This window comes from Nonomuraea sp. NPDC050022 (genome assembly GCF_044460705.1).
Classification (GTDB): Bacteria; Actinomycetota; Actinomycetes; order Streptosporangiales; family Streptosporangiaceae; genus Nonomuraea.
In genome coordinates this window covers 166,967-215,665 of record NZ_JBITKE010000008.1, presented here as the reverse complement: position 1 = coordinate 215,665, position 48,699 = coordinate 166,967, and the positions used below count along the sequence as shown (strand labels likewise).

Here is a 48,699-nt window from a genome sequence, read left to right as displayed (position 1 = left end):
GGGGTTTGGGTGGGCGGTGTGGGTGGTCTGGCGCGTCGCGCCCCCCCCGCCCCCCCCCCCCCCCCCCCCCCCCCCCCACGGCCGGTGCCTTCCTGGCAGGAGCACCCACGAGTAACCCGATCAGCCTGTGAACTCCAGTTCGGCCCGGTCGCGGCTGCTGTACAGGTCCCAGTAGACCGAGGCGATGTCGCCCGCCTCCGCCGTGGGGAAGCCCGCCGGCGCGTTCGAGCCGATCCAGACGCTGATCGCCACGTGCGCGGCGTAGACGCCCCGCTCGGCCAGGACGCCGTTGAGGTTGAGCACCCAGTTGCGCAGGGCGGCGGCGGCCGCGTTGATGTTGCCCATCATCGGGTTCGGCGTGATGGAGCCGCCTCCCGTGGTGAACAGGAGGGTGCCGGCGCCGGCTTCGAGCATCGCGGGCAGCACCTGGTTGGCGGCGGTGACCGCGCCGTACAGGTAGTAGTCGATCTGCGGCTGGAGGTTGTCCACGGTCACCTCCAGCGGGCCGGCCATGGTGATGCCGGGGACCGGGGTGTGCGGGGCGGGGGAGTACTCCAGTACGTCGATGCCGCCGAAGTGGGCCGCCGCTTGGTCCAGAGCGGCGGCCAGGGCGGCGCGGTCCATGATGTCGGCGGGGAAGGCCGCCGCGGTGACGCCCGAGCCGGTGAGCTCGGCGACAAGCCCATCCAGTTTGTCCTTGCTCCGGGCGATCAGGGCGACGTCGAAGCCGTGTCCGCCGAAGAGCTTGGCGATGGACAGGCCCATACCGGGGCCGGCACCGACGATGGCGAGGGTAGGCATGATCAACTCCTTTGGGATAGAGGGAAGCGGACTCAGGCGATGGAGACCGCGAGCTTGCCCCGCGCGCCGGTGCCGAAGTCGGCGAACGCCTGGGCGACCTGGTCCAGCGGGTAGGTGGCGGTGATGGGCACCCGCAGGGCGCCCGTGGCGGCATCGGCGGCCAGCTTGTCCAAGGTGAGCTGGTTCGGGTCGGCCATCACCGAGGTGACGCTGACCTCATGACCGTTGACCTCCTGACCCTGGACCGCGTCGGGGCCGAAGCCGAGAGTGGAGGCGAGCCGGCCGCCCGGCCTCAGCAGAGCCGCCAGCTGAGCGCCGTCGCCGGCCAGGTGCAGCACCGCGTCCACCCCGTTCGGGGCCAGGGCGCGCACCTGCGCCTCCACTTCCCCGGTGAAGTCCACCAGGTGGATCTCGGCGTCGGTCAGCTCTCGTACGAAATCGCTCTCCGCACCCGGTCGCGCGGTGGCGAGCACCCGGGCGCCGCGAGCCACCGCGACCTGCACGGCGAGTGCGCCCACGCCGCCGGTGGCGCCGGAGATCAGGACGGTCTCGCCCTTCTGCGGGTCCACGGCGTCGACGCTGTCCAGAGCGGCCGTTCCGGCCAGTCCCAGCGCTCCGGCCGTAGCGGTCGAGAGCCCCTGGGGAATGTGCGCCACACCGTAGGCGGCGGACACGACAACGTACTCGGCAAGCGAGCCGGTGCCCAGGAACGGCTTCATCGCCACGCCGAAGACGTGGTCCCCGACGGCGAACCCCTCGGCGCTTTCGCCCACGGCCTCGACCGTGCCCGCGAAGTCCTTGCCCGGGATCAGCGGGTAGCGGTGCTCCATCATCTGCTGCAGGTAGCCGGCCGCGGTCGCCGCGTCGAAGCCGTTGATCGACGAAGCGGCGACCTTCACCAGCAGTTCACCGGCCTCTGGCCGGGGCGCGGCCACCTCGGTGACGGCGGGGCTCGCGGGGACGGAACTCAGGGCGACTGCGCGCATGGGTGACTCTCCTCAACTAATCGGAATGGCTTATCCGTTTGTTCTGTGCAGCGTAACAGCAGAATCGGATAGGCCATTCCGATTCTGTATGATGGCTTCATGAGCCCTGCCGCCCGCCGCGTCCCCGCTTCCCCAGACCCGTCGGCAGACCCTTCGACCCAGGGCCTGCGCATCGATGCCCGGCACAACCGCGATCGCATCCTGGCCGCGGCCCGGCGGGTCTACGCGCGCGACGGCATCGAGGCCTCGATGGCCTCCGTGGCGCGCGAGGCGGGCGTCGGAATCGCGACGCTCTTCCGGCATTTCTCCGCCCGCGAGGACCTCGTCGCGGCCGTCTTCGCCGACACCATGCAGACGTACGCCGATGCCGCCGCCACCGCGCTGGCCGACCCCGATCCCTGGCATGGATTCACCTGGTACATCGAGACCGTCTGCGGCATGCAGGCCGCGGATCGCGGTTTCTCCGAGGTGCTGACCATGACCTTTCCCAGCGCCAGGGCCATGGAGGCCAAACGGGACGAGGCCTACCGCGGCTTCAGCGAGCTGGTCGTCCGGGCCAAGGAAGCCGGTCGGCTGCGCCCCGACTTCACCACCGAGGACCTGGTCATCCTCCTGATGGCCAACGCCGGTGTCATCGCGGCCACGGCCGGCGCGGCCCCTGAGGCGTGGCGCCGGCTCGTCGGCTGCATGATCCAGTCCTACGCCGTCCCGGACCCCGCGAATCCCGAGCCCCTGCCGCCCGCGCCCACCCCGACGGCCCTGTACCGGGCGATGATCCGCTTGAGCCGCGCCCCCGCGGAACGCCGATGACCTCTTAGGCGCAGCCTTCGAACTGCGGCACTGAGGTGGATATCGAAAGACCCGTCGCGCCGAAGTGTTCGCGGAGAAGCTTGGGCGCCGTTCCGGACTGGTACATCGCGGTGATGGCCCGGTTGACCGCCTCGCATCCGGCTACGTCGCCATGGCGTAGGGCGACGCCGTACCGCTCCTCCGTGAAGGGGGCGTGGACGATGGTGTACGCGCCCTTGTCCCGGGCGGCGAACCCGGCCAGGATCAGGTCGCCGGTGGAGACCGCGTCCACCGCGCCGGATCTGAGGAGGTCCACACACTCGCTGTAGGTGCGGGCCGGGACCAGAACGGCGGCCACACCGCGGCCTTCAATGATCCGCGACGTGGAGATGGAGCCCTGGGCCTCGCACAGTTTGCGCCCCGCGAGATCTCGTACGTCGCCGATGTTCGTCGTTCCGTTGCGGACCAGGATGTCCTGCTGCGAGACGTAGTACGGCCCCGCGAACGTCACCTGCGTCTTGCGCGGTGGGCTGATGGAGTAGGTGGCCACCACCATGTCCGCCTCGCCGGAGTTCAGCTTGGCCTCCCGGCCTTCCGACGTCGTGGCGACGAAGGAGACCTTCTTCCCCAGGTGGCCGGCCACATAGGTGGCCACGTCCACGTCGAAGCCCTCGAAGGTGCCCTGCTTGGTCCGCAGGCCCAGGCCGGGCTGGTCCGGCTTCACCGCGACGATCAGCTCGTCCTTGTCCAGGATGGACGGGGTATGGCGGAGGGCGCTCATCCCGCACCCGGCCGATGTCAGGGTGATGGCCGCTGCCACGGCGACTCGCGTGAGGCCGCCGAGTAACTCGCTCATCGCTCCTCCGGGGTGCGGGCCTGCCGACGCGAGCCCCACGGTAGGGAAGGACGATGAAGCAAGAGTGAACCAGCGGTGGCGGCACCCGGTCGAGATGATGACGGTGGACGTGGTCTAGGGCTTGAGGTCCCCGAGCTCTCTCACTCGGCCGAGCCAGGTCTCGGTGCCGCGCGGACGTGCGTGCGTTCGCCCTGTCTCCCGATGAGACTCAGGAACTCGACGGGACCGGCACTGGTGGCCCCGAACCAGTGCGGGGTGCGTGTGTCGAACTCCGCCGCCTCCCCGGGCTTGAGGATGAGGTCGTGTTCGCCGAGTACGAGGCGGAGCGTTCCGTTGAGGACATAGGCCCAGTCATAGCCCTCGTGGCTGCGCAGGTCGGGTTCGGCCTCGTCGCTTCCGGCCGGGAGGACGAACTTGTAGGCCTGGATCCCGCCGGGCCTCCGGGTCAGCGGCAGGATGACGGCGCCGTCGCCACGGGAGATGGGCCGCAGGTTGACGCGGGGGTCGCCGGTCGGCGGCGCGTCGACGAGCTCGTCGAGGGTGACCCCGTAGGCGCGAGCCAGCGGTAGCAGCTGCTCGAGCGTGGGACGTCGCAGGCCCGCCTCGAGCCGGGACAAGGTGCTGATGGAGATCCCGGTCTCCGCCGCGAGGTCGGCGAGTGTGACGTCCCGATGCAGCCGAAGGCGTTTCAACCTCGGTCCGACGGCGTCGAGAGTGCGGTCAATGGCTTCATCCATCCTGCCATTTTGCCATTTGGCAACAGCGTTTGCACAACCGCCTTGACGCTCAGCACCATGAGGAACGCACCCGCAGAGAGGGACGACCCATGGCCGGTAACTACACCATCCGACCGCGCCGGAGCCCACCGCTCCGGCGCCGATTCCCCCTGCCCTCACGAAAGGAATCCCGTGAGTACGAGCCCGTCCTCAGGCGCGAAAGCCCCCGGCCCGACCATCCAAGACCCACGGCAACGACGCACGATCTTGGCCGGCGTCTGCGTCGCGCTCATGGCCGTCATCGCTTCGGTGTCCGGGTTGAACGTCGCCCAGCCGGAGCTCAGCGTCGCCTTCGACACCTCGCAATCCCAGGTCCTGTGGTTCATCAACATCTACACCCTCACTCTGGCCGCGTTGCTCCTGCCGCTCGGCGCGCTGGGCGACCGGTGGGGCCGCCGGCCGGTGCTGCTCGCCGGCCTGCTCGTCTTCGGCGTGGCGAGCGCGGCGGCCGGCCTTGCCACATCGTCGGAGCTCATGCTCGCCGCGCGTTTCCTGAGCGGCGTAGGCGCGGCGATGATCATGCCGGCCACCCTCGCGGTCATCACCTCGACCTTCCCGGACGAGGAACGCGCCAAGGCGATCGGCGTGTGGACCGGCGTCGCCGGCGGCGGCGGCATCTTGGGGATGTACCTGTCGGCCATCCTGGTCGACCTGGCGAGCTGGCGGTGGCTCTTCGTCCTGCCGGTCGTGCTCGTCGTCGTCGCCATCGCCATGACGCTGCGATCCGTCCCGAACTCGCGTGAGGCGTCCGGGCACGGGTTCGACGCCGTCGGTTCGCTGTCGTCCGTGGTCGCGGTGGTCGGGCTCGTCTTCTTCCTCCAGGAGGGTCCCGAACGAGGCTGGACCGCGCCCGCGACACTACTGAGCCTCCTCGTCGGCGTCATCGCCGCCGCCGGATTCGTGGCATGGGAGCTACGCCGCCCGGCGCCACTCCTCGACGTCCGCCTGTTCCGCGAGCGAGGTCTCGCGAGCGGTTCCGTGTCGCTCCTGGCCGTCTTCGGCGTGCAGGCAGGGATCTTCGTGGTCCTCTTCCCGTACTTCCAAGCGGTGCTCGGCTGGTCCGGCCTGCGCTCCACCCTGGCCCTCATGCCGATGGCGCTGCTGATGATGTTCGCCTCCGGCCTCGCCCCGAGGGTGGCCGCGCGCGTCGGCGGCCGCTCGACGATGGCCTCGGGGATCTTCCTGGGTGGCGCGGGGCTGGTCCTCATGGCCACCTTCGTCTCCGTCGACGGCGGCTACCTGTCGATCCTCCCCGGCATGCTCGCCATGGGACTCGGCATGGGTTTGACGATGACGCCCGCCACCGAGGCCATCACCACCGCCCTGCCGCGTGCGCGTCAAGGCGTCGCGTCCGCGCTCAACGACGTCACCCGGGAATTCGGCACCGCGCTCGGTGTCGCGCTGCTCGGAGCGGTCCTGACCGCCGGATACCGCGGCGCCATCGACGCCCGCCTCGACGGAGTGCCGGGCGCCGACACCGCCCGCGAGGGCGTCGTCAACGCCATCACGGCCGCCGGCGGGGCCGGCCCCCAGGTGCGGGCGCTGATCCGAGCCGCCCAGGAGTCCTTCGTCGACGGCTGGCAGCAGGCCATGTGGGCGGGCGCGGCGGTCATGGCGGTCCTGTTCGTCTACGTTCTCGCGCGAGGTCCGCGGCAACGTACCCAGGGCTCCGGTAACGACAGCCGGGAATCCATTCCTGTCCGGGGGAGTGCTCAAAAGGCAAGTCGAATCGATTCGACTTGACCATAAGCGTCTCTTGGCGCGGTGGTCAAGAGCCAGGAAACGGTCGCGACATGCCGCCGTCTCGCGGACCGGGCCGGATCGGACCCAGAGTGAGTCTCAGGCGGTGTCGTCAGGCGCGGGGCCGGGCGGGCCCGGTCGTGGCGCGCAGCGAGATCGGCGGGGCGATCAGCAGGTGGCGGTGCGGGGTGGCCGGGTCGGCGATGCGCTGGATGAGCAGCTCGACGGCGCGGGCGCCCATCTCGTCGGCGGGGACGTCGGCGGCGGTGAGCGGCGGGTGCAGGTTCTCGGCCCAGTGCTGGGCGGCGACACCGGCGATGGAGAAGTCTCCGGGCACGGTCAAGCCCGTCTCGGCCAGCGCGCGGTACATGCCGGACACCGCCGCCTCGTTGATGGTGGCGATGGCGGTCAGCTCCGGATGGTCGGCGAGCAGCTGCCGCAGGCAGCTCTGTCCGGCCTGGGCGTCGTCGGCGCAGCAGACCCGCACGCCGTGCAGGCCGCGTTCGGCGATGGCGCGATCGAAGCCGGCCTGCGCGCGGTGGCCCGGCCCGTAGCCGGCGGCGACCAGCTCGGCGTTGCGGTTGACCAGCGCCAGGTGCCGGTGGCCGAGGTCGGCCAGGTGGTGGACGCACTTGGCGATGAGCGTCTCGTAGTCGATGTCCACCCAGGACATGTCCTCCGGGCGGCGGGTACGGCCGATGCCGACGAACGGCGGGCCGCTCTCCAGCAGCCGGGTCACCCGGTCGTCCTCCAGCCGGATCTCCATCAGGATGACGCCGTCCACGCGCCGCCCGGTGACGACGCGCTCGAAGGAGCGGTCGTGCTCGCCGCCCGAGGGTGACAGCAGGACGTCGAGGTCGGCGCGGGCGGCGGCGTCGACCACACTGGCCACGAAGCCGAGCTGCATATCGGTCAGGCGCTGGCTGGCCGGCGGGATGACCAGGCCGATGGTGCGGGTGCGGCCCTCCTTGAGCGCCCTGGCGGCGGCGTTGGGCCGGTAGCCCAGCTCGTCGATGACGGCCTGGATGCGGCGCTTGGTCTCCTCCGACACCGGGCGCTTGCCGGTGAGCGCGTACGAGACGGTGCTGCGCGACACGCCCGCCCGCTTGGCGATCTCTCCGATGTTCACCCGTGCTCCTCGTCCGATCCGCCGCCCGGCGACCATGGTAGGTCGAACCGGTTCACGAGATGGTACGTCCTCGGAGTCCGTGACGAGGATATGCCGCCTGCCGCGCATCCCCCACGACATCCCGGTGATCCAGTCGCACCTCCCATTGACTCTCGCGGGAAGCGGGCCTATCTTCAGCGAATCGGTTCGGCGAATCGATTCGACCCGGCCGGGAGACGGCCGCGTAACGCCTGTCAGCGGAGGTCAGCCCAATGAGAGCAGCGGCAAGGAGCCGGCGTGTGGCCGGCGCGAGTCTGGCGGCCCTGGCCGCCGTGGGCGGGCTGGTCGCCTGCTCGTCATCGCCCGAAAACGGCAACGGTGCTTCGGCGAGCGCGAGCCCGGCCGCCGGAGGCGGGACCTACACGGTCTGGGACCCCTACCCGCAGTACGACAAGAGCTCGGATTGGGTGAAGCTGCTGGAGAAGTGCGGCACCGATGCCGGCGTCAAGGTCGAGCGCACCGGTTACGACACCAGCGACCTGACCAACAAGGCGCTGCTGGCCGCTCAGCAGGGCAACTCGCCGGACGTGCTCATCGTCGACAATCCCGTCGTTTCCACGCTGGCCGAGGCAGGCGTTCTCACCACCACCGAGGAGAACAAGCTCGACGTCACGGCGATCGCGCCGAACCTGCTGGCCGCCGGTCAGAGCGGCGGCAAGACCTACGGCGTCCCGATCGGCGCCAACACCCTCGCCCTGTACTACAACAAGGACGTCCTGAAGAAGGCCGGGGTGGACATCGCCTCGGTGAAGGACTGGGCGTCGCTGACCGGGGCGCTGGAGAAGGTGAAGGCGTCCGGCAAGAAGGGCATCACGTTCTCGGCGATCGGCACCGAGGAGGGCAGCTTCCAGTTCCTGCCCTGGTTCTGGGGCTCCGGCGCGAACCTCACCAAGCTCGACTCGCCCGAGGGCGTGTCGGCGGTGGCGCTGTGGAGCGACTGGCTGAAGAAGGGGTACGCCCCCAACTCGGTCATCAACAACACCCAGACGACGAGCTGGCAGGAGTTCGCGAGCGGCGACTTCGCCTTCGCCGAGAACGGCACCTGGCAGCTGGCCAACGCCAAGAAGGCCGGTTTCGCGTACGGCATCATCCCGGTCCCCGCCAAGGGCGGCGGCACCGCGCCCGCGCCCACCGGCGGCGAGTTCGTCAGCATCCCCGTGCAGTCCGACACCGCCCGTTACGCCACCTCGCAGAAGCTGGTGACCTGCCTGACCAGCGCCGACAACTCGCTCACCACGACCACCACGCTGTCCTACATCGCGCCCACGGAGGCGGTGCAGGCCAAGCAGGTGGCGGCCACACCCGACCTGCGGGTGTGGGTGGAGGCGGTCAAGGCGGCCAAGGGCCGCACCAGCGACGACCTGGGCACCAAGTACCCGAAGATCTCCGAGCCCATGTGGGGCGCGGTGCAGGCGGCGCTGAGCGGGTCGAAGTCTCCCCAGGAGGCGATGGCGGCGGCGCAGTCGTCGGCGGCGAGCGCGATCCAGTAGCAGCATGAGCCGAGCCATCCAGAAACCTGTGCGTACCGCCCGGACGACGGCACGAAATCGCCGGGCGGCACGGATTCATCAGGCGGCACGGATTCATCAGGCGGCACGGAGCCGCCGGGCGGCACGCGCGCGGTCCGGCCAGTGGGCCGCCTGGGCCTTCCTCGCCCCGGTCGTGCTGTACCTGCTGGTCTTCTACGCCTATCCGCTCTACCGCAATATCGAGCTGAGCCTGCGTAACTACACCGTGCGCTCCTTCGTGCGGGGCGATGCCCCGTTCGCCGGGTTCGCCAACTACGCGAGAGTGTTCGCCGACGCGACCTTCGGGCCCGCGCTGTGGCACACGGTGGTGTTCACGCTGGTCTCACTGGCCTTCCAGTTCGCCATCGGGCTCGCGCTGGCGTTGTTCTTCCTGAAGAACTTCCGGCTTTCGGCCACGCTGCGCGGGTTGTTCCTGGTGCCGTGGCTGCTGCCGCTGATCGTGTCCGCCTCGACCTGGTCGTGGATGCTCAACAGCGACTCCGGCGTGGTCAACGCGGCGCTGTCGTGGCTCGGCATCGGCCCGGTGAACTGGCTGACCTCGCCGGACTGGTCGCTGTGGTCGGTCATCATCGCCAACATCTGGATCGGCATCCCGTTCAACCTGGTGGTGCTGTACTCGGGGCTGCAGGCGATCTCGCCGGCCATCTACGAGGCCGCCGCGCTGGACGGCGCCAACGGCTGGCAGCGCTTCTGGCGGGTCACGTTCCCGCTGCTGCGGCCGGTGTCGGCGATCACGCTGCTGCTCGGGCTGGTCTACACGCTGAAGGTGTTCGACATCATCTGGATCATGACCAAGGGCGGACCGAGCGGGGCCTCGACCACGTTCGCCACCTGGTCCTATCGGCTCGGGTTCGGCAACCTGGTGCCCTCCTTCGGGCCCGGCGCCGCCGTCGGGAACCTGCTCATCGTCATGGCGCTGGTCTTCGGCCTGGTCTACATCCGCGCACAGCGAAGGCAGGTGCCGGCATGAGGCATTTCAAGACCGTGATCGGGCTGGTGCTGACCGGCGTGATGCTGTTCCCGGTCTACTGGATGATCAACGTGTCGTTCACCCGCGACCAGGACATGCGCAGGACCAACTGGTTCCCCGTCAACGGCACCCTGGACGGTTACCGGGCGGTGCTGGACCAGCAGCTGCCCTACCTGGGGGTGAGCCTGGTCGTCGGGCTCGGCACGGTGGCGCTGACCCTGGTGCTCGCGGCGCCGGCCGCGTACTCGCTGGCCAAGCTGCGCCCGCGCGGCGGCGGGGCGCTGAGCTTCGTGCTGCTCATCGCGCAGATGATCCCCGGGATCATCATGGCGATGGGCTTCTACGCCATCTTCCTGTCCAGCGGCGTGCTCAACACCGTTCCCGGACTGATCGTGGCCGACTCCACCCTCGCCGTGCCGTTCGCGGTGCTGATCCTGACCACGTTCATGTCCGGCATTCCGGAGGAGTTGCTGCAGGCCGCCCGTACCGACGGCGCCGGGGTGGTGCGTACGTTCGTCTCGATCGTGCTGCCCGTCAGCCGCAACTCGCTCATCACCGTGTCGCTGTTCGCGTTCCTGTGGGCGTGGTCGGACTTCATCTTCGCCTCCACCCTGGACCAGGGCGGCGACCACCAGCCGATCACCCTCGGCATCTACCACTACATCGGCAACAACAACCAGGAATGGAACGCCATCATGGCGACCGCCGTGATCGCCTCCGTCCCCGCCACCATCCTGCTCGTCGTCGCCCAGCGCTATGTCGCCGCCGGCGTCACCGCGGGCGCCGTCAAAGACTGAGAAGGGACCTTTCACTCCATGACCGTCGCCGCTTCAGGCCCGGTGTTCTCCCTGCGGGACATCCCGTTCAGCTTCCACGGCTCCTGGTTCGGCTTCTCGCCCGTGGTGGCGGAGCAGACCTACGCCGAGGACGTGCACCTGGTCTCGCACCAGACCGGCATGCACGCGATCCTGCGGCTGATCCCCAGCGCCGAGAGCGTCGTCACGGCCACCCCGCATCAGCTCACCTGGCGCCGTGACGACGGCCGGATCGACCTCGCCTACGACGGCCCCGACACGGTACGGGTCAGAGGCCGCGGCCTAGGGCTCCGCCTGCTGGCCGCCGATCCCGTCCTGACGCCGTTCAGCGGCCCGTACTTCTACCAGGACCCCGTCGACGGCTCGTACGTCTTCACCGTCTACCAGACCGGCCGCCGCTACCGGATCACGCTCCTCGGCGGGCAGGTCGAACACCGCGGCACGCAGGCGCTGGGCACCGCCGAACGTGGTCTCCTCCTCAGCGGCGAGTGGGAGATCGCCATCGAGGAGTACGAGACCGCCCGCGCCCCCTACACCAGCGGCGACGCCTTCGAGCAGGTCGCCAAGGCGGCGCGGGCGGAGTTCGACGCGTTCGCCACGGCGGTCGCGCCCTGGCGTAGCGACCGCACGCCCGCCGCCGAGCTGGCCGCCTACGTGCTGTGGTCGGCCACCGTCCGCCCCGCCGGGTTCGTCACCCGGCCCGCCGTGCTCATGTCCAAGCACTGGATGGACAAGGTGTGGAGCTGGGACCATTGCTTCAACGCCCTCGCCCTCGCCGGTGGCCTGCCGGAGCTGGCCTGGCACCAGTACCGGCTGCCCTTCGACCACCAGGACGCCGCCGGCGCGCTGCCCGACTCCGTCACCCACTCCGAGATTCTGTACAACTTCGTCAAGCCGCCCATCCACGGCTGGACCCTGCGTCACCTCCCTGCCGCGCCCGACCCGGCCGAGGTCTATCGGCTGCTGGAACGCTGGACCGTCTTCTGGCTCGACGCCCGCCGTGCCCGTGGCCGTGAGCTGCCGCACTATCAGCACGGCAACGACAGCGGCTGGGACAACGCCACCACCTTCGACCCCGAGCGGGTCGTCGAGACCGCTGACCTGGCCGCCTTCCTCATCCTGCAGATGCGCGAGCTGGCCCGCCTGGCACCCGACCCCGGCGCGTCCGCCAAGTGGACCGAACAGGCCGACCGGATGCGTGACGCGCTCCTGGCCGAACTGTGGGACGGCGAGCGATTCGTCGCCCGCGGCGCGCACTCACGACGTACCTGGTCCAGCTCCAGCCTGCTCGACCTCATGCCGATCGTGCTGGGGGAGGAGCTGCCGCGACCCGTCCGGGCGGCGCTGGCCGCCCGGATCGAGCGGCACCTGACCGCGTTCGGGCCCGCCACCGAGCTGCCCGCCTCGGAGCACTACCAGGATGACGGTTACTGGCGCGGCCCTATCTGGGCGCCCTCGACCGTGCTGATCGAGGACGGTCTGCGCCGCGCCGGATTCCCGGATCTGGCGGACGAGATCAGCACCCGATTCCGCGCGTTGTGCGAGAAATCGGGATTCGCGGAGAACTTCGACGCCCGTACCGGCGCCGGCCTGCGCGACCGCGCCTACACCTGGACGGCCAGCGCGTACCTCATTCTCGCCGCGGCCCACGAGCGGCGGGGTGCCAAGCCCGCACCCGTCACCGGCCCCAGAGCCGCCAGGTCTGGTTGAGCGGGCTGGCCTGGCCGACCGGGTTGCAGGTCCACTGGTGAATGGGCGCTCTGGGGGCGGTCGAGATGGTGCTGACGTCGACGCACTTGCCGCTGTGGCGGGCGACGAGCTGATAGTCCCGGGGATCATTGCCCCCGTAGGTCACCTTGCGCAGGGCGAACTGCTGGTTCTGCGCCCCATCGGCACAGGTCCGCTGGCTCACCGGCGCGCCGTCGGTGGTGGCCGCCGCGTTCACCTCAAGGCACTTCCCGCTCTGCTGGTTGACCAGTGTGTACGTGCCGCTCACGCCGGTCACCGGCCGGAAGTTCCACAGCTGCTGGTCGCCGCCCTCGCAGGGGAACTGCTGCTGCACGTTGCCGTCGGCCGTGCTCAGGTCGGTGTTGTCCAGGCATTGCTGGGAGTGCTGCGCGACCGCCACGGACTGGAAGCCGCCGTCCGACGGCGGCAGCAGGGTGACGGTGAACGTGTCGTCGGCGTTGGTGTGCGGCAGGTTCAGTGTGATCGCGTTCCCCGACAGCGTCAGGACCGTGTTCTGCACGGTGATCGGCCCCTGGACCGCGCCGCCGCCATTGTACGGGACGCGCTGCACGAGCGCGCGGACCTGGTTGTTCTGCACGATGCCGCTGGTGGTGTCGAGACGGCGCAGACCGACGGCGATGTTGCCGGTCGTCCCGCCCCCGCCCACCAGGATCTTGGCCACGCCGGCCGTCTTGGTGGCGAAGGCGTCGTAGGCGGCGCTCGGGGTCGTCGAGACGATCTGGCCGCTCTGGGAGGCGTAGAAGCGGTAGACCCACCATTCGCCCTTGGGCAGGTGCCGGCCGGCGCTGTCGCGGACGAGCAGGTTGCCCAGATCGTTGTGCAGGTTGCCGGCGCTCGCCCAGTTCGCGCGCAACCCGTCGGCGCCCGCGCGCTCCAGCCGGGCGATGTACCACGACCCGTCTCCCGGGTTCTGCTCGTTGGACGCGCCGTACTCGTTGATCTGGTACGGGCGCGGGTGCGGGATGCCGCGCGGGTCGAGGGTGGCGTTGGCGGCCGCCACGTTGGCCACCGGGTCGCCGGGCAGGGAGTGCCAGCTGACGATGTCGGGGATGACGTTGTTGGCGCGGACGAAGTCGAGGTAGCCGTTCCACCAGGCGTTCGTCGTGGAGGGCACGCAGGCGCAGCTCGGTCCGACGATCAGCTGGTTCGGGAAGGCGGCCCGGATGCGCTGGTAACTGCGCCGCCACAGCTCGAAGTACTGGGCTTGCGGGCGGTTCCAGAACAGGGAGATATTCGGCTCGTTCCAGATGTCCCACTGAACGGTGATTCCGGCGGTTCGTACGTCGTTGATCAGGCGGGTGAGGAAGGCGTCGTAGTCGGACCAGTTGCCGTTGTCGCCCGGAAAGCGGGAGATCGGGTACCCGTCCGCGCCCCATAAATCATGCGGAAGGATGATGAACTGGCCGCCCAGCGAGATCGTCCGCCGGGCCTGGGCCAGCGTCGCGTTCCACCTGCGGTCGTAGGCGCCCGACACCCAGCCGCCGGGGGAGCCGAGCTGCGCGCCACCGGCGCGCATGTACCGGAACTTGACGTCACGGTAGAAGTGATCCGCCGGTCCGGACGCGTTCTCCGTCATGCCGTAGATCCACCCGGACGCGCGGTAGGTAGGGGCGCCGCCGGCCGTGGCGAAGTCGACGCTGATGGATTCGTCCGCGGCGTGGGCCGGCGCCGGGACGGTGAAGGCGATGAGCATCCCGGCCAGGAGCCCGGAGACGCGAGCGAGCCGTCTACCGGGCGGTCGTGGGGTTGCCGTGAACATGTGCGGCTCCTTCGGAATCAATTCGACAGCTGGGCCCGTGCGTATAGCCGGGCTTTCGCCCATCGCAAGGACGCTTTTGGAGGGCCATAACGAATCGATTCGACCGGAGCGTAGATCCGGCATCGAAGGTGTGTCAATGGTCTTCATGTCCCGCGTTCTTCACGCGGGCCACGGCGGTCAGGATCGCTGACCGCCGTGGAGACACGGTCTTCGGGCCACCCGATCACGGTGTGGACGCCATCCGGGAGTCGCCCGCGACGGAGCCCTGGACGCGCGTGGGCGCAGGGGTCATTCCTCGACGGTGATGGCCAGGGCGGGGCAGACCATGGCGGCCTGCTGGACGTCCGTCATCTGTTTAAATCAAGCGATTGATTTAAAGTTTAGCGAGGGATGGGTGGCTGTCAAACGGCGGGTAGGGCCGTTGATCGGCCTATTGCATAAGCTGTCCTTCCATCACGCCTCGCCGTGCACGGCCGAGGACCTGCGACGACCTGAGGGACTCGGCCGTCGCGGGCTGCGCGAAGTCCCGGTGCGGTAGAAGACGACGATCATGAAGATGACACGAGACGAGCAGGTCAGCGCGACGCGGGAAGCCCTGCTCGCCGCGGCCGAGCGGCTGTACGCCGAACGCGGGGTGCACGCCGTCGGCAACCGCCAGATCAGCGAGGCCGCCGGGCAGGGCAACAACGCCGCGGTCAGCTACCACTTCGGCACCAAGGCCGACCTGATCCGCGCGATCGCCCGCAAGCACGCCGGGCATATCGAGCGCATCCGCGAACGCATGATGACCGGCATCGGCGACTCCGCCGACCCGCGGGACTGGGCGTCGTGCCTGGTCCGCCCCTTCGCCGAACACCTGGAGACCCTGGGCAGCCCCACCTGGTACGCCCGGTTCACCGCGCAGGTCATGGCCGACCCCGCGCTCAACGCGGTCATGGTCGACGAAGCCCTGACGGCCGCCCCGATCTTGCGGTTGTTCCGGGACGGCCTGGCCCGGTCCCTGCCCGCCCTGCCCGACGAGATCCGCCGCGAACGCGTCACCATGGCCCGCCACCTCATCGTGCAGATGTGCGTCGAGCGGGAACGCGCCCTCGTCGACGACGCGCCCACTCTCCATCCGACCTGGGACGACTTGGCCACCAGCCTGATCGACGCGATCGTCGGCCTGTGGCAGGCCCCGGTGACACCCCGCTCGTAACCGGCCCGCCGTCTGCCCAGCCCGCCGACCAGGCGAGACGGCAGGCTGCGCCGGATGGTGACCGCGACCCCGAGGCGTTCACCGACCCGGACCGGTTGGACATCCAGCGCGATGCCCGCCGTCACATGGCCTTCGGGTTCGGCGTGCACCAGTGCCTGGGTCAGCCACTGGCACCAGGGCTTGCGCCGGTCATTGCCCGGACTTTTCCGACGTCACCTGGCGGATGGGGAGGAGCACCGCCGACGGGTGCCGCGGGTCGTGGAAGACCTGCTGGTCGGCGGTACGGAGGGTGGTGGCGGTGGCGCGGGGTTCGCCGGTGCCGGGGTTGCGGTTGTAGCGGGGGAAGGCGCCGCTGGAGATCTGGACACGGATGCGGTGCCCACGCTTGAAGCGGTACGCGGTCGGCCACATCCGCACCCGCGCCGCGCGGGTGTCGTCGGCGCCGGTGAGGCTGAGCAGGCCGTCACAGACGTTGGTCGAGCGGCCGTCGGCGTCGACATCGCACAGCCGGACGAAGACATCGGCGAAGGGGAGGCTGGAACGGAAGAAGATCTCGGCGCTGACGTCGCCGATGATCTCGACGTCGCCGTCCAGCGCGGCAGTGGTGTAGGTGAGGACGTCGGGGCGGGCCTCGAGGGCGGTGTTGTCGACGCGCCCGGCTTTCTCGCCGAAGGCCATGCGGACGCCGCCGACGGCGGGGGTGGGGTCGGCCGGGTCGTAGCGGTAGCCGTCAGGGGAGGAATCGGCGGGTGCCTCGGTGCCGAGGGCGCCGTCCGGCTGAAGATGGAAGCGCTGGGGCTCGTACCCCGGCGGCGGCCAGGACGGGAAGTCGCGCCACTTGTCCTCGCCCATGACGAACAGGCGTACCGGGGCGCGCTCGGCCGGCTGCTCGCCTCTGGCCAGGGCCAGGCCGAAGTCGAGGGCCTCGGCGGTGTAGGTGTGGCCCACGCCCATGGAGATATGGGCCCAGGGGCCGACGGTGAGACGAGCGTTCCGCAGAGCGCGGTAGTCGCGGAGCTGGCCGGGCAGGAAGATGTCATACCAGCCGCCGACCGTACTCACCGGCACGGTGATGTCCGCGACCCGGTGGCGGTGGTCGAGGTCCCGCCAGAACGGCGCATCGGCGTCGTGGACGAGGATGTTCTGGATGTAGTCATAGTGGCGCCCGATCGCGGCGGTGTCGGCCTGGTTCAAGGGGAGCGTGCGCAGGGCGCGCTGGACCTTCTTCCTCTCACCACCTAGCTTCCCGCCCAGCATCTGGCGCAGCATGCCGAACCTGCGCTCCTGGCCGGCCACCTGTACGCCCCAGACGAACGGGGTCTCCAGGGAGAAGGCGTCCCCGTGCAGGAAGTCCAGGGTGAGGGCCGATTCGGAGACCCCCGGGATCATGGCCTTGACCTGGGGCGGCGCGGCGTCGGCGACCGCCCACTGGGTGAAGCCGCTGTAACTGGCACCGACCAGGATCATCGACTCGCCGAACCAAGGCTGCTCGATCACCCAGTCCAGAGTGTCGAGGCCGTCTTCGCGCTCGCGGCGCAGCGGGTCGAACGGGCCGTCGGAGCCGAAGGTGCCACGGGTGCTCTGGATGAGGACCTGGAAGCCGCGCTCGGCCAGCGGCCGGACCATCGGCGCCGCGGTCATACCGGATCTGCCGTAGGGGACGCGGATGAGCGCGGTCGGCAGGCCGTCGCCGCCGGTCGCCGGGGTCCAGCGGTCGGCCAGCAGGACCGCGCCGTCGCGCATCGGGACACGCAGGTCGCGCTCGACGGTCAGATCCCTGGTGAGTGGCGGGGGCAGACGCAGCATGCGCTGGACGAGGTGGCTGTTCAGGTTCATCGGGGGTGCCTTCCGGTGGAAGGGGCGAGGGCGGGGAGGCCGCGGGCATACGCCGTCGCGAGGCGTAGCAGGCGGTCGGTGAGTTCTTCGGGGTCGAGGGGGTCGTCGGCGTCGACCACCCAGTCGTTGACGATCGCGCCGGTGCCGCCGGTGATCATCGTCGCCAGGTCCCGTGCCGTGTCGTCGTCGAGATCGCCGAACACCTCCCGCAGGCCTGTCGAGGTGATGAGCGAGCCGAACAGCCTGTTCAGGGCCCTGGTCATGGGGAAGGCGCAGGATCCGGTGAGCATCGCGCGGTAGAAGGGCCGGTGCCGGGCGAAGTGCTGGGCCATCGCCAGCACGCGCGCGCGACGTGGCGCGCTGTCGTCGCCCGCCTCCGGAATGAGCTCCCGCTCGACCAGGTCGGCCGCGGCCGCCACGAGGAGCGCGTCACGGTCGCCGAACTGCAGATAGACCAGTTGCCGGCTGACGTTCGCGGCATCGGAGAGATCCCCGACGGGAAGGGCCGTGGTGCCGCGCTCGGACACCAGGCGTACCGCGGCGGCCATCAGCGCGGCGCGAGAGCGGAGCACCCGGCGGTCTTGTCTGACTTGCACGGCGCCAACCCTAGACATGTGTTAGAAAATAGACAACTGTTAAATCAGTCGTTTTAAGGAGCCCAGCGATGTCCGTAGTCGAACCCGAGGTCCGCACCACCGCCGGCGTCGTGCGCGGCCGTACCGAGGACGGCCTGGCCGTCTTCCGCGGCATTCCGTACGCCGAACCCCCGCTCGGCGCGGCCCGCTTCCAGGCGCCGCGACCGGCGCGCCGCTGGGACGGCGTACGAGAGGCGTACGAGTTCGGCCCGCCGGTCCCGCAGGACACGGACATGGGTGGTCGCGGCGGCGGGGACTTCTTCACGTTCAAGGGCCCGGGTGACGACTGGCTGACGGTCAACGTCTGGACGCCCGCCCCAGACCCGGCCGCCCGCCGCCCGGTGATGGTGTGGATCCACGGTGGCGCCTACAAGCTCGGCTTCTCCGGCAGCCCCGGCTACGACGCCCGGCACATCGTCCGCGACGGCGACGTGGTGTTCGTGTCGCTGAACTATCGCCTGGGCATCGAAGGCTTCGCCGGCATCGAGGGCGCGCCCGCCAACCGGGGTCTGCTCGACCAGGTCGCCGCCCTGGAATGGGTGCGGGACAACATCACGGCCTTCGGGGGAGACCCCGGCCAGGTGACCATCCTCGGCGACTCGGCCGGCGCCGGGTCCATCGCCTCGCTGATGGTCATGCCGAGCGCGGCGGGCCTGTTCCAGCGGGCCGTCGGGCAGAGCCTGCCGGGCACGTTCCTGTCCGGCGCCCTGGCCAGGGACGTCGGGGCGGCCATCGCCGCCGAGGCCGGCCTGCGTCCGACGGCCGAGGAGCTGTCCGGCGTGGATCCGCGGGAACTCCCGGCGGTCGGCCAGGCGCTGTCGGCCAAGATGCGGCAGAACGAGGATCGCTGGGGCTCCTTCGCGCACACCCTGTCCCTGTACTCTCCCGTCGTCGACGGCGAAGTGCTGCCGACCACGCCCTGGGAGGGACTGGCCCGCGGCGCGGGACGGGACGTGGAGCTGATCATCGGCCACAACCGCGACGAGTGGCGGACCTTCCTGCTCCTCGGCGACCTGTTCGGCAAGGTCACCGAGGAGCAGGCGGCGCGGACGCTGCGGCGCTACGGTCCGGGCGAGGACGGCGAACGCGCCTACCGCGCGGCGTTCCCGGACGCGTCCGCCGAGGACCTGTTCGAGCTCGTGCAGAGCGACTGGCTGTTCCGCATGCCGACGCTGCACCTGGCCGAGGCCCAGGTCGCCGGGGGCGGGCAGGCGTACCTGTACGACCTGACCTGGCAGTCCCCGGGCACGGGCGGACTGCTGCGGGCCTGCCATGGCCTGGACGGCCCGCTGCTGTTCGGCACCTACGACGCCCACCTCGGCCCGGTGGCCATCGGTCCGGAGCACACCACCGAGGCCCGCGCACTGACGGCCCAGATCCGTACGGCCTGGACGACCTTCGCCGCGACGGGCGACCCGGGCTGGCCCGCGTACGACCCCCGGCAGCGCCTGACCCAGGTCTTCGACACCACATCGTCCGTCACCGCCTACCCGGAGGAGACCTCGCGCCGCCTGTGGCAGGACCACACCTTCGAGCCGCTACCCCTGCTGACCGCCTGAGGGCCCGTGTCATGAGCTGACAGAGAGCGGCGGCCCAAGCCCTGCCCGGCCACCTCAACCTTTTGACAAAGCATCGCCGTCGGCGGATTGGAGCTGTCACCGCAGTGGAATGATGCCGAACGCGGTGGAGATCCCCGTACTGCCGCTGTCGCGAGGCGCGGGCCACCCTCCCCTTCACCGCTACCGATGCGCATGGGAGGACGTTGTGAGCACGAAATACGGAGTCCACTCCGAGGTGGGCACGCTGCGGCAGGTGATCGTGCACCGGCCCGATCTCAGCCTCAAACGGCTCACCCCGGCCAACAAGGACGACCTGCTCTACGACGACGTGCTCTGGGTCAGCCGCGCCCAGGTCGAGCACGACATGTTCGTCGAGATGATGCGCGGCCGCGGCATCGAGGTCTTCCACCACCAGCAGTTGCTCGCCGAGGCGCTGGAGGCCACACCCGAGGCCAAGCGGCACGCGGTGGAGCGCACGGTCACCCACCTGACGGTGGGACCCTCACTCGTCGACGAGATCCGCGCCGAGCTGGCCTCCTGGAGCGGGGACAAGCTAGCCGAGCACCTGATCGGCGGGCTCACCAAGGAGGAGTTCGTCACCGCGGCCCAGGCCAGCCGCGAAGGCTTCGACGCCTGCTCCCTGGTCACCGCGATGGCCAAGACCGGCTCGTTCATCCTGCCGCCGCTGCCGAACTCGCTCTACCAGCGCGACCCTTCGGCCTGGCTGTACGGCGGGGTCTCGCTGAACCCGCTCTATTACCACGCCCGCCGCCTGGAGACGATCAACCAGAGCATCATCTACCACTTCCACCCGATGTTCGCCGACGACGGATTCGCCTACTGGTACCCGCCGATGGGCGACGACGGCAACTTCGACGAGGAGGACTTCGGCCGCGCCTCGCTGGAGGGCGGCGACATGATGCCGATCGGCAAGGGCACCGTCGCCATCGGCGTCAGCGAGCGCACCAGCCCGATCATGATCGAGCACCTGGCCATGGAGTTGTTCGCCGCCGAGGCCGCCACCAGGGTGCTCGCGGTCAACATCCCGCCACACCGCTCGTACATGCACCTCGACACCGTGTTCACACTGCTGGACGTCGACAAGGCCACCGGCTACCCGCCGGTCGTGGAGAACGCGGCGGTCTACTCGCTCCGGCCCGGCGACAAGGCGGGCACTCTCGACGTGCACCGCGAACCGAACCTGGCCGCCGCCTTCGAGGACGCGCTCGGCATCGGCAAGCTCGACATCATCTCCACCGGCGGGGACGACCACCAGCGGGCCAGGGAGCAGTGGGACAGCGGCAGCAACTTCGTCGCCCTGGAGCCCGGCGTCGTGGTCGGCTACCACAAGAACGAGTTCACCAACAGGAAGCTGCGCGAGCACGGCGTGGACGTCATCGAGATAGAGGGCTTCGAGTTGGGCAAGGGCCGGGGCGGCGGGCACTGCATGACCTGCCCGATCCTGCGCGACCCCATCTAGCAGCCGAAGCGAAAGGCGCGGGCCACCGTCCCCGCGCCATCCCCCCGCCACCGGCCGCGACCGTTCCCGCCCATGGGGTCGGTCGCCGGCATCGCCGCAGCGGGGAGGACCGCGATGACCCATCCAGCAATCATTCTCTTCCTGGCCCTGTTCGGGCTCTACAGCCCCGTCGCCGCGCTCGCCTCCTATCTGCCGATCGTCCGGCCCTATGACCACAAACAGGTCAACCGGCTGGCGCTCGGACTCGCCGTCAACGTCGCGGTCTTCGTCCTGGCGGCGCTGTGGATCGGCGAGCCGCTCCTCAAGCTGCTCGGCATCAGCACCGCCGCGCTGACCGCCACCGGAGGCATCGCCCTGGCCTATGCCTCCATCCCGCTGATGCGCGGCAAAGCCGGGGCCGTCGAAGAGCTGGAGAAACTCCAGGAAGAGGAGAAGCTGGGCAGCACACTGCCACCCGAGCCGGCGCCGCACCCCAAGACCATCCTGTACACCCCGCTCACCTTCCCGTTGACCATCGGCGGCACCACCTTCGCCTTCGGTGTCGCCGCCTCGGCGGCGGCGACCAACATGACCGACAAGATCGCCCTGTCAGTCGCCGCCCTGTGCTTCGCCGTGGTCACCGGGCTGACGCTTTACCTGTCCGGCCACGTCCAACGGCGTATCTCGCTCAAGGGAGCCATGCTCCTGGACCGGATCGCGGGCATCCTGCTCACCGCCATCGCCGTCATCCTGCTCGCCAACGGCTTCACCGACCTGGTCACCGCACGCCTCAACCAGTGAACGAAGCGGCGTGCCCGATGATCTCGCGCGCGATCTTCGCGGGCACGGCGGCCGTCGCCATGTGCGCGACGTCGTCGAGGATCAGCAGGCGCGCCCCCGGTATGCCGGCCACGTAGAGCTCTTGGCTGGCGGGAGGGGTGGCGACGTCGGCCGAGCCGCCGATGACCAGGGTCGGCGCGGTCACGTCGGTGAGGTCGTCACGTACGTCGGCTGCCGCGAGCATCTCGCACGCGCGCGCGTACTGTTCGGCGTCGTTGGCCAGGAGCATGGCGCCGTAGCGCCGGACGATGTCCGGGTTCTCGGACGCGAACTCCGGGGTGAACCAGCGTTTGACGACGGTGTCGCGGATCACGGCGAGCCCGGCGCCGCGTACGGCCGCCGCGCGTTCGATCCAGGAGCTTCGCGGGAGCACCGGCGCGGAGCAGATGATCGTCAAGCTGCGTACGCGGCCGGGCTGCCGTGCGGCCGCCCGCGCGGCGACCATCCCGCCGAGGGAGACGCCGGCCAGGTGCGCCTGGTCGAGCCCGAGCCCGTCGAGCACGTGAACGAGATCATCGACGAGGTCGTCCAGCCGGAAGGGCCCGTCGGCGGCGTCCCCGGCGCCGTAGCCGCGCTGTTCGTAGCGGACGACGTCGAGGCGTACGCCGCGCGTGGTCGCGTCAGTCAACGCGGATCACCTCGACGGCGCCCACCTCGATGTCGATCACGATCGCGTCCGTCTCGGTGCCGACCTCGTACGGAGATCCGGACAGCGACGTGACCACGGGCCGATCGCCGGCCACCCGATGGGGGATGCGCAGGTGGCCGCGGATCGGCACAGGGTCGATGAGCCGCTCCGGCCGGCCGCCCGAATGGTTGATGAGATGGATGACGAGGGCGTCGCCGGACCGCCCGACCACGATCTCGACGCTGGTCGCGAACTCGGCGGACAAGATCCGCGCATCGCCGATCCGGTCGGCCACGGTGTCGGCGATGAAATCCGCGACGCTGCTCAGCCCGCTGACTCGCTGGGTGGTGCCGGCGGTCCACGGCAGCAGGGTGACGCGACCGCGACCTCGGGGCAGGCTCACCCGGAGCGGGTAGGGCGTGAAGTTCTCGTTGCCGTACGTCAGCTCGGGCGGACCGAAGGGGGCCTGCTCGGAAAGCAGCCATCCGTCGTGTTCGCCGCCTTCGACGCCCCAGAAGGTGCCGAGGAGCGGCAGCCGGTCCCCGAAGTGTCCGTCCGGACGGGCGCCGAAACGCCCGCCGAGCTGACGGGTGCCGTCGAGCACAAGCGTCACGGCGGGTTCGTCGAGCAGCGCGGAAGGGTCACCCGTGAGGATGAGCTCGCCGCCGGCGTCGGCGAACTCCAGGAGTGCCGCCGCCAGCTCGGGCGTGGTGATCGCGTCGGCGGGCACCGCGATCACCGCGTACTGGGCGAGCCCCTGCCGTTCGACGAGTTCGCGCGCGTACTCCGCGCCGAGGACGTCGAACGGGATGTGCCGCTGCTGGAGGGACTCGAACAGCCCCCGGTACTCGGTGAAGTCCGAGCGGTACTGCATGGCCGCCATCGCGGTGCCGCCCGGCGGGCGCACGATGGCGACCGGGGCGCACGGCCGCAGGTCCGCGTACAGATCGTGGTTGTCACGATAGATCTCGAGCACGGCCGTCGATCGGGCGAACGCGGAGAAATGCTCGGTCGTCGGCTTGCCGATCACCACGGCCGAGGGGCGGGCGCCTCGGGCGAGCGCCTGCGCGAAGTAACGCGCGTACTGTGCGGGCTGCTCACCGACCAGGCGGTAGGGCAGGCCGACGTTCTGGGAGGAGTGGACGAGCGCCGGGGTGTGCGGGTGGGCCGTCTTGTGCGCGCTCGCGAGCTCGCCGGGCGTGTGCTCCCACCAGCTCTGGCCGGTCGAGATCGGGCTGTTGGTCTCCAGGAACACCATGTCGGCGCGGGCGTCGGCGAGAAAGAGCGCGATTCCGGGCCGGCGGGTCTTGACGAGCCGGGCGTACCGATCGGCCAGCGCCTGAAGATGCCGTCCGTTCAGCACGGTGAGGGTGGCGTGATTGTCGTGCTCGAAGCCCGTGGGGTATTCGAGATCGGGGTACGCCTCGCGGAAGGCGGTCAGGCAACGGCCGCAGTGGCACGTGCCGTAGAAATCCATGGTGTACGACGCGACGGGGAACTGCATCCAGTTGAAGAACACGCCGTCCACGTCATATCTGTCGACGAAGTCGGCGAGGATCTCGGGCACCCGCTTCTCGTAATAGTCGCTGCGCGGGCAGATGTTGGTCAGTCCGTCCGCCTCGCACATCCCGCCGCCGGCGGTGAGGTACGCCCACTCGGGGCGCTCCTGTACGAACCGGCTCGGCAGCCGGGAGAAATCGAAGCGGGTCACGAGCCGCATTCCGCGCCGGCGGCAGTCGGCGAGAGCGTCCGCGATCAGGTCGCCCGAGGCACGCCGCTCCAGCGCGGGGCTCATCTCTTGAGCGTCACCGGTGACCGGATAGAAATAGCAGATGCCGCCCGCGTTGAGCAGCCATACATCGAAGCCGAGCCGCTGGATGAGCCGGGTCGCGGCGTCGGTGTCCACGTCGCCGTCGGGGATACGGATGTTCGACTGGAACAGTTGGAACGGTTCCCGCCACCACTCGGTCATTTGATTCCCGTCGTTGCGATGCCTGTGATGAAATATCGCTGAAGGAACAGAAAGACCAGCACGATCGGCGCGATGGTCAGCACGGACCCGGCGAACATCACCCCGTAGTTGATCGTGCCGTCGCCCTGGGAGAGGAACGCCAGCGCGACCGGGAGCGTGTAGAGCTCCTTGGACTGTGCGACGACGAGTGGCCAGAGCAGGTTGTTCCAGATGGACATGAAGGTCAGGAGCCCGATCGTGGCCAGGGCCGGACCGCAGAGCGGCAGCACGACGCGGAAGAAGATCCGGAACTCCCCGGCGCCGTCGATGCGCGCGGCTTCCAGCAGCTCATCGGGGATGTCGAGGAGAAACTGCCGGAACAGGAAGACACCGCCCGCCCCGACCAGGAACGGCACGATCATTCCGCCGTAACTGTTGGAGAGCCCGAGACCGTTGACGGTGATGAACAACGGCACGAACATCACCACGCCCGGCACCATGATCGTGATGAGCACCGCCCCCAGCACGAGACGCTTGCCGGGAAAGGACAGTTTGGCCAGCGCATAGCCGACCATCGAGCAGAGCAGCACATTACCCGCGACGCTGAAAACGGCGATGGCGACGCTGTTGACGAAGTACCGGTAGAAATCCTCCCCGCCGAGCAGGCTCGCGTAATTGCTCAGCGTCGGGTTTCTCGGGAAGAGCGTCGGCAGCAGCACCTCGACGCCCGGTTTGAACGAGCCGAGGGCGGTCCAGATCAGCGGGAAAAGCGTGACCAGCGCCGCCAGGGTGAGAAGAGCACGGCTACGCCGGCTCGATCGGCTGCGAGTACGTGCCGGGCGGACCCACCGTCGACACGCTCGGCTGGGCCGACCAGCTACGGTGACCCGCCCGGCTCGCCACCCGCGCCATCCCAGCGCCGCCGTGAAGACGGATTAGCCAGCCGTTGCCGCTACGAAGGTGAAGGACCCAGACGGGACGTCATACAGCGCGTATTGACCCTCCATCGCTTGATCCTCCATCGCTTGACCCTCCATTGCTTGACGCTCCAACCGCAGGAACGTGGCCCGAGGTGGGCTGACGACGGAACGCGCGTTCTTGGCCGGCACCCAGACCTCGGCGGTGGTGTTCGCCGGGACGTCGGCCGTCAGCTTGAACCATCGCTCGCCCCGGGTCCACGCGGAACGGGCGACGCCCTGCGGCGTTTCGTAGCTGCCCTTGACCGAGGTGAGGTCGCCGACCGGCTTGGGCTGGATGACCAGGCGCCGGTAGGCGGTGGAGCCGCCGGCCTCGCGGATGCCCGCCAGGCCGGTGTGGAACCACTCCTCGATCTGCGCGAGGATCATGTGATTCTTCGAGGCCCCGCGATTCCAGTTCTCGCCGATCGTCGTCATGCCGCCCGGGTTGGCGCTGGTGGGCTGCATGAAGAAGCCGTAGCTGGGCTGGTCGTCGCCCTGCAACAGCTCCCACAGGACGTCGTCGCGGCCGCCGGCGGCCAGCGCGCGGACAGTAGGGGCCATGCCGATGGTGCCGCCGCTGAAGTGCGGGCCGTCGCCGTTGGGGTGGAAAGCGCGTACGAGCTCGACCAGCGCGTCGAGGACCGCCGGGCGTTCACCCTCGGGGACGAGCGCGGCGTCGAGGGCGAGCGCCTGCGCCGTCTGGGTGGCGCCGGTGGCCCCGGCGTCGCCCGCGCTGGTGTAGCGGCGTAGCTGCTGGTTGTAGAAGTGGGCGTTGAAGGCGTTCTTGATGTCACCGGCGAGCGTCTGGTAGCGGGCGGCGTCGTCGGTGTGACCCGTCAGCCCGGCCATCGTGGCCAGTTTCGTGATCATGACGTAGTAGCCCCAGGTGCCGGTGATCCGGCCCGAGGTCTGGTCGGCCGCGACCCAGTCGGCGAGGGCGGCGTCGACGATGTGCGCGTCCTCGCCCGTTCCCGCCTTCTCACGCTGGACGTAGTCGGCGAAGGCCACCATCTGGTCGTAGTAGCGGGCCATCGTCGAGGTGTCGCCGTACAGCTCGTACAGCAGCGCCGGGACCAGGATGATGGCGTCGCCCCAGTTGATCTCGTCGCCGAAACGTCCGCTGTAGCCCCAGTCGTAGACCGGGGTCTTCAACGCCACGTTGCCGCGCATCGGGGTGTCGGCGATCGACTGTCCCTCGACGAGGTGCCGGATCGTGGTCCGCAGGTAGGCGGCGAGCTGGTAATCGCGATGGATGGCGCCCATCGGCATCGTGTAGTCGGCCGGGTAGGACAGCTTCTCCCGTCCGGGACAGTCGGTGAACACCGACATCATGTTGGACGCGAAGGAGTATCGGGCCATCCGGTGAACGCGGTTGACGCGCGCGCTGGAGGTGGTGACCTCACCCGCCACCGGGGTGGCGGCCTGCAAACGGATGCCCTTGACCAGGTCCTTGGCCGGGGTGTAGCCCTCCGGCAGGCCGGTGACCTGGATCCATTGCATGCCGAAGTAGTTGAAGTCGGGGTGCCAGGTCTCCCCGCCACGAAGTCCGGCCGTGGTGTAGGTGTTGAACAGGTCGCGGCCCCGCGAGCCGCCTCCGCCCATGATCGAGGCCTGGTCGACGGTTCCGTCGGGGGCGAGCGACTCGGCGGGGGACATCCGGATGGTGACTCCGCCGGGCCCCGTGCTCTTGAGGTTCAGCTGCGGCCAGCCGGTGATGTTCTGGCCGAGGTCGAACACCCAGGTGCCTGGGACCGGGTTCGTCATCGAGACCGGCGTGAACGTCTCGACCGCCTTGACCGGCTCCGCCGCGCGGGCGACGAGCCGGGTGGCGAGGTTCGGGGGCGGCGCGATCCCCGCGTTCACCCACGAGGTGGCCGAGCCGTCGCGGCGCTTGGCGGTGGCCGACAGGTCCGAGCCCGGCAGGTCCCAGCCGACCTGCTCGCGCCGTGCGTCATAGTCCGAACCGGAGTACCAGGCGTCGGTGACGAGGGCGCCGAGCGCGGTGCGCCAGCCGCGGTCGGAGACGATGACGTCCGTGGACCCGTCGCGGTAGACGATGTCCAGCCGCGCGATCATGCGCGGGGTGACGGCGGCGCCGGCGCTCGCGTCGCTGGCGGCGATGTTGTTGCCCGAGCCGGTCACCGTCGCACCGGAGGCGTGCGCCTTGGCCAGCCCTGGCGTGAAGGTGATTCCCGTCCCGTCGGCGCCGGCGGAACCGATCGCGGTGATCGTACGGGATTCGAGGTCGTCGCCGCCGTCGCCGGTGTCGATGTTGATGGTGGCGCCGACGTGGTAGTTGGCGACGTCGGTCAGTTTCACCGTCGTGGCACCGGCCCCGGCGTCGGCGGCCAGAGCGCCGGCGCCTTTCAGCTGGCTCTGCCACCACGAGTACGGGGCCGTGCGGCCGACGGCCGCGTTGGTGACGCCGCGCCGCACATAGGCGGGGCCGTTGCCGAGCCGGACGCCGAGGGTGTTGGCTCCGGCGCGCAGGTGATCGGTGATGTCATAGGCGCGGTACTCACTGGAGAGCTGGTAGTTCGCGTATCCAGGGGCGAGCACCTCGTCGCTGAGCCGGTGACCGTTCAGGGTCGGCAGCTGCAGGCCCACGCCGGACAGGTAAAGACGGGCACCGGCCACCTGCTTCCCGCGGTCGACGCCGAACTGGCGGGCGAAGATCGGCATGGGCTGGGTTTCCGTCCGGCCTGGGTACTCGATCCAGCGCGCCGCCCCCCAGTCGCTCTGCCGCAGCAGGCCCATCTCCCAGGAGGCGGGCTTGCTCCAGTCCGACGGCTTCTTGTCGGCGTCCCACACGCGGACGCGCCAGACCACCCGCTGCCGCGAACCCAGCGGCCGACCGGCGTAGCGGACGCCGGTCTGGACCGCGGAGTTCACCTTGCCGGAGTCCCAGATCAGCCCGCCCTGCTGGAGGTTCGCGTCGCTGGTCGCGGCCTGGACCTGATAGGCGGTCTGCGCGTCACCCGGACACGCGGCTCGTGCGGGCGGCCGATAGCAGGGGTGCGTGGTGGCTTGCCGAGTCTCCTTCATCCGCCACCCCACCGAAGGGGTGGGGTCGTCGAGGCCGAGAGGCTGGTCGTATCTGCCGTCCACATTCAGGTCGACCACCTGGACCAGAGGTGCTGCGCTCGCCGGAGTTCCTAGAGGCGGCGAGAGCGCGAGGGCGAATCCCAGGCTCGCGAGCGTACGTATCCGGCGACGTAATCGGGACACAGGTCACTCCCTTCATCTTGGTCATCCCTTGATGGCGCCGGCGGTCATCCCAGCGACGATCTTGCGGTTGAAGAAGACGAACAGCAGCAGCGGCGGGATCGTGATCAGGACGATGTCCATGAACAGCAGGTTCCACTGGGTGTTGTACTGGCTCTGGAAGTTGTAGAGGGTGACCTGCACGGTGGCGTTGTCGTCGCCGGGCAGGAAGTACAGCGGGTTGACGAAGTCGTTGAAGATGGCCACCGAGCTGGTGAGGATCACGGTGATGGTGACCGGCCGCAGCAGCGGGAAGATCACGCGGAAGAACAGCGCGGGCCCGGTGCAGCCGTCGATCATGGCGGCCTCGTCCAGCTCGCGCGGGATGGCCGCGATGAACGCGCGAAACAGCAGCACCGCGTACGACAGCCCGAACGCCACCTCGACGAGGATCAGCCCCGGCATGGTCTTGAACAGGCCGAACGCCTGCAGCAGCCAGATCGTCGGCACGATCGCGGGCGGGATGATCAGCCCGGACAGCACCAGGAAGTTGGCCAGCGAGCCGACCTTCCCGGGCCGCCGTTGCAGCACGAAGGCGGCCATGGCGGCGAAGACCACGATCAGCGCGACCGACACCACGGTCAGGACCGTGCTGTTGACGTAGGCGCGCAGCAGCACGTAGTCGCGGGCTTCGATCACTTCGGTGAAGTTCTCCACCAGCCGCCAGTTGGCCGGCCAGGCGAAGTCCAGGTCGAGCGCCTGCGTGGGGTCTTTGACCGCGGTCAGCAGCATGAGGGCGAACGGGACGAGGAAGAACACGGTCGCCAGGACCAGCGCGATAGCCTCGGCGCCGAACCTTCTCAGCGCCCTCATACGGCGACCTGCCTTTTGCCCAGGAACCAGGTGAGCGGGACGATGATGGCGGAGACGACCAGGAACAGCAGCACGTTGCCGGCCGTGGACAGGCCGAAGAAGCCGGCCTGATACTGCTTGTAGATGATCGAGGCGATGGTGTCGCTGGTGAAGCCGGGGCCGCCGCGGGTCATCGTCCAGATCAGGTCGAACGAGCGCAGGCCGCCGATGAACGACAGGATGATCACGGAGTAGGTGGCGGGCCAGCTCAGCGGCAGGGTGACGTGGCGGAAGCGGTGCCAGGCGTTGCCGCCGTCCACGGCCACTGCCTGGTAGTAGTCGCGCGGAATGGACAGGATGCCGGCGATGTAGATCACGGTGGCCAGGCCCACGCCCTTCCACACGTCGACCAGGGCCACCGACAGCAGCGCGGTGGTGGCGTCGCCGAGCCAGTCGCCGCCGTCGATCCCGGCCAGGGCCAGGACCCGGTTGACCAGGCCGGTGTCGGGCTTGAGCAGGACGCTGAAGGTGATGCCGACCGCGACCGTGGAGACCAGGACGGGGAAGAACACCACCGAGCGCAGGAAGCCGCGCAGCCGCAGCTTCGAGGTCAGCAGCACGCTCAGCAGCAGCCCGAGCACGACCTTCAGGCCGCTGGTCACGACGGCGTAGAAGATCGTGTTCTGGAAGCCGATGCGCAGGTTCTGCTCGGCCAGGAAGTCGCGGAAGTTCTGCAGGCCGACGAAGGTGCTGTCGAACAGCGTCCAGCGGGTCAGCGCGAAGTAGAAGGCCATCCCCGTCGGCACAGCGAAGATCACCAGGTAGACGACGGTGGCCGGCAGGTACAGCGCGTACGGGTAGGCCGCGTGCCGCCTGCGGCGGTCGGCCCGGGCGGGCCGGCCCTCGAGGGCCGGGCCGGGCCCCGAGCGGGGCCCGGCCTGCTGCTTGGTCACCACCCTTGGAGGCCCAACTGTTTGGCCTGCTTCTCCACGTCCTTGTCGTACTGGGCGGCGCCCTCGGCCGGAGCCGTCAGACCGGAACCGACCGCGACGGTGATCTGCTCCAGGGACGGGCCCTTGATCGGCGAGACGAACTCCAGCGCGGTCGAGGTGGCGCCCTTGTCGATGTAGGCCTGCACGTCCTTGGCCGCCTGGATGGCGTTGTCGGGCAGCTTGGCGCCCTTCACCCGGTACGGCCCCGTCGGTTGCACGGCCTGGGTGACCGCGTCCGCGCCGGCGGGCGAGGCGACGAAGGCGAGGAACTTCTTGGCCGCCTCCAGCTTCTTGGTGGTCTTGGGGATGTAGAGGGCGGGCGGCTCCCAGACGGTGGCGCCGTTCTTGGCCGCGTCCGTGCCCGGAATGCCGAAGAAGCCGACGTCGGTGGCGGCCTGCGGGCTGGTCTTCAGCACCGGAGGCAGGATCGCGGTGAGCATCGGATAGTGCGCGCCCTTGCCGTCGGCCAGCAGCTTCAGCCCCTGGTCCAAGGTGGCCGAGCCGAAGCCCTTGTTCTGGTAGCCCTTGGCGTGCACGTCGGTCAGGTGCTGGAAGCTCGCGAGCGCCGCCGGGGTGGTCGCGAACTTGGCCTTGCCCGCGGTGTAGTCGGGGGCGAAGCTCGGCATCGAGGCCTGGACGTTGTAGAAGTCGCCCAGCACGAACAACTGCGAGGTCCACGAGTCCTTGAAGGTGGAGATCACCGGCGTGATCCCGGCCGCCTGGATCTTGTCGTTGTTGGCCATGAACTCGGCCCAGGTCTTCGGCACCTGGAGGCCGAGCTTTTCGTAGACCTTGCGGTTGTACAGGATGCCGCCGCCGGAGGCCGCGCTGGCCGGCACGCCGTACGCGTGGCCGCCCTGGGTCACCACCGGCAGGTAGTCGGGCTGGACGTTGGCCAGCACCGGGTCGCCGGTGAGGTCGACCAGCGTCTGGGCCGGGTTGAGCGCCTGGAGCAGCGACCCGGAGTTGTACCAGAACACGTCCGTCATCTCGCCGGTCGAGAGCCGGGTCTTGACGATGTTGTCGCCCTCGCTGCCTCCGGGCTGCGTCTCGATCTCGATTTTGATCTTGGGGTTGGCCTGCATGAAGGCGTTGGCGAGTGCCTTGGTCGTGTCCACGGTCGACTGGTCGCTACCCGTCATGAACGACAGCGTGACCGTGCCGTCGGCGGCCTGCTCGGAGCCCGACCCGCATGAGGTCAGGGCCGCCATCGCGAGAACGGCCATCGCCGCTCCCAGGTGAGAGGTCTTCACAACGCCCCTCCGGGTTGGTTGAAACGTTTTAACAGCCCCCGATGCGAGTTAACGTAGGCGTTGCCTGAGACAGCGTCAAGAGCGTATTTGAGTAACGCTTCCCACTTGTTACCACCTGACTTGCTGTGTTTCGCTTGATCAAATGGGTAACGTTACCCGTGCGGATCGAGCTCGTAGAATGGGATCTCGCTCGTGAAGGGAGTCCCATTGGCCGCGCACAATCGACGGCGACGGGTGACGATCGCCGATGTGGCCGGCCACGCCCAGGTCTCCGTCACAGCGGTGTCCAAGGTGATCCGCAACGCCTATGGCGTCAGCCCGGCCATGAAGGACCGGGTCAAGGCGTCCATCGAGGAACTGGGCTACCGGCCGCAGGCGGCCGCCCGGGGGATGCGCGGGCGCACCTTCACCGTCGGCCTGATGCTGCCGCACATCAGGAACCCGTTCTTCGCCGACATCCTCGACGGCCTCATGGAGCAGCTCGCCGGCACCGGTTACCAGGCGATCATGATCCAGGGCGGCGTCACCCGTAAGGTCGAGAAGCACGCGGTCGACGCCCTGGTGGACCGGCAGGTGGACGGCATCATCATGGTCGCCCCGCTCGCCGGCCGGGCCCGGCTGGAGGAGGTGGCGCAGGAGGTGCCCACCGTGGTGCTGGCCCGCCACGAGCGGTCGGCGCTCTACGACTCGGTGTTCGACGAGGACGACGTCGGCGCGGAGCTCGTCGTACGCCACCTGATCGAACTCGGGCACCGCCGCATCGCGCACATCACCCACCAGGACAACAGCAACGCGCGGCCCTCTGACCTGCTGCACGTCATCCGGGCCGAAGCCTACGAACGCGTCATGCGCGAGCACGGGCTCGACGACGAGATCGCCATAGCGAAGACCTACTACCACGAGCAGGGCGGCTACGACGGCGCCCGCCAGCTGCTGAGCCGCTCCCCGCGCCCGACGGCGATCTTCGCGGGCGCCGACCAGGCGGCGTTCGGCGCGCTCGCCGCGGTCCACGAGGCCGGACTGTCCGTCCCGCGGGACCTCTCGGTCGCCGGCTACGACAACACCCAGCCGGCCGCGCTGCCCAACATCGCGCTGACCAGCGTCAATCAGGACGGAGCCGTCATGGGTAGCACCGCCGGCCGGCTCCTGCTCGAACGCATCCAGGGCCGCACCTCGGCGGTCCGCTTCTCCGTCACCCCCAGCCTGGTCATCCGCGGCTCGACCGCCGCACCTGGTGGCTGAGACGTTCCGTGTCGCCTGTGCGAGGGGATGGTCCTCCGGGCGCCGTCAGGCGCCGCCTGGTTCGACGGCCTGCTCCCACATGGACTTCATCTCAGCGAACCCTTGCTCCATGATCCCCACCATGGCCTCCCGGGCCCGCTCTCCGTCGCGCCGCTGGATCGCCTGGGCCACGTCAGTGTGCAGCTGCAACGCCTTCTCGTCCGGGTTGTGCGGCATCAGGTGGTAGTGATGCCGGCCGGCCAGCACCTCGGCGACGATCAGCTGCAGTTTCGCGAACATCTCGTTGCCGGAGCCGGCCAGCACCCGCCGGTGGAATTCGATGTCCAGGTTGAGGAAGCGCGGCTCATCGCCGGCTTTCCCCGCGGCCCACATCTTGCCCGCGAGGCCGACCAGCTCGCTCGCCTCGTCGTCGTCGATCCGCTCGGCGGCCAACCAGGCGGCGTGCGGCTCGATCGCGGTCCGTAGCTCGGTGATCGAGCGCATCTGCGCCATCCGCCCGGCCGAGGCCAGCCGCCAGCGGATCACCTGCGGATCGAAGACGCTCCACCCCACGGCGGGCTGGATCATGATCCCGACCCGGCGCCGGGTCTCGATGAGCCCCATGGATGCGAGCACCCGCAGCACCTCGCGGATCACCGAGCGGGAGACCTGGTAGCGGTCGACCAGGTCGTCGATGTTCAGGACGGAACCGGCGGCCACATCGCCGCTGCAGATGGCGGTGCCGAGGTGGTCGAGAACGCGTGCGTGTAGCCCAGTCTCGGGAGGGGAGGGCTGGGGTGGGGCACCCTCTGGGGAGGACTGATTCACGGCATAAAGCATATCAGTTGACGGCCAGCTCTTGAATAAATCCGCTTTTTTGTCCTAGCATCCCGGAATTAAGCCGATGTTACGAGAGTGTGGCGCTCTTCCGGGCGGCGGCCATGACAGAAAGGCGAGATGACGTGCAACGTCGATCGATATTCAGTACTTCTCTGGCCGTGGTTGTCGCCATGAGCCTGTCCGCCTGTGGCGGCGGCGGTGACGACAGCGGTGCGTCCAAGACGGTCCGGGTCACCCTGGCCAACCACGTGTGGACGGAGAACATCAAGAAGAGCCTGCCCGAGTTCGAGAAGCAGACCGGGCTCAAGGTCGAGGTCACTCAACTCGGCGAGGACCAGCTCTCCGATCAGTACAACGTCAAGCTGAACGCCGGCTCGTCCGACATCGACGTGATGATGTACCGCCCCCTGCAGGAGGGGAAGCTCTTCGCCAAGAACAAGTACCTGACCGACCTGTCGGAGCAGGTGAAGGCCAACAAGGACTGGGACTTCAGCGACTTCCAGGCCGGCCCGGTGGAGGCCACCACCTACGAGGGCAAGCCGGTCGGTGTCCCGATCATCACCGAGCAGGAGGTCCTCTACTACCGTAAGGACCTGCTCGCCAAGGCCGGCCTGAGCGCCCCGCCGAAGACCCTCGACGAGCTGAAGGCCGCCGCCGCCAAGGTCAAGGCGGCCCAGCCGGACGTCGCCGGCTTCGTCGCGCGTACCGGCAAGTCGCCGGCGGTCACCCAGTTCTCCAGTTTCCTCTACAGCTTCGGCGGCGACTTCGTGGACGGCAGCGGCAAGGCCGCGGTCAACAGCGACGCGGCCAAGCAGGCGTACGCCTTCTACGGCGGGCTGATCAAAGACTCCGGCCCGGCGAACGTCAGCACCGACATGGGCTGGCCCGAGGCGATGGCCATCTTCACCCAGGGCAAGGCCGCCTTCTACACCGAGGCCAACTCGCTCTACAAGAACGCCACCGACCCGGCCAAGTCCAAGGTCTCGGACAAGGTCGGCTTCGCGCCGTTCCCGGCCGGCCCGGCCGGTTCGAAGCCGTACAACATCCCGTCGTGGGCACTGGGCGTCAACTCCAGCTCGGAGAACCAGGGCAACGCCTGGAAGTTCATCGAGTGGGCCACCGGCAAGGCCCAGACGCTCAGCCAGCAGACCTCCGGCGTGCCGGGCGCCCGTAGCTCCGTCTGGGCCAACCCGCAGGGCACCTCGACCTTCCCGAAGGACCTGGTGGAGGCCATCAAGGCCAGCACCAAGGCCGGGGTGGGCCATGACCGGCCGCTGGTCGTGAAGGTTGCCGAGGCCCGCGAGATCGTCGGCCAGCCGATCGTCGACGCGATCACCGGCAAGGACGCCGCGGCGGCCGCCGACACGGCCAACGCCGCGTTCCAGAAGTTCCTGGACGACGAGGCCAAGTAAGCATGGCAACGATCACCACCACCAAGGCGCCGCGCGGCGCCCCGACCGCCTCCCATACGCCCGGCTGGGTGCGCTGGGTCAATGACCACCGCAAGTGGCTCTTCGCCGCGCCCGCGATGACCTTCGTCACCGCGCTGATCGTGTTCCCCCTGGCCTGGACCGGCTATCTCAGCCTGACCGACGCCGAGGGATCCGTCCGGGCGGAGAGCGAGTTCGTGGGCTTCCGGAACTACCTCGACGTCTTCACGGACACCGCCCGATTCTGGCCCGCCGTAGGACGGACCGCCACGTTCACGGTGGTCGCGCTGCTGTTCGAGGTGGTCCTCGGGATGGCGATCGCCCTGCTGCTCTGGCGGCCGTTCAAAGGGCAGAGATGGGTCCGGGTCGCCATCCTGATGCCGCTCGTCGCCACCCCGGTCGCGGTCGGCATGATGTGGCGGCTCATCTTCGACCCGAACATCGGCATGGCCAACCAGATCCTCGGCTGGGTCGGCATCGGGCCGCAGCCGTGGCTCGCCGGCCAGCACACGGCCCTGCCCACCACGATCTTCATCGACGTGTGGCAGTGGACACCGATGGTGACGCTGATCCTGCTCGCCGGGCTCACCTCGCTGTCGGACGAGCCGCAGGAGGCGGCACGCATCGACGGCGCCAGCACCTGGCAGCGTTTCCGGCACGTGACCCTGCCGCTGCTGGGGCCCACGCTGACCGTGGCGATCCTGCTGCGCGGCATCGACGCGCTGAAGACCTTCGACATCCTCTACGCCACGAAGGGCCGCGGCGGCGGTTCGTTCCACGAGGTAGAGACGCTGAACGTGTACGCCTACGGCCTCAGCTTCGACTACAACGAGTACGGCGTCTCCTCCACCGTCCTCATCCTCTTCTTCCTGATCATCATCGGGGCGATGTGGGCCCTGACCGCCCGGCGCAAGGAGGCCAAGCGATGAAGCCCCGTCCCGCGTACCGGGTGTTCCGGGTGGTGGCACTCACCTTCGTGGTGCTCTCGCTGCTCGCACCGCTGCTCTGGATGATCGCCGCGTCGTTCAAGACCAACGTCGACATCTACGACCCGGGCAAGGCGCTGGCCTTCTCGCCCACCATGGACAACTACGCCAAGGTGCTCAAGCAGGCCAACTACGTCGAGTTCATCGTCAACAGCCTCTGGGTGGCGTTCGCCGCCACCGTGGCGTCGCTGATCCTCGGCCTGCCGGCCGCGTACTCGATGAGCCGGTTCAACATGCGGAAGTCCGCGCTGGTGGTGCTGATGGCCCGGGTCATCCCCGGTGTCTCGCTGCTGGTGCCCTGGTACTACGTCTTCTCCAACCTGAAGATGGTCGGCGGCTTCGGGGTGCTGATCCTCAGCCACATGTTCGTCGCGCTACCGCTGGTGGTCTACATCATGATGGGCTACTTCGACAGCCTGCCCGAGGAGCTGGAGGAGGCGGGGCTGGTCGACGGGCTGACCCACATCGGCGCGTTCCGCCGCATCCTGCTGCCGCTGTCCGTACCGGGTATCGCCACCGCTGGGATCTTGTCCTTCATTTTCTCCTGGAACAACTTCATGTTCGCGCTCGTGCTCTCCGACGCGGACACCAAGACCCTGCCCGTGGCGATCTTCGACTTCGTCGGCTACGCCAGCATCGACTGGGGCGGTCTGATGGCCGCGGCCACCGTGGTCACCGTACCGATCATGCTGATCGCCTTGTTCGTGCAGAAGTACGTGGTCTCCGGCCTCACCGCCGGCGCGACAAAGGGCTGACCGGCATGACGACCATCGCCCGCATAGAGACCTTTCTCGTCGCCCCCCGCTGGCTCTTCGTCCGGGTGGAGACCGCCTCCGGGATCGTCGGCTGGGGTGAGGCCACCTGCGAAGGGCGTTCCGAGACCGTCCGCGCCGCCATCGACCAGCTCGCGGAGCTGCTGATCGGCCGGGACGCGCTGCGCATCGAGGACCACTGGCAGGTGCTGACCAAGGGCTCGTTCTACCGGGGCGGTCCGATCCTGGCGAGCGCCGTGGCGGGCCTCGACCAGGCCCTCTGGGACATCGCCGGCAAGCACTTCGGCGCCCCGGTGCACCAGCTGCTCGGCGGTCCGGTACGAGACCGGATCCGGATGTACGGCTGGGTCGGCGGCGACGAGCCCAGCGAGGTCCGCGACCACATCGCCGCCCAGGTCGAGGCCGGGCTCACCGCGGTGAAGATGAACGCCTCCGGCAAGATGAGCCCGCTCGCCTCGGTCGCCGAGCTGAACGGCGTGGTCGCCCGGGTGGCCGCCGCCCGCGAGGTGCTCGGCGAGGACCGCGACGTCGCCGTCGACTTCCACGGCCGGTTCACCCTGGCCAACGCCCGCCGCCTGGCGCCGCTGCTGGAGCCGTATCGGCCGCTGTTCCTGGAGGAGCCGGTCGTCCCGGAGAACTCGCACCTCATCGGCGAGTTCGTCCGCTCGACCACCATCCCGGTGTCGACGGGGGAACGGCTCTACAGCCGGCAGGAGTTCCTGCCCGTCCTCCAGGCCGGCATCGCGGTCGCCCAGCCGGACCTCTCGCACGCCGGCGGTATCACCGAGGTACGCAAGATCGCCACCCTCGCCGAGGTGTACGACGTGCAGCTCGCCCCGCACTGCCCGCTCGGCCCGATCGCCCTCGCGGCCTGCCTGCAGATCGGCTTCGCCACCCCGAATTACCTCATCCAAGAACAAAGCATCGGCATCCACTACAACCGCGGCGCCGAGGTGCTCGACTACTGCCTCGACAAGACCCCGTTGGCTTTCGTGGACGGGTACGTCGAGCGGCTCACCGCGCCCGGCCTGGGGATCGAGGTCGACGATCAGGCGGTCCGCTCCGCCGGCAAAACAGGACACTCCTGGCGCGGCCCCATCTGGCGGCACCGGGACGGTTCCTACGCGGAATGGTGAGCGTGATCCCTCGACTTCGCCGCCACCACCTTTGAGAAAGGCATCTGCGTGAAGATCATCGCAGCGGACGTCGTCGTCACCAGTCCCGACCGCAACTTCGTCACCCTCAAGATCACGACGGATGAGGGGATCAGCGGGCTGGGAGACGGCACACTCAACGGGCGGGAGCTGGCGGTCGCGTCGTACCTGGCCGACCACGTCGTCCCCCTCCTGCTCGGGCGAGACCCGCATCGCATCGAGGACACCTGGCAGTTCCTCTACCGCTCGGCGTACTGGCGGCGCGGGCCTGTCACCATGGCCGCCATCGCGGCCGTGGACGTGGCGCTGTGGGACATCAAGGCCAAGGCCGCCGGGATGCCGCTCTACCAGCTACTCGGCGGAGCCTCCCGGAACGGGATCATGGCGTACGGGCACGCCTCGGGCCGGGACCTGCCAGAGTTGTTCGACTCGATCCGCCGGCACCTGGAGATGGGTTACCGGTCGATCCGGGTGCAGACCTCCGTACCTGGCATCAACGCCGTGTACGGAGTAGCCGCCCAGCCCAGTGTCGACGGCAAGCGGTACGACTACGAGCCGGCCCAGCGCACGGCGCTGCCCGCCGAAGAGGACTGGGACACCCGCGCCTACCTGCGCCACCTGCCCGGCGTCTTCGAGGCGGTGCGCAACGAGTTCGGGCCCGAGCTGCCGCTGCTGCACGACGGCCACCATCGGATGACCCCGATCCAGGCCGCCAAGCTCGGCAAGGCCCTTGAGCCGTACGACCTGTTCTGGCTGGAGGACTGCACGCCGGCCGAGAATCAGGAGGCGCTGCGCCTGGTACGCCGGCACACCACCACTCCGCTGGCCATCGGCGAGGTCTTCAACACCGTGTGGGACTACCAGACCCTGATCCGCGAACAGCTCATCGACTACGTCCGCTCCGCCGTCACCCACACCGGGGGGATCACGGCCATGCGGAAGCTGCTCGACTACGCCGCCCAGTATCAGATCAAGTCCGGCATCCACGGCCCGACCGACATCTCGCCGGTCGGCATGGCCGCCGCCCTGCACCTGGACCTGGCGATCCACAACTTCGGCATCCAGGAGTACATGCAGCACGGCCAGGCGACCAACGAGGTGTTCCAGCAGTCGTTCAGCTTCACCGACGGCTACCTGCACCCCGGCGGGCTGCCGGGACTCGGCGTGGAGCTCGATGAGAAGGCCGCGGCGCGATTCCCGTACCAACCGGCGTACCTGCCGTTCAACCGGCTCACGGACGGCACCGTCCATGACTGGTGAGCACGGCGGATCCGGGCTATGGGCGAGTCGACATATGATCCTTTGAGCTGATGTTCGCCCGTTGTCGGAAGGCCGCCATGACCCACCCCCTCAGCCGGCGGTCCGCCCTGCTGGGCACCTCGGCCGTGGCCGGCCTCGCTCTTTGGGACAGACCAGCCGAAGCGGCCGGCACCGCGACGGTCAGCACGGCCATGTTCGACGCCGCGCGTGAGCGGTGGGTGAGCCTGCTGGCCGGCGGGTCGTACGACTCCGTCTACACCGACAAGGCGCAGGCGGTCGACGGCTCGGCCAACGCGGTGCTGCGCAAGCTGAAGCCCGACCCCGGCCGCCCGAGCCTGTGGCCCGACCTGCCGCTCGACGACCCCCGTACGGGCAACTTCAACCGCGCCTACAACCGCATGCGCACGCTGGCGCTGGGCTGGGCCACGCCGGGCACCACCATGCACCGCGACGGGCACGTCGCCGACACCGCGATCATGGCGCTGGACTTCCTGTACAAGCACGCCTACCACGAGGGACTCGACCGGCGGGGCAGCAACTGGTACTGGTGGGAGATCGGCGTCCCCCGCGCGCTGACCGACACCTGCGCCCTGCTGTACGACGGCCTGCCCAAGGACCGCCTCGAGCGCTGGCTGCGCCCCCTGCGCCGCTGGTGTCCCAACCCGGAGCGCCGCGTCAGCCACCCCGGCGTCGTCGAGACCGGCGCCAACCGGGCGGGCAAGGCCACGGCGGTGGCGATGCGCGGATTGCTCACCCACGACGCCCGCCTCGTCAAGCGGGCCAGGAACGCGGTCTCCGACCTGCTGCGACCGACCAAGGGCCCAGGCGACGGCTTCTACCGTGACGGGTCGTTCATCCAGCACGACGTGTTTCCCTACAACGGCAGCTACGGCGTGGACTATCTGGAGAGCGTGGCCAAGCTGATCGCCATGCTCGCGAGGTCACCGTGGGAGATCACCGGAATCGGCCACGTCTACGACCTCGTGGATCGCTCGTTCGCGCCGTTCATCTTCGACGGGCTGATGATGGACTGCGTACGCGGCCGGCAGATCTCGGTGCAGGGCCACCGCGACCACCACTCCGGGGAGAAGGCGGTCGAGTCCATCCTCACCCTGCTGGAGGCGGCGCCCGAGCGCTACGCCCAGCGCTGGCGACCGCTGGTGAAGGGCTGGATCACCCGCAACCAGGCCGCCCCCGCGCTCGCGTCGCTGGCGAGCATCGCCGGGGCCAAGGCCCTGCTGGAGGACCTGTCGGTGCCGGTCGGCCCGCGCATGACGGGCACGTACGTCTTCGCCGACATGGACCGGGTCGTGCACCGCCGCCCCACCTGGGCCTACGCGATCGCGATGAGCTCGGAGCGCATCGGCGCGGCGGAGTCCATGAACCAGGAGAACCTGCACGGCTGGTACACCGGCGACGGCATGACCTACCTCTACACCGCCGACCTCACCCACTGGAACGACGACCTGTGGCCGACGATCGACCCGCACCGGCTGCCGGGCACGACGGTCGACACGCGCGGGCGCGCCGACCTCTCGCACAGCAAGCGCCGCCTGCCACCCACCCCGTGGGCGGGCGGCGTGGCACTGGACGGCGAGTACGGCGTGGCGGCCATGAAGCTGATCGCCGACGGCTCCTCGCTGCGGGCCAAGAAGGCGTGGTTCCTGCTCGATGACGCGGTGATCGCCCTCGGCACCGGCATCGCCGCCTCCGACGGCCGCCGCATCGAGACCATCGTGGAGAACCGCAACACCCACGACTGGCATCCGCCGCTGACCCGGGGCGACGGCTGGGTCCACCTGACCGGCGTGGCCGGCTACGCGCTGCTCGACGGCGCCGACGCGAAGGTGATCCGCGAGCAGCGCACCGGCCGCTGGCGCGATATCGACAAGGGCGCCACCACCGGCGGCGACAACACCCCCGTCACCAGGCACTACACGACGATCCTGCTCGACCATGGCGTCGATCCGGGCAAGGCCCGCTACGCCTATGCCGTGCTGCCCGACGCCTCCATCGCGCAGACCGCGGCTTACGGGCAGCGGATCAAGATCCTCGCCAACTCCCGAACGGTGCAGGCCATCGCCCGCGACAACGTGCTCGCCGCCGTCTTCTGGCGCGCGGGGACCGTCGAGACCGCGGACGGACCGCTCCACGCCGACGGCCCCTGCACGCTGCTGATCCGCCGCGACCACGGGCGGGTACGGCTCGCGGTCTCCGACCCGTCCAGGACCGCCGACGAGGTGAAGATCACGCTGCCCTGGCGGGTGAAATCGGTCAAGAAGCGCGACCGCGGCGTGCGCAAGGCCAAGCGCTCGGTCAAGGTGGAGGTCGGTCGCAGCCGCGGGCACGCCCACACCGCGGTGGTGCACGTCTGAGGCGCACCGACAAGTCCGGGCCGAGGAACGGTGAACAGCGTCGGCGTTCGCGAACTTTTCCTCATGCCGGAGCGACCAACTACGAAGTCGACCCTTTACGGAGGTCCTGGATGACTTCGCCCTTGACCGTGGAACCGCCGTTGACCCGCCCGTACCGGTTCCGGCGGCTGAAGGGACTCGGGCTGGTCGTTCTCGGCATCGCGCTGGGTGTGGCGCTGTCCGTCGCGGTGCGGTGGCCGCGGTCCGAGGTGGTCTATCGCAGCGACCAGCCGGCCACGGTGGCCTACAACGACGGTTCGAAGCATCTGCTGGCCTTGATTCACCGCAGCGCCCTTGTCGGGGAGTCGCACCAGATCTTCGTCGGCCGGGATCCCAGCCTTTCCTACGGCCATTGGGTGGACATCGAAACGTCGGCCGACTCCGTCAAGGCGACCGAGTGGACGACCGCCGGGGTGCGGGTGCTTTTCAACACCGGGCACGAGCTCTTCATCCCCGCCAGGTCCTTCGTCGGCGGCAGGTGACCCCGGCCGGGCGAACGCTCAGCGCCCCCGAGCCTGGGCTGTTCAGGGGCGGGTGTGGAAGGTCTGGTACGGCGACCAGGGTCCGCGGTTACGCGCACTCGGCCCGCGAGGCAGGCCCGCCCGGACCGCAGGGCGGGCCTGCCCGGCCCGCCGGTTACGGGCGGGCGAGCTCGGTCACCGTGCGGGCGCGCAGCAGGCGCGGGTGCAGGAGTTCGGCTCGCTGCCTGGGTACGCCGGCGGCGAGCGCGGCGTCGGTGAGCGCGGCCCCGATCCATTCGAGGTCGACGCTCCGGCCGTCGTCCCGCCTGATCAGCGGCTCTCCGGGGGGACGGCTGGCGCACAGCGCGCGCAACAGGTGGCGGACCTCCGGCGACACCGGGAACGCGACGACGCCATCACGGCCGTCGCGCAAGGTGATCAGGGTCAGCTGGTCGGCGGGGGCGGAAGGGCGGACATCGTGGGCGGTCAAAGCGGCCAGCGCCTCCACGCAGGCGCCTGTCGCCTCCAGCAGCGCGACGGCGAGAGCCTCGGCCCATCGGCCGTCGTCGGCCAGCCGCCTGGCACCTGTTCGCAGCAGGCGCCGCTCGGCCGGGGTGAGGGGAGGCGTGCCGGTCACGCCACGGTGAGACCGATCCGCGCCGGTTCGCCGGGCGAAGGCGTAGAAGGAGGCCAGCGTGGCGCGTCTCCGGATCACCGTCGCCCTGGTCAAGGGCTTGCCGGACGCGCGTACGCCGGTGGTGAGGGCGGTGTAGCAGTAGGCGTCCAGTTGAGCCTCGGTGGCGGTGAGCAGGTCGAGGGCCGGCTCGGCGGTGTGCAGCCAGCGCAGGAACGAGGCCAGGATCCGCAGCCGTGTCTGTCGCAGGGGCGCGGAGGGCTTCTCACTGAGCCAGGCCGTCACCGTTCGCCGGGTCCGCGGATCCAGTGCGTCCACAAGGTCGACGTCGGCCGCAGGGACCTCGCCCCCATCACCAGCGCGCAGGCGCGGTCGTAATCCCGGGATCTGCGCGACGCCGGCCGGCTCTGGATGGCTCGCGGGTCTCATGGGGTCGCCGCCGGGGAAGGGAGACGCGAGGCCGTCCCCGAACGTGTGCGGGACTCGCGGGGTGGTCTCCGCCTCGACCATGCTCAGCACGCGGCCGACGCCGTGACCAGATCGGCGGTGAACATCGCGGCAGCCTCGCCGGCCGGCCCGGAGGGGTGAACGACTGAACGGCCCGTGCCTGACAAACCCATCATGATCTCGATCATCTCATGGAGCGTCGCCAACAATCCTCGCCTGACCCGGTGGACAGCGGCTGTCAGCTTTGAGCGCTCTCGTACGCGATCCCACCTCGCCACGGCGGCGCAGCAGGCCGACGTCGAACTGGAACTGGCCGACTGGGCCCACGCCACCCGCTGACGGGCCTGTCGATGGGGTATCCGGGCGGCATCGCCGCTGCCGTGAGTTAACCGCTGTGTGACGGCGTTCGGAAGAGGCGCTCGATGATGGTCTGCCAGCTGTCGGCCAACGGGATGGAGGCCGGGGTGGGGTCGGCCGGGAAGGGCCGCGACATGCCCAGGTAGAGCAGGATCGGGCCTTCGAGCGCGGCGGTGAGCTGGACGGCCAGGCTGTCGAGGTCGGCGATGTCCAGGAGTTCGTCTTGGTGCGCCTGTCCCAGGAGCATCCGGATGTGCAGCCGGGAGAGGTTGTGCTCGCCGACGGGGACGGGCTGGTTGCGGTCCAGGGCCGCGCGGACGATCGCGTGGTGGTCGAGCAGAAAGGCGATGCGGGCCCGGCCGTAGGCGATCAGCCGTTGCACCGGGTCGGCTCCGGGGCCGAGCGGCGGTGGCCCGCCCATGACGGCCTGCTGGAAGGCACGGTCGTCCTCGTCCACCAGGGCCTGGAAGATTCCCGCGCGGGTGCCGAACCGGCGAAAGACAGTCCCTTTGCCCAGGCCGGCCCGTTCGGCCAGGCCGTCCATGGTCACCCTCTCCACCCCGTGCTCGGCGATCATCTCGCGGGCCACCTGGAGCAGTTGCAGCCGGTTGCGCGCCGCGTCCACCCGTTCCGCACGGGGACGACCGAAGGGCACCACAGGGAGATCCACAAGTTCTCACCCTACCTCTGGAATATAAAGCGGGGTAAAGTCCGCTTATGCTGAAGCGGGTCGCGGCGCCGGCACCCAGGCCGGCTCGCCGCCGACATCGCTGAGCCGCATGACGCGGCACCTTAAAGGAGACGATCATGAGTCTGTTCCGGCTGGACGCCAGCATTCTTCCCGGCACCTCTTCCAGCGCCGAGCTCGCCGACCTCGTCGAAGCCGAGTGGACGGCGACCCGGCCCGGCGAGCCGGTAGTGCGTCGTCACCTGGCCACCGACCCGCTGCCCGCCGAGGCCTGGGCGCTCGCGGCGACCGCGGCGTTCACCTCCGAACCCGACCGCACCCAGGCGCAGCGTGACGCGCTCGCGCTGGCCGTGCGGCTCGCCGCCGAACTGGAGGCGGCCGACGCGGTTCTGCTGGCCGTGCCGCTGTACAACTACGGGGTCTCCCAGCACTTCAAGACCTGGGCCGACCTGGTCATCGCCGCGGCGGGCGCCGGCACTCCGGTGCTGAAGGGCAAGCCGACCGTGCTGGCCACCGTGCGTGGCGGCGGCTATGGACCCGGGACCCCACGTGAGGGCTGGGACCACTCCACCCCGTACCTGACGCGGGTTCTGAGTGACATGTGGGAGGCCGACCTCACCGTCGTCGAACGTGAGCTCACCCTCGCCGCCACCAACCCGGCCATGGAATCGCTGCGCCCGCTGGCCGCGCAGCTTCACGGCGACGCCCTCGCCGCCGCCCGCGACGCCGGCCGAGAGCTGGCCGCCAAGTAGCCGCGCCGCCGGCTCGCACTGGCCAAGCGCTCCGCAGCCGCAGCCGTACTGGCCAAGCGCCGGCCGCCGCCAGGGTCGCCCCGTGATGATCGGGGCGGCCCTCCCTTACTCGAACTTACTCAAACAGGGACGGGTCTCCCGTGCCGCGACGAAGAATCTCGGGTTCACCCTGCGAGAGGTCGACGACGGTGGTCGGGGTGGCGCCGCACTCGCCCGAGTCGATGACGGCGTCGACCACGTGATCGAGCCGCTCCTTGATCTCCCAGCCCTGTGTCGCGGGCTCGGTCTCGTCGGGCAACAGCAGGGTGCTCGACAGCAGCGGTTCGCCGAGCTCGGCCAGCAGCGCCTGGGTGACGACGTGATCAGGGATCCGCACACCGACCGTCTTCTTCCGGGGATGCATCAACCGCCGCGGCACCTCCTTGGTCGCGGGCAGGATGAACGTGTATCCGCCCGGAGTCGCCGCCTTGACCAACCGGAACACCGCATTGCTCACGTGAACGAACTGGCCGAACTGCGCGAAGTCCCTGCAGATCAGCGTGAAGTGATGATCACTGCCGAGGCTGCGGATCTCCCTGATCCGATCGATGCCTTCCCGGTTGCCCAGCCGGCACCCCAGCGCGTAGCACGAGTCCGTCGGGTACGCGATCAGCCCGTCGGCGTTTAACGAATCGACGACCTGGCTGATCAGGCGAGGCTGGGGGTTGTCCGGGTGCAGAGCGAAATACTTGGCCACACCTCGGATCTTAGAAGCGAACACCCCATCGCATGACACGCCCCCCGGCGCAGTGACGCGACGTCGCTGGGAATGGGCACTGGTCGAGCAGGATCACAGTACCCACCGGCTTCGCGATCCGCTTCACTGTCCGAGCCCAGGCGATCCGATGACATTCCAAGGTGGTACACGCGTGGCTGTGGCAATCCTTCCCATCGACGGCGATGGCGAGGACGGACGGGCTTCCGGCGGCCCCCTGCTCTTCCAGATTCTCGGTCCTTTACGGCTCTGGCGGGGTCACGTCGAGTTGAGCGCCGGACCCCGGCAGCAGGCCTTCCTGCTGGCCCTTCTCCTGGCCAGGGAAGGACGGCCGATCAGCACCGATGAGCTGATCGATCTCATCTGGCAGGACGATCCGCCGGCGAGTGCCCTCAACGTCATCCACAAGTACGTCGGGTCGCTGCGCCGGCTGCTGGAGCCTGAGCTTTCGGCGCGAAGTTCCGGCTCCTACCTGGAGCGGCGTGGCAACAGCTACCTGTTCGCGGCGGCAGCCGGGACGCTGGACCTTGTCGTGTTCCAGAACCTTGTCGAGGCCGCCCTGGTGAAGGAGCGCCCTGAGGCGGCTCTCGACTGTTACGTGGAAGCGCTGGGACTCTGGCACGGCTCCGCGGGCGATGGGCTGGGCCAGGGACCGGCCGCGACGTCGATATTCGCGAGGCTGGACGGCCAGTTCTTCGACGCGTGCACGGCGGCGGCCGAGCTCGCGGTGTCGCTGGGCCGGCCGGAGCGGCTGCTGCCTTCCCTGCACCTGGCTGCCAGGATGGCGCCCCTGCACGAGCCGGTGCAGGCGAGCCTCATCTCCACGCTGGGCGCCGCCGGGCAGCAGGCGGAGGCGTTGTCGGTGTTCCGCGCGGTCCGTGCCCGGCTCGCCGAGGATCTCGGCATCGACCCTGGCCAAGCCGTGGCCGCCGCGCACCGGCTGGTGCTGGACCAGAACCCGACGGCGACCGAGGCAGTGACCGTACGGCGCTCGGCCGGACACTCGCCCGCACCGGTACAGGCCGCCGCGAGATCCGCGACATCGTCCGGAGACGTCCTGGTCGGCCGAGCGGAGGAACTGACGGTGCTGCGGCAGGCGATCGAGCCCGCCTTCACCGCAGGCACGGGGCTCATCGTCCTGGAGGGCGAGCCGGGGATAGGCAAAACGCGGCTGCTGGAGGAGCTCACTGCCGAGGCGGAGAAGCGTAAGGCCGCCGCCGTCTGGGCCCGCTGCCTGGAAGGCGAAGGAACGCCGTCGATGTGGCCGTGGATTCAGGCAGTCGGCGCTGTGCTGGACGAGCTGCCCGGCGCGGCGCGGGAGAAATGGCTCGCCGGCGAACTCGGCGACCTCCTGGAGCCGGACGGTGACGGCCTCGGCGAATCGGTGGCACGCGACGCGGGCGCCCAGTTCCGCTTGTTCGAGGCGGCCGTCGCCGCCATTGGCCAGGTCGCGGCGCGGCGACCACTGGTGCTCATGATCGACGACCTCCAGTGGGCGGACGTCGCGTCGCTGCGCTTGTTCAGCCACCTGGCGGCCCGGCTGCCGGCCGGCACCGCGGTCATCGGAGGGCTCCGCGACCGCGCGCCCGTACCCGGATCGGCGCTGACGCGGACGCTCGCCGCGGCGAGCCGGGTGCCCGGCCACTTCCGTACCCGGCTCGGTCCTCTCGGCCTGGCCGAGGTGGCCGAGCTCGTCCGCCGCGAGACCGGCCAGGTTCCAGGCCCGGAGGCGGTACGCGGCATCTATGCGCGTACGGCCGGCAATCCGTTCTTCGTCCGGGAGCTGGCCCGGCTGCTCGCTGACAGCGGCGCGCTCGTCGAGGGCGCCGGGGCGCGAGTGGGAGTGCCCGCCACCGTGCGAGACGTCGTCCGCGACCGGATGGCCGGACTCGACGACCGCGCCAGGAACCTGCTCCAGATCGCCGCGCTGATCGGCCGGGAGGTGGACCTCGGTCTGCTCGCCGGGGTCGCCGACCTTGACGTACAGACCTGCCTCGATCGTCTGGAGCCCGTGGAAGCGCTCGGCCTGCTCGAACCCACACCAGGGAACCCGTTCTCGTTCCGCTTCTCGCACGATCTGGTCCGCGAGTCCGTCTCCGAGAGCACGCCCGCCGGGCGGGCGAACCCGCTTCACCTGCGCGTCGCCGACACGCTCGAACGTACCGACTCCTCCGGCGACTACGTGGCCGAGCGCGTCGCCCACCACCTGTGGGCGGCCGGTCCGCTCGCCGATCCGCGCCGGACCACGGCGGCGCTGGTGCGCGCGGGCCGTCACGCGGCGGCCAAGTCCGCGCTCGAGGCCGCCGAGCGACAACTGCGGCTGGCCGTCCGGGTGGCGCGGACGGCCGGCCTCGCCGACGCGGAGTTGCCCGCCCTGTCTCAGCTGATCGCGGTCGTCGGGATGCGTGAGATGTACGGCACCTCGTCGGTGGATCTGCTGGAACGCGCGGAGCACCTGGCCCGGATCCTCGGCCGGGAACTCGACGCCATCGTCCTGCTCTACTCCCGCTGGGCGGCCCACGCCCAAGCCCTCGAGAGCGACCGCAGCAGGCTGCTGGCGCGCCGGTTGCTGAAAGAGGGTGAAGCATCCGACAAGCCGCTCGTACGCGCGTATGGGCTGCAGGCATGGGGGCTGCAGCAGTTCAGTGACGGGAACATGGGCGAAGCGTTCCGTCGCCTGACCGAGGCGAGCCGGATCCTGCTGACCCGCGTCGTCCGGCGCGAGGACGATCCCGTCTGGTACGACCTGCAGCTGCTGATGATCGGGATGCTCGCGGAGGCGACCGCGATGCACGATGACATCGACGGCGCGCGATCGCTGCTCGACCGGCTGGCGGCCCCCGGCGACGCCCCGTTCACGATCACGGTCTGGGCCGCCCACGCGGCAAGGATGGAAGCACTGATCGGCGACCCGGAACGGGCCTTGCGCGCGGCGGAACGCGGGATCGCCGCGGACCCCGATTTCTCCTTCGTCTTCCTTGGCACCTACCAGCGGCTGGTCCGGTGCTGGGCGCTGGCCATGACCGGCAGGGATCCGGCGGGCGCCGCGGCGCAGGCCGAGCGGATCATCGCCACCAACCTCCTCGACCCACCTCGGGCCAGCGTCTCGACCTGCTTCGGGCATCTGTGTGAGATGTGGCTGGCCGCCGGCGCGCTGGACAAGGCCGCCGCGGCCCTCGACAAGGCCGACTCCTGCCTCGATCTCTACGGTCAGCGCTACGCGG

The 48,699-nt window shown here is 69.5% G+C and carries 41 protein-coding genes (1 of these 41 running past the window's edge); 21 read left to right on the top strand and 20 right to left on the bottom strand.

Going from position 1 to position 48,699, the window contains the following annotated elements:
* Positions 1–120 precede the first annotated feature (120 nt).
* Together ACIBO2_RS33325 and ACIBO2_RS33320 are read right to left on the bottom strand one after the other, a co-directional pair.
* Positions 121–801, bottom strand: a complete 681-nt coding sequence (locus ACIBO2_RS33325; protein WP_358543413.1) for an SDR family NAD(P)-dependent oxidoreductase — start codon at positions 799–801, stop codon at positions 121–123.
* Between the two features lie 32 nt (positions 802–833).
* Positions 834–1,787 carry an NADP-dependent oxidoreductase gene (locus ACIBO2_RS33320; protein ID WP_358543415.1) on the bottom strand — a complete coding sequence of 318 codons (954 nt, stop codon included), beginning with the start codon at positions 1,785–1,787 and terminating at the stop codon, positions 834–836.
* A 99-nt stretch (positions 1,788–1,886) separates the two neighbouring features.
* On the opposite strand from ACIBO2_RS33320, the gene ACIBO2_RS33315 reads away from it, so the two are divergent.
* Positions 1,887–2,597: a helix-turn-helix domain-containing protein gene (locus ACIBO2_RS33315; protein ID WP_357960600.1), complete on the top strand. Its 711-nt coding sequence runs from the start codon at positions 1,887–1,889 to the stop codon at positions 2,595–2,597.
* Positions 2,598–2,601: 4 nt separating this feature from the next.
* On the opposite strand, the gene ACIBO2_RS33310 is transcribed toward ACIBO2_RS33315, so the two are convergent.
* Both ACIBO2_RS33310 and ACIBO2_RS33305 read right to left on the bottom strand, forming a co-directional pair.
* Positions 2,602–3,432 carry a glutamate ABC transporter substrate-binding protein gene (locus tag ACIBO2_RS33310; protein WP_358543417.1) on the bottom strand — a complete coding sequence of 277 codons (831 nt, stop codon included), beginning with the start codon at positions 3,430–3,432 and terminating at the stop codon, positions 2,602–2,604.
* A 140-nt stretch (positions 3,433–3,572) separates the two neighbouring features.
* Positions 3,573–4,169 carry an XRE family transcriptional regulator gene (locus tag ACIBO2_RS33305; protein ID WP_358543419.1) on the bottom strand — a complete coding sequence of 199 codons (597 nt, stop codon included), beginning with the start codon at positions 4,167–4,169 and terminating at the stop codon, positions 3,573–3,575.
* Here ACIBO2_RS33305 and ACIBO2_RS33300 point away from each other — a divergent pair.
* Positions 4,104–5,951 carry an MFS transporter gene (locus ACIBO2_RS33300; protein WP_397302008.1) on the top strand — a complete coding sequence of 616 codons (1,848 nt, stop codon included), beginning with the start codon at positions 4,104–4,106 and terminating at the stop codon, positions 5,949–5,951. The genes ACIBO2_RS33305 and ACIBO2_RS33300 overlap by 66 nt on opposite strands.
* Before the next feature lie 109 nt (positions 5,952–6,060).
* Here ACIBO2_RS33300 and ACIBO2_RS33295 read toward each other — a convergent pair whose 3' ends face one another.
* A complete protein-coding gene (locus ACIBO2_RS33295) occupies positions 6,061–7,077 on the bottom strand; it encodes a LacI family DNA-binding transcriptional regulator (RefSeq protein ID WP_358543423.1) in 1,017 nt (338 codons plus the stop codon).
* A 278-nt stretch (positions 7,078–7,355) separates the two neighbouring features.
* On the opposite strand from ACIBO2_RS33295, the gene ACIBO2_RS33290 reads away from it, so the two are divergent.
* Genes ACIBO2_RS33290 through ACIBO2_RS33275 form a run of 4 tightly spaced genes read left to right on the top strand, consistent with a single transcriptional unit; the run spans position 7,356 to position 12,140 of the window.
* Complete coding sequence (locus ACIBO2_RS33290) at positions 7,356–8,606, top strand: sugar ABC transporter substrate-binding protein (RefSeq protein ID WP_358543425.1); 1,251 nt, start codon at positions 7,356–7,358, stop codon at positions 8,604–8,606.
* Positions 8,607–8,610: 4 nt separating this feature from the next.
* Positions 8,611–9,615, top strand: coding sequence for a carbohydrate ABC transporter permease (locus ACIBO2_RS33285; RefSeq protein WP_397302004.1), 1,005 nt, complete (start codon positions 8,611–8,613; stop codon positions 9,613–9,615).
* Positions 9,612–10,412 carry a carbohydrate ABC transporter permease gene (locus ACIBO2_RS33280; protein WP_358543430.1) on the top strand — a complete coding sequence of 267 codons (801 nt, stop codon included), beginning with the start codon at positions 9,612–9,614 and terminating at the stop codon, positions 10,410–10,412. Before ACIBO2_RS33285 ends, ACIBO2_RS33280 begins: the two co-directional genes overlap by 4 nt.
* Positions 10,413–10,430: 18 nt before the next feature.
* Complete coding sequence (locus ACIBO2_RS33275) at positions 10,431–12,140, top strand: MGH1-like glycoside hydrolase domain-containing protein (protein WP_358543432.1); 1,710 nt, start codon at positions 10,431–10,433, stop codon at positions 12,138–12,140.
* Here the strand turns inward: ACIBO2_RS33275 and ACIBO2_RS33270 are convergent.
* The gene (locus tag ACIBO2_RS33270; protein ID WP_397302000.1) at positions 12,109–13,938 is read right to left on the bottom strand and encodes an RICIN domain-containing protein; all 1,830 of its coding nucleotides are present in this window, start codon (positions 13,936–13,938) and stop codon (positions 12,109–12,111) included. The genes ACIBO2_RS33275 and ACIBO2_RS33270 overlap by 32 nt on opposite strands.
* A gap of 550 nt (positions 13,939–14,488) precedes the next feature.
* Here ACIBO2_RS33270 and ACIBO2_RS33265 point away from each other — a divergent pair.
* The gene (locus tag ACIBO2_RS33265) at positions 14,489–15,136 is read left to right on the top strand and encodes a TetR/AcrR family transcriptional regulator (RefSeq protein WP_397301998.1); all 648 of its coding nucleotides are present in this window, start codon (positions 14,489–14,491) and stop codon (positions 15,134–15,136) included.
* A 189-nt stretch (positions 15,137–15,325) separates the two neighbouring features.
* Here the strand turns inward: ACIBO2_RS33265 and ACIBO2_RS33260 are convergent, their stop codons facing one another.
* Positions 15,326–16,972, bottom strand: a complete 1,647-nt coding sequence (locus ACIBO2_RS33260) for a CocE/NonD family hydrolase (protein ID WP_397301995.1) — start codon at positions 16,970–16,972, stop codon at positions 15,326–15,328.
* Positions 16,969–17,568 (bottom strand): helix-turn-helix domain-containing protein, encoded by a 600-nt coding sequence (locus ACIBO2_RS33255; protein WP_358543437.1) that lies wholly within the window; start codon positions 17,566–17,568, stop codon positions 16,969–16,971. The genes ACIBO2_RS33260 and ACIBO2_RS33255 overlap by 4 nt, the downstream gene beginning before the upstream one ends.
* A gap of 68 nt (positions 17,569–17,636) precedes the next feature.
* Between ACIBO2_RS33255 and ACIBO2_RS33250 the strand changes: the two genes are divergently transcribed.
* The 3 genes from ACIBO2_RS33250 (at position 17,637) to ACIBO2_RS33240 (ending at position 21,426) form a co-directional block, all read left to right on the top strand.
* On the top strand, positions 17,637–19,166 hold the full coding sequence (locus ACIBO2_RS33250) for a carboxylesterase family protein (protein WP_358543440.1): 1,530 nt from the start codon (positions 17,637–17,639) through the stop codon (positions 19,164–19,166).
* A 205-nt stretch (positions 19,167–19,371) separates the two neighbouring features.
* A complete protein-coding gene (locus ACIBO2_RS33245; protein WP_358543443.1) occupies positions 19,372–20,646 on the top strand; it encodes an arginine deiminase in 1,275 nt (424 codons plus the stop codon).
* Between the two features lie 114 nt (positions 20,647–20,760).
* Positions 20,761–21,426: a MarC family protein gene (locus tag ACIBO2_RS33240; RefSeq protein ID WP_358543446.1), complete on the top strand. Its 666-nt coding sequence runs from the start codon at positions 20,761–20,763 to the stop codon at positions 21,424–21,426.
* Here ACIBO2_RS33240 and ACIBO2_RS33235 read toward each other — a convergent pair.
* From ACIBO2_RS33235 to ACIBO2_RS33205, 7 genes are all read right to left on the bottom strand, one after another.
* Positions 21,416–22,093: an alpha/beta fold hydrolase gene (locus ACIBO2_RS33235; RefSeq protein ID WP_358543448.1), complete on the bottom strand. Its 678-nt coding sequence runs from the start codon at positions 22,091–22,093 to the stop codon at positions 21,416–21,418. The genes ACIBO2_RS33240 and ACIBO2_RS33235 overlap by 11 nt on opposite strands.
* A complete protein-coding gene (locus tag ACIBO2_RS33230) occupies positions 22,086–24,065 on the bottom strand; it encodes a hypothetical protein (RefSeq protein WP_397301989.1) in 1,980 nt (659 codons plus the stop codon). Before ACIBO2_RS33230 ends, ACIBO2_RS33235 begins: the two co-directional genes overlap by 8 nt.
* Positions 24,062–24,763: a carbohydrate ABC transporter permease gene (locus tag ACIBO2_RS33225; RefSeq protein WP_358543454.1), complete on the bottom strand. Its 702-nt coding sequence runs from the start codon at positions 24,761–24,763 to the stop codon at positions 24,062–24,064. Before ACIBO2_RS33225 ends, ACIBO2_RS33230 begins: the two co-directional genes overlap by 4 nt.
* A 216-nt stretch (positions 24,764–24,979) precedes the next feature.
* Entirely contained in the window at positions 24,980–28,231 is a 3,252-nt protein-coding gene (locus tag ACIBO2_RS33220) for a family 78 glycoside hydrolase catalytic domain (RefSeq protein ID WP_397301986.1), read from the bottom strand.
* 21 nt (positions 28,232–28,252) lie between these two features.
* Positions 28,253–29,080: a carbohydrate ABC transporter permease gene (locus tag ACIBO2_RS33215; protein WP_397301983.1), complete on the bottom strand. Its 828-nt coding sequence runs from the start codon at positions 29,078–29,080 to the stop codon at positions 28,253–28,255.
* A complete protein-coding gene (locus ACIBO2_RS33210; protein WP_397301981.1) occupies positions 29,077–30,012 on the bottom strand; it encodes a carbohydrate ABC transporter permease in 936 nt (311 codons plus the stop codon). The genes ACIBO2_RS33215 and ACIBO2_RS33210 overlap by 4 nt, the downstream gene beginning before the upstream one ends.
* Positions 30,009–31,277, bottom strand: a complete 1,269-nt coding sequence (locus ACIBO2_RS33205; RefSeq protein WP_397301979.1) for an ABC transporter substrate-binding protein — start codon at positions 31,275–31,277, stop codon at positions 30,009–30,011. Before ACIBO2_RS33205 ends, ACIBO2_RS33210 begins: the two co-directional genes overlap by 4 nt.
* Before the next feature lie 234 nt (positions 31,278–31,511).
* On the opposite strand from ACIBO2_RS33205, the gene ACIBO2_RS33200 reads away from it, so the two are divergent.
* Positions 31,512–32,546, top strand: a complete 1,035-nt coding sequence (locus ACIBO2_RS33200) for a LacI family DNA-binding transcriptional regulator (protein WP_397301976.1) — start codon at positions 31,512–31,514, stop codon at positions 32,544–32,546.
* Between the two features lie 45 nt (positions 32,547–32,591).
* Here the strand turns inward: ACIBO2_RS33200 and ACIBO2_RS33195 are convergent, their stop codons facing one another.
* The gene (locus ACIBO2_RS33195) at positions 32,592–33,353 is read right to left on the bottom strand and encodes an FCD domain-containing protein (protein ID WP_358543471.1); all 762 of its coding nucleotides are present in this window, start codon (positions 33,351–33,353) and stop codon (positions 32,592–32,594) included.
* Between the two features lie 182 nt (positions 33,354–33,535).
* Here ACIBO2_RS33195 and ACIBO2_RS33190 point away from each other — a divergent pair, with 182 nt between their 5' ends.
* From ACIBO2_RS33190 to ACIBO2_RS33160, 7 genes are all read left to right on the top strand, one after another.
* On the top strand, positions 33,536–34,777 hold the full coding sequence (locus tag ACIBO2_RS33190) for an ABC transporter substrate-binding protein (RefSeq protein WP_397301973.1): 1,242 nt from the start codon (positions 33,536–33,538) through the stop codon (positions 34,775–34,777).
* A 2-nt stretch (positions 34,778–34,779) separates the two neighbouring features.
* Positions 34,780–35,724, top strand: coding sequence for a carbohydrate ABC transporter permease (locus tag ACIBO2_RS33185; RefSeq protein WP_397301970.1), 945 nt, complete (start codon positions 34,780–34,782; stop codon positions 35,722–35,724).
* A complete protein-coding gene (locus ACIBO2_RS33180; RefSeq protein WP_358543478.1) occupies positions 35,721–36,536 on the top strand; it encodes a carbohydrate ABC transporter permease in 816 nt (271 codons plus the stop codon). The genes ACIBO2_RS33185 and ACIBO2_RS33180 overlap by 4 nt, the downstream gene beginning before the upstream one ends.
* 5 nt (positions 36,537–36,541) lie before the next feature.
* Positions 36,542–37,690, top strand: a complete 1,149-nt coding sequence (dgoD, locus tag ACIBO2_RS33175; RefSeq protein ID WP_397301966.1) for a galactonate dehydratase — start codon at positions 36,542–36,544, stop codon at positions 37,688–37,690.
* Between the two features lie 48 nt (positions 37,691–37,738).
* On the top strand, positions 37,739–38,968 hold the full coding sequence (manD, locus tag ACIBO2_RS33170) for a D-mannonate dehydratase ManD (protein ID WP_358543482.1): 1,230 nt from the start codon (positions 37,739–37,741) through the stop codon (positions 38,966–38,968).
* Between the two features lie 77 nt (positions 38,969–39,045).
* Complete coding sequence (locus ACIBO2_RS33165; protein WP_358543484.1) at positions 39,046–41,343, top strand: polysaccharide lyase 8 family protein; 2,298 nt, start codon at positions 39,046–39,048, stop codon at positions 41,341–41,343.
* Between the two features lie 110 nt (positions 41,344–41,453).
* Entirely contained in the window at positions 41,454–41,864 is a 411-nt protein-coding gene (locus ACIBO2_RS33160) for a hypothetical protein (RefSeq protein ID WP_358543487.1), read from the top strand.
* 154 nt (positions 41,865–42,018) lie between these two features.
* Here ACIBO2_RS33160 and ACIBO2_RS33155 read toward each other — a convergent pair whose 3' ends face one another.
* Entirely contained in the window at positions 42,019–42,996 is a 978-nt protein-coding gene (locus ACIBO2_RS33155; RefSeq protein ID WP_358543489.1) for a hypothetical protein, read from the bottom strand.
* Positions 42,990–43,112 carry a hypothetical protein gene (locus ACIBO2_RS33150; protein WP_358543491.1) on the bottom strand — a complete coding sequence of 41 codons (123 nt, stop codon included), beginning with the start codon at positions 43,110–43,112 and terminating at the stop codon, positions 42,990–42,992. The genes ACIBO2_RS33155 and ACIBO2_RS33150 overlap by 7 nt, the downstream gene beginning before the upstream one ends.
* On the opposite strand from ACIBO2_RS33150, the gene ACIBO2_RS33145 reads away from it, so the two are divergent.
* Positions 43,099–43,263 (top strand): hypothetical protein, encoded by a 165-nt coding sequence (locus ACIBO2_RS33145; RefSeq protein WP_358543494.1) that lies wholly within the window; start codon positions 43,099–43,101, stop codon positions 43,261–43,263. The genes ACIBO2_RS33150 and ACIBO2_RS33145 overlap by 14 nt on opposite strands.
* Before the next feature lie 46 nt (positions 43,264–43,309).
* Here ACIBO2_RS33145 and ACIBO2_RS33140 read toward each other — a convergent pair whose 3' ends face one another.
* Positions 43,310–43,951, bottom strand: a complete 642-nt coding sequence (locus ACIBO2_RS33140) for a helix-turn-helix domain-containing protein (RefSeq protein WP_358543496.1) — start codon at positions 43,949–43,951, stop codon at positions 43,310–43,312.
* Positions 43,952–44,088: 137 nt separating this feature from the next.
* On the opposite strand from ACIBO2_RS33140, the gene ACIBO2_RS33135 reads away from it, so the two are divergent.
* On the top strand, positions 44,089–44,721 hold the full coding sequence (locus ACIBO2_RS33135; RefSeq protein WP_358543499.1) for an NAD(P)H-dependent oxidoreductase: 633 nt from the start codon (positions 44,089–44,091) through the stop codon (positions 44,719–44,721).
* Between the two features lie 115 nt (positions 44,722–44,836).
* Here the strand turns inward: ACIBO2_RS33135 and ACIBO2_RS33130 are convergent, their stop codons facing one another.
* Positions 44,837–45,457 (bottom strand): L-threonylcarbamoyladenylate synthase, encoded by a 621-nt coding sequence (locus ACIBO2_RS33130; protein ID WP_358543502.1) that lies wholly within the window; start codon positions 45,455–45,457, stop codon positions 44,837–44,839.
* A 172-nt stretch (positions 45,458–45,629) separates the two neighbouring features.
* On the opposite strand from ACIBO2_RS33130, the gene ACIBO2_RS33125 reads away from it, so the two are divergent.
* Positions 45,630–48,699 carry the 5' portion of an ATP-binding protein gene (locus ACIBO2_RS33125; protein ID WP_397301959.1) on the top strand. It continues 182 nt past the right edge of the window, so 3,070 of the gene's 3,252 nt are visible here — the first part of the coding sequence; its start codon is at positions 45,630–45,632; the stop codon falls past the right edge of the window.

Bases quoted from the DNA above. Each gene is read 5' to 3' on its own strand.
- ACIBO2_RS33300 (WP_397302008.1), top strand. From the start codon at position 4,104: ATGCAGCCGAAGGCGTTTCAACCTCGGTCCGACGGCGTCGAGAGTGCG.
- ACIBO2_RS33275 (WP_358543432.1), top strand. From the start codon at position 10,431: ATGACCGTCGCCGCTTCAGGCCCGGTGTTCTCCCTGCGGGACATCCCG.
- ACIBO2_RS33265 (WP_397301998.1), top strand. From the start codon at position 14,489: ATGAAGATGACACGAGACGAGCAGGTCAGCGCGACGCGGGAAGCCCTG.
- ACIBO2_RS33315 (WP_357960600.1), top strand. From the start codon at position 1,887: ATGAGCCCTGCCGCCCGCCGCGTCCCCGCTTCCCCAGACCCGTCGGCA.
- ACIBO2_RS33150 (WP_358543491.1), bottom strand. From the start codon at position 43,112: ATGATCGAGATCATGATGGGTTTGTCAGGCACGGGCCGTTCAGTCGTT.
- ACIBO2_RS33135 (WP_358543499.1), top strand. From the start codon at position 44,089: ATGAGTCTGTTCCGGCTGGACGCCAGCATTCTTCCCGGCACCTCTTCC.
- ACIBO2_RS33190 (WP_397301973.1), top strand. From the start codon at position 33,536: ATGAGCCTGTCCGCCTGTGGCGGCGGCGGTGACGACAGCGGTGCGTCC.
- ACIBO2_RS33260 (WP_397301995.1), bottom strand. From the start codon at position 16,972: ATGAACCTGAACAGCCACCTCGTCCAGCGCATGCTGCGTCTGCCCCCG.
- ACIBO2_RS33180 (WP_358543478.1), top strand. From the start codon at position 35,721: ATGAAGCCCCGTCCCGCGTACCGGGTGTTCCGGGTGGTGGCACTCACC.
- ACIBO2_RS33205 (WP_397301979.1), bottom strand. From the start codon at position 31,277: ATGGCCGTTCTCGCGATGGCGGCCCTGACCTCATGCGGGTCGGGCTCC.
- ACIBO2_RS33280 (WP_358543430.1), top strand. From the start codon at position 9,612: ATGAGGCATTTCAAGACCGTGATCGGGCTGGTGCTGACCGGCGTGATG.
- ACIBO2_RS33305 (WP_358543419.1), bottom strand. From the start codon at position 4,169: ATGGATGAAGCCATTGACCGCACTCTCGACGCCGTCGGACCGAGGTTG.
- ACIBO2_RS33320 (WP_358543415.1), bottom strand. From the start codon at position 1,787: ATGCGCGCAGTCGCCCTGAGTTCCGTCCCCGCGAGCCCCGCCGTCACC.
- ACIBO2_RS33160 (WP_358543487.1), top strand. From the start codon at position 41,454: ATGACTTCGCCCTTGACCGTGGAACCGCCGTTGACCCGCCCGTACCGG.
- ACIBO2_RS33310 (WP_358543417.1), bottom strand. From the start codon at position 3,432: ATGAGCGAGTTACTCGGCGGCCTCACGCGAGTCGCCGTGGCAGCGGCC.
- ACIBO2_RS33230 (WP_397301989.1), bottom strand. From the start codon at position 24,065: ATGACCGAGTGGTGGCGGGAACCGTTCCAACTGTTCCAGTCGAACATC.
- ACIBO2_RS33240 (WP_358543446.1), top strand. From the start codon at position 20,761: ATGACCCATCCAGCAATCATTCTCTTCCTGGCCCTGTTCGGGCTCTAC.
- ACIBO2_RS33285 (WP_397302004.1), top strand. From the start codon at position 8,611: ATGAGCCGAGCCATCCAGAAACCTGTGCGTACCGCCCGGACGACGGCA.
- ACIBO2_RS33250 (WP_358543440.1), top strand. From the start codon at position 17,637: ATGTCCGTAGTCGAACCCGAGGTCCGCACCACCGCCGGCGTCGTGCGC.
- ACIBO2_RS33165 (WP_358543484.1), top strand. From the start codon at position 39,046: ATGACCCACCCCCTCAGCCGGCGGTCCGCCCTGCTGGGCACCTCGGCC.
- ACIBO2_RS33145 (WP_358543494.1), top strand. From the start codon at position 43,099: ATGATCTCGATCATCTCATGGAGCGTCGCCAACAATCCTCGCCTGACC.
- ACIBO2_RS33325 (WP_358543413.1), bottom strand. From the start codon at position 801: ATGCCTACCCTCGCCATCGTCGGTGCCGGCCCCGGTATGGGCCTGTCC.
- ACIBO2_RS33185 (WP_397301970.1), top strand. From the start codon at position 34,780: ATGGCAACGATCACCACCACCAAGGCGCCGCGCGGCGCCCCGACCGCC.
- ACIBO2_RS33215 (WP_397301983.1), bottom strand. From the start codon at position 29,080: ATGAGGGCGCTGAGAAGGTTCGGCGCCGAGGCTATCGCGCTGGTCCTG.
- dgoD (WP_397301966.1), top strand. From the start codon at position 36,542: ATGACGACCATCGCCCGCATAGAGACCTTTCTCGTCGCCCCCCGCTGG.
- ACIBO2_RS33270 (WP_397302000.1), bottom strand. From the start codon at position 13,938: ATGTTCACGGCAACCCCACGACCGCCCGGTAGACGGCTCGCTCGCGTC.